Origin of the sequence: Solimonas flava DSM 18980 (assembly GCF_000426685.1) — a bacterium.
Taxonomy (GTDB): domain Bacteria; phylum Pseudomonadota; class Gammaproteobacteria; order Nevskiales; family Nevskiaceae; genus Solimonas; species Solimonas flava.
Genome location: NZ_AUFV01000016.1, coordinates 1 through 55,033, shown reverse-complemented (window position 1 = coordinate 55,033; position 55,033 = coordinate 1). Strand labels below are relative to the sequence as shown.

At 70.9% G+C, this 55,033-nt stretch carries 55 protein-coding genes (1 of these 55 cut by a window edge); 32 read left to right on the top strand and 23 right to left on the bottom strand.

Features of this window, described 5'->3' with window-relative positions:
• On the bottom strand, positions 1–392 hold the 5' portion of the coding sequence (locus tag K343_RS0116115; protein ID WP_028008952.1) for a DUF8605 domain-containing protein. Its footprint begins 235 nt before the window's first position; only the first 392 of its 627 coding nucleotides appear in the window; the start codon lies at positions 390–392; its stop codon lies off the left edge, out of view.
• 171 nt (positions 393–563) lie between these two features.
• Here K343_RS0116115 and purM point away from each other — a divergent pair, with 171 nt between their 5' ends.
• The 3 genes from purM (at position 564) to K343_RS0116100 (ending at position 3,157) form a co-directional block, all read left to right on the top strand.
• Positions 564–1,595: a phosphoribosylformylglycinamidine cyclo-ligase gene (gene purM, locus K343_RS0116110; protein ID WP_028008951.1), complete on the top strand. Its 1,032-nt coding sequence runs from the start codon at positions 564–566 to the stop codon at positions 1,593–1,595.
• Positions 1,596–1,745: 150 nt separating this feature from the next.
• Positions 1,746–2,408, top strand: a complete 663-nt coding sequence (purN, locus tag K343_RS0116105; RefSeq protein ID WP_028008950.1) for a phosphoribosylglycinamide formyltransferase — start codon at positions 1,746–1,748, stop codon at positions 2,406–2,408.
• Positions 2,405–3,157, top strand: a complete 753-nt coding sequence (locus tag K343_RS0116100) for a DUF3108 domain-containing protein (protein ID WP_028008949.1) — start codon at positions 2,405–2,407, stop codon at positions 3,155–3,157. The genes purN and K343_RS0116100 overlap by 4 nt, the downstream gene beginning before the upstream one ends.
• 38 nt (positions 3,158–3,195) lie before the next feature.
• Here K343_RS0116100 and K343_RS0116095 read toward each other — a convergent pair whose 3' ends face one another.
• Positions 3,196–4,545 (bottom strand): MBL fold metallo-hydrolase, encoded by a 1,350-nt coding sequence (locus K343_RS0116095; RefSeq protein WP_028008948.1) that lies wholly within the window; start codon positions 4,543–4,545, stop codon positions 3,196–3,198.
• A gap of 116 nt (positions 4,546–4,661) precedes the next feature.
• Here K343_RS0116095 and K343_RS0116090 point away from each other — a divergent pair, with 116 nt between their 5' ends.
• The 4 genes from K343_RS0116090 (at position 4,662) to K343_RS0116075 (ending at position 9,007) form a co-directional block, all read left to right on the top strand.
• Positions 4,662–5,411 carry an alpha/beta hydrolase-fold protein gene (locus K343_RS0116090; RefSeq protein WP_028008947.1) on the top strand — a complete coding sequence of 250 codons (750 nt, stop codon included), beginning with the start codon at positions 4,662–4,664 and terminating at the stop codon, positions 5,409–5,411.
• Positions 5,408–7,213 carry an ABC transporter transmembrane domain-containing protein gene (locus K343_RS0116085; protein ID WP_051278585.1) on the top strand — a complete coding sequence of 602 codons (1,806 nt, stop codon included), beginning with the start codon at positions 5,408–5,410 and terminating at the stop codon, positions 7,211–7,213. The genes K343_RS0116090 and K343_RS0116085 overlap by 4 nt, the downstream gene beginning before the upstream one ends.
• A gap of 125 nt (positions 7,214–7,338) precedes the next feature.
• Entirely contained in the window at positions 7,339–8,466 is a 1,128-nt protein-coding gene (tal, locus tag K343_RS0116080; RefSeq protein ID WP_028008945.1) for a transaldolase, read from the top strand.
• A 205-nt stretch (positions 8,467–8,671) separates the two neighbouring features.
• Positions 8,672–9,007, top strand: a complete 336-nt coding sequence (locus K343_RS0116075) for a BON domain-containing protein (protein ID WP_211226320.1) — start codon at positions 8,672–8,674, stop codon at positions 9,005–9,007.
• Between the two features lie 72 nt (positions 9,008–9,079).
• Here the strand turns inward: K343_RS0116075 and K343_RS0116070 are convergent, their stop codons facing one another.
• The gene (locus K343_RS0116070; RefSeq protein ID WP_154662618.1) at positions 9,080–9,466 is read right to left on the bottom strand and encodes an RNA-binding S4 domain-containing protein; all 387 of its coding nucleotides are present in this window, start codon (positions 9,464–9,466) and stop codon (positions 9,080–9,082) included.
• Between the two features lie 25 nt (positions 9,467–9,491).
• A complete protein-coding gene (locus K343_RS0116065) occupies positions 9,492–10,178 on the bottom strand; it encodes a phosphoadenylyl-sulfate reductase (RefSeq protein ID WP_043112963.1) in 687 nt (228 codons plus the stop codon).
• Between the two features lie 220 nt (positions 10,179–10,398).
• Between K343_RS0116065 and K343_RS0116060 the strand changes: the two genes are divergently transcribed.
• The 15 genes from K343_RS0116060 to K343_RS23625 all read left to right on the top strand — a co-directional run bounded on the left by K343_RS0116060 (position 10,399) and on the right by K343_RS23625 (position 28,408).
• Positions 10,399–10,929 (top strand): TlpA family protein disulfide reductase, encoded by a 531-nt coding sequence (locus K343_RS0116060; protein WP_161628909.1) that lies wholly within the window; start codon positions 10,399–10,401, stop codon positions 10,927–10,929.
• Positions 10,930–10,953: 24 nt separating this feature from the next.
• A complete protein-coding gene (locus K343_RS0116055) occupies positions 10,954–11,340 on the top strand; it encodes a group II truncated hemoglobin (RefSeq protein WP_051278580.1) in 387 nt (128 codons plus the stop codon).
• Between the two features lie 100 nt (positions 11,341–11,440).
• Positions 11,441–12,049, top strand: coding sequence for a paraquat-inducible protein A (locus K343_RS0116050; RefSeq protein WP_028008939.1), 609 nt, complete (start codon positions 11,441–11,443; stop codon positions 12,047–12,049).
• Entirely contained in the window at positions 12,046–12,723 is a 678-nt protein-coding gene (locus tag K343_RS0116045) for a paraquat-inducible protein A (RefSeq protein WP_154662617.1), read from the top strand. The genes K343_RS0116050 and K343_RS0116045 overlap by 4 nt, the downstream gene beginning before the upstream one ends.
• Before the next feature lie 22 nt (positions 12,724–12,745).
• Positions 12,746–14,401 (top strand): PqiB family protein, encoded by a 1,656-nt coding sequence (locus tag K343_RS0116040; protein WP_028008937.1) that lies wholly within the window; start codon positions 12,746–12,748, stop codon positions 14,399–14,401.
• Entirely contained in the window at positions 14,401–15,039 is a 639-nt protein-coding gene (locus K343_RS0116035; protein WP_028008936.1) for a PqiC family protein, read from the top strand. Before K343_RS0116040 ends, K343_RS0116035 begins: the two co-directional genes overlap by 1 nt.
• Positions 15,040–15,123: 84 nt before the next feature.
• Positions 15,124–15,885 carry an RNA polymerase sigma factor gene (locus tag K343_RS22545; RefSeq protein WP_084615941.1) on the top strand — a complete coding sequence of 254 codons (762 nt, stop codon included), beginning with the start codon at positions 15,124–15,126 and terminating at the stop codon, positions 15,883–15,885.
• The gene (locus K343_RS23630; RefSeq protein ID WP_051278578.1) at positions 15,882–16,988 is read left to right on the top strand and encodes a FecR family protein; all 1,107 of its coding nucleotides are present in this window, start codon (positions 15,882–15,884) and stop codon (positions 16,986–16,988) included. The genes K343_RS22545 and K343_RS23630 overlap by 4 nt, the downstream gene beginning before the upstream one ends.
• A gap of 200 nt (positions 16,989–17,188) precedes the next feature.
• Positions 17,189–19,282 carry a TonB-dependent receptor domain-containing protein gene (locus K343_RS0116020; protein WP_245585218.1) on the top strand — a complete coding sequence of 698 codons (2,094 nt, stop codon included), beginning with the start codon at positions 17,189–17,191 and terminating at the stop codon, positions 19,280–19,282.
• Positions 19,270–20,964 carry an amidase gene (locus K343_RS22535; protein WP_051278576.1) on the top strand — a complete coding sequence of 565 codons (1,695 nt, stop codon included), beginning with the start codon at positions 19,270–19,272 and terminating at the stop codon, positions 20,962–20,964. The genes K343_RS0116020 and K343_RS22535 overlap by 13 nt, the downstream gene beginning before the upstream one ends.
• A 5-nt stretch (positions 20,965–20,969) precedes the next feature.
• Positions 20,970–22,547: an amidase family protein gene (locus tag K343_RS22530; protein ID WP_051278574.1), complete on the top strand. Its 1,578-nt coding sequence runs from the start codon at positions 20,970–20,972 to the stop codon at positions 22,545–22,547.
• Positions 22,544–24,076: an amidase gene (locus tag K343_RS0116005; RefSeq protein WP_028008934.1), complete on the top strand. Its 1,533-nt coding sequence runs from the start codon at positions 22,544–22,546 to the stop codon at positions 24,074–24,076. The genes K343_RS22530 and K343_RS0116005 overlap by 4 nt, the downstream gene beginning before the upstream one ends.
• On the top strand, positions 24,073–25,620 hold the full coding sequence (locus K343_RS0116000; protein ID WP_028008933.1) for an amidase: 1,548 nt from the start codon (positions 24,073–24,075) through the stop codon (positions 25,618–25,620). Before K343_RS0116005 ends, K343_RS0116000 begins: the two co-directional genes overlap by 4 nt.
• Before the next feature lie 14 nt (positions 25,621–25,634).
• Positions 25,635–27,185 (top strand): amidase, encoded by a 1,551-nt coding sequence (locus K343_RS0115995; protein ID WP_028008932.1) that lies wholly within the window; start codon positions 25,635–25,637, stop codon positions 27,183–27,185.
• 23 nt (positions 27,186–27,208) lie between these two features.
• Positions 27,209–28,408 (top strand): phosphorylase family protein, encoded by a 1,200-nt coding sequence (locus K343_RS23625; RefSeq protein ID WP_051278572.1) that lies wholly within the window; start codon positions 27,209–27,211, stop codon positions 28,406–28,408.
• 15 nt (positions 28,409–28,423) lie between these two features.
• Here K343_RS23625 and K343_RS0115985 read toward each other — a convergent pair whose 3' ends face one another.
• From K343_RS0115985 to K343_RS22515, 5 genes are all read right to left on the bottom strand, one after another.
• The gene (locus K343_RS0115985; RefSeq protein WP_028008931.1) at positions 28,424–29,224 is read right to left on the bottom strand and encodes an aspartyl/asparaginyl beta-hydroxylase domain-containing protein; all 801 of its coding nucleotides are present in this window, start codon (positions 29,222–29,224) and stop codon (positions 28,424–28,426) included.
• A 146-nt stretch (positions 29,225–29,370) separates the two neighbouring features.
• A complete protein-coding gene (locus K343_RS22520; protein ID WP_051278570.1) occupies positions 29,371–30,195 on the bottom strand; it encodes a phosphatase PAP2 family protein in 825 nt (274 codons plus the stop codon).
• A 12-nt stretch (positions 30,196–30,207) separates the two neighbouring features.
• Positions 30,208–31,743 carry an ArnT family glycosyltransferase gene (locus K343_RS0115975; protein ID WP_028008930.1) on the bottom strand — a complete coding sequence of 512 codons (1,536 nt, stop codon included), beginning with the start codon at positions 31,741–31,743 and terminating at the stop codon, positions 30,208–30,210.
• Complete coding sequence (locus K343_RS0115970) at positions 31,736–32,770, bottom strand: glycosyltransferase family 2 protein (RefSeq protein WP_043112961.1); 1,035 nt, start codon at positions 32,768–32,770, stop codon at positions 31,736–31,738. Before K343_RS0115970 ends, K343_RS0115975 begins: the two co-directional genes overlap by 8 nt.
• Positions 32,751–33,692 (bottom strand): lysylphosphatidylglycerol synthase domain-containing protein, encoded by a 942-nt coding sequence (locus K343_RS22515; RefSeq protein ID WP_161628908.1) that lies wholly within the window; start codon positions 33,690–33,692, stop codon positions 32,751–32,753. The genes K343_RS0115970 and K343_RS22515 overlap by 20 nt, the downstream gene beginning before the upstream one ends.
• 177 nt (positions 33,693–33,869) lie before the next feature.
• Between K343_RS22515 and K343_RS0115960 the strand changes: the two genes are divergently transcribed.
• The 3 genes from K343_RS0115960 (at position 33,870) to K343_RS22510 (ending at position 37,919) form a co-directional block, all read left to right on the top strand.
• Positions 33,870–36,008 carry a M3 family metallopeptidase gene (locus K343_RS0115960; protein ID WP_028008928.1) on the top strand — a complete coding sequence of 713 codons (2,139 nt, stop codon included), beginning with the start codon at positions 33,870–33,872 and terminating at the stop codon, positions 36,006–36,008.
• Positions 36,009–36,116: 108 nt separating this feature from the next.
• Entirely contained in the window at positions 36,117–36,908 is a 792-nt protein-coding gene (locus K343_RS0115955) for an acyl-CoA thioesterase (RefSeq protein WP_028008927.1), read from the top strand.
• Between the two features lie 117 nt (positions 36,909–37,025).
• Positions 37,026–37,919: a c-type cytochrome gene (locus tag K343_RS22510; protein ID WP_043112960.1), complete on the top strand. Its 894-nt coding sequence runs from the start codon at positions 37,026–37,028 to the stop codon at positions 37,917–37,919.
• Between the two features lie 79 nt (positions 37,920–37,998).
• On the opposite strand, the gene K343_RS0115945 is transcribed toward K343_RS22510, so the two are convergent.
• A complete protein-coding gene (locus K343_RS0115945) occupies positions 37,999–38,274 on the bottom strand; it encodes a hypothetical protein (RefSeq protein WP_028008926.1) in 276 nt (91 codons plus the stop codon).
• A 171-nt stretch (positions 38,275–38,445) separates the two neighbouring features.
• On the opposite strand from K343_RS0115945, the gene K343_RS0115940 reads away from it, so the two are divergent.
• Positions 38,446–38,664 carry a CsbD family protein gene (locus K343_RS0115940; protein WP_028008925.1) on the top strand — a complete coding sequence of 73 codons (219 nt, stop codon included), beginning with the start codon at positions 38,446–38,448 and terminating at the stop codon, positions 38,662–38,664.
• Between the two features lie 17 nt (positions 38,665–38,681).
• Positions 38,682–38,846: a DUF1328 domain-containing protein gene (locus K343_RS24170; RefSeq protein ID WP_028008924.1), complete on the top strand. Its 165-nt coding sequence runs from the start codon at positions 38,682–38,684 to the stop codon at positions 38,844–38,846.
• An 88-nt stretch (positions 38,847–38,934) separates the two neighbouring features.
• On the opposite strand, the gene K343_RS0115930 is transcribed toward K343_RS24170, so the two are convergent.
• The gene (locus tag K343_RS0115930; protein ID WP_154662616.1) at positions 38,935–40,182 is read right to left on the bottom strand and encodes a hypothetical protein; all 1,248 of its coding nucleotides are present in this window, start codon (positions 40,180–40,182) and stop codon (positions 38,935–38,937) included.
• A gap of 94 nt (positions 40,183–40,276) precedes the next feature.
• On the opposite strand from K343_RS0115930, the gene dinB reads away from it, so the two are divergent.
• On the top strand, positions 40,277–41,377 hold the full coding sequence (dinB, locus tag K343_RS0115925) for a DNA polymerase IV (protein WP_028008922.1): 1,101 nt from the start codon (positions 40,277–40,279) through the stop codon (positions 41,375–41,377).
• 49 nt (positions 41,378–41,426) lie between these two features.
• Positions 41,427–42,392 carry a patatin-like phospholipase RssA gene (rssA, locus tag K343_RS0115920; RefSeq protein ID WP_028008921.1) on the top strand — a complete coding sequence of 322 codons (966 nt, stop codon included), beginning with the start codon at positions 41,427–41,429 and terminating at the stop codon, positions 42,390–42,392.
• 6 nt (positions 42,393–42,398) lie between these two features.
• Here rssA and K343_RS0115915 read toward each other — a convergent pair whose 3' ends face one another.
• The 6 genes from K343_RS0115915 to K343_RS0115890 all read right to left on the bottom strand — a co-directional run bounded on the left by K343_RS0115915 (position 42,399) and on the right by K343_RS0115890 (position 48,368).
• Positions 42,399–43,178 (bottom strand): hypothetical protein, encoded by a 780-nt coding sequence (locus tag K343_RS0115915; RefSeq protein ID WP_028008920.1) that lies wholly within the window; start codon positions 43,176–43,178, stop codon positions 42,399–42,401.
• Between the two features lie 61 nt (positions 43,179–43,239).
• Positions 43,240–45,174, bottom strand: coding sequence for an OPT family oligopeptide transporter (locus tag K343_RS0115910; RefSeq protein WP_028008919.1), 1,935 nt, complete (start codon positions 45,172–45,174; stop codon positions 43,240–43,242).
• Positions 45,175–45,322: 148 nt separating this feature from the next.
• Positions 45,323–45,721, bottom strand: a complete 399-nt coding sequence (locus K343_RS0115905; protein ID WP_020650748.1) for an NINE protein — start codon at positions 45,719–45,721, stop codon at positions 45,323–45,325.
• A gap of 18 nt (positions 45,722–45,739) precedes the next feature.
• Positions 45,740–46,195, bottom strand: coding sequence for a YybH family protein (locus K343_RS0115900; RefSeq protein WP_028008918.1), 456 nt, complete (start codon positions 46,193–46,195; stop codon positions 45,740–45,742).
• A 97-nt stretch (positions 46,196–46,292) separates the two neighbouring features.
• Positions 46,293–47,201: an oxidoreductase gene (locus tag K343_RS0115895; protein ID WP_028008917.1), complete on the bottom strand. Its 909-nt coding sequence runs from the start codon at positions 47,199–47,201 to the stop codon at positions 46,293–46,295.
• Between the two features lie 87 nt (positions 47,202–47,288).
• Positions 47,289–48,368 (bottom strand): sensor domain-containing diguanylate cyclase, encoded by a 1,080-nt coding sequence (locus K343_RS0115890; RefSeq protein ID WP_028008916.1) that lies wholly within the window; start codon positions 48,366–48,368, stop codon positions 47,289–47,291.
• A 235-nt stretch (positions 48,369–48,603) separates the two neighbouring features.
• Here K343_RS0115890 and K343_RS22505 point away from each other — a divergent pair, with 235 nt between their 5' ends.
• From K343_RS22505 to K343_RS0115875, 3 genes are all read left to right on the top strand, one after another.
• A complete protein-coding gene (locus K343_RS22505) occupies positions 48,604–49,197 on the top strand; it encodes an outer membrane beta-barrel protein (RefSeq protein ID WP_051278566.1) in 594 nt (197 codons plus the stop codon).
• 166 nt (positions 49,198–49,363) lie between these two features.
• Complete coding sequence (locus K343_RS0115880; protein ID WP_028008915.1) at positions 49,364–50,068, top strand: MBL fold metallo-hydrolase; 705 nt, start codon at positions 49,364–49,366, stop codon at positions 50,066–50,068.
• A gap of 81 nt (positions 50,069–50,149) precedes the next feature.
• On the top strand, positions 50,150–50,521 hold the full coding sequence (locus tag K343_RS0115875) for a VOC family protein (protein ID WP_028008914.1): 372 nt from the start codon (positions 50,150–50,152) through the stop codon (positions 50,519–50,521).
• Between the two features lie 80 nt (positions 50,522–50,601).
• Here K343_RS0115875 and K343_RS0115870 read toward each other — a convergent pair whose 3' ends face one another.
• From K343_RS0115870 to K343_RS25335, 6 genes are all read right to left on the bottom strand, one after another.
• Complete coding sequence (locus K343_RS0115870) at positions 50,602–51,270, bottom strand: glutathione S-transferase (protein WP_028008913.1); 669 nt, start codon at positions 51,268–51,270, stop codon at positions 50,602–50,604.
• Positions 51,267–51,551, bottom strand: coding sequence for a hypothetical protein (locus K343_RS0115865; protein ID WP_028008912.1), 285 nt, complete (start codon positions 51,549–51,551; stop codon positions 51,267–51,269). Before K343_RS0115865 ends, K343_RS0115870 begins: the two co-directional genes overlap by 4 nt.
• Positions 51,552–51,652: 101 nt before the next feature.
• Positions 51,653–51,922, bottom strand: a complete 270-nt coding sequence (locus K343_RS0115860; protein WP_043112968.1) for a YcgL domain-containing protein — start codon at positions 51,920–51,922, stop codon at positions 51,653–51,655.
• 43 nt (positions 51,923–51,965) lie between these two features.
• A complete protein-coding gene (locus K343_RS0115855; protein WP_028008910.1) occupies positions 51,966–53,621 on the bottom strand; it encodes an outer membrane protein assembly factor BamB family protein in 1,656 nt (551 codons plus the stop codon).
• Positions 53,622–54,126: 505 nt separating this feature from the next.
• Positions 54,127–54,666, bottom strand: a complete 540-nt coding sequence (locus K343_RS24665; RefSeq protein WP_154662615.1) for a hypothetical protein — start codon at positions 54,664–54,666, stop codon at positions 54,127–54,129.
• Positions 54,667–54,854: 188 nt separating this feature from the next.
• On the bottom strand, positions 54,855–55,033 hold a 179-nt coding region (locus K343_RS25335), incomplete at its 5' end, for a transposase (protein ID WP_211226323.1).

Below are 55,033 nucleotides of genomic sequence, written 5' to 3'. Positions count from 1 at the left end.
ACCGCGAGGTCCTCGGCCGGCGCCGCGCTGTAGCCCCAGACCGGCAGGCCGAGCGCGCGCAGCTGGCCGTCGACCGCGTTCTGGTCGAAGCGCGCGACTAGCTGCAGGCCGGCGCCGGCGTCCGTGACGTAGGCGTAGCGCTGCACGAACTGGCCGGCCCGCGCCAGCAGCGGCGCCGCCGCGCCGGACGCCGAGCCGGGGCCGCTGACGCGGTCGACGACTTCGGCGAGCGCGCTGCGCAAGCCCCGGTCGCGGCTGGCGGCGCTCTGGTCGGCGACCGTCGCGCGGCCCTCGTACGGGTCGGCCGCGGGTCCGGTCTGCGCGGCCACGGGCGCGGCCAGGGCGGCGGCGAGCAAAAGGGTCGGCAGCAGCAGGCGGGCGAGTCGGGTCATCGGCGGGTCGGGTCTTCGGGCGAAAAGGCGCGGGGCCGGCGAAATGATACAGGGCGGCGGTAGGGCGGATCGCCGGCACGCCTGCGGAGCGCCGGGGCGTCCCGCTAAAATAGCCGGATCGCGCCGGCTCCGGGCCGGCGCATTCCCATTCAGGCACACAAGGCAAAGCGAATGAAGAAGAGCAGCGGGCTGAGCTACCGCGACGCGGGCGTCGACATCGACGCCGGCGACGCGCTGGTCGACGACATCAAGAAGATCGTCAAGTCGACGCGGCGGCCCGAGGTGCTGGCGGGCGTCGGCGGCTTCGGCGCGCTGGTCGGCCTGCCGAAGAAGTACAAGAAGCCGGTACTGGTGTCCGGCACCGACGGCGTCGGCACCAAGCTGCGCCTCGGCATCGACAGCGGCCGCGTGCAGGGCCTCGGTCAGGATCTGGTCGCGATGTGCGTCAACGACGTGCTGGTGTCGGGCGCCGAGCCGCTGTTCTTCCTCGATTACTACGCGACCGGCAAGCTCGACCAGAAGAACGCCGCGCAGGTCATCAAGGGCATCGCCCAGGGCTGCAAGCTGGCCGGCTGCGCGCTGGTCGGCGGCGAGACCGCCGAGATGCCGGGCATGTACCACGGCAGCGACTTCGACCTCGCCGGTTTCTGCGTGGCGGTCGCCGAGCAGAGCAAGATCATCGACGGCAGCAAGATCAAGGTCGGCGACGTGCTGATCGGCCTGCCGTCGTCGGGCCCGCATTCGAACGGCTACTCGCTGGTGCGCAAGATCCTCGAGCGCGCCAAGGCCGATCTCGACGCGCCGTTCGGCAAAGGCACGCTCGCCGACGCGCTGCTCGCGCCGACCCACATCTACGTCAAGCCGGTGCTCAAGCTGCTCGAACAGGGCATCAAGGTGCGCGGCATGTCGCACATCACCGGCGGCGGCATCGTCGGCAATCTGCCGCGCTGCTTCGCCAAGGGCATCGCCGCGGTGGTCGACACCCAGTCCTGGCAGCGCCCGGCGATCTTCGACTGGCTGCAGGCGCAGGGCGGCGTCGAGCAGGACGAGATGTGGCGCGTGTTCAACTGCGGCGTCGGCTTCATCCTCGTCGTGCCGCGCCTGGAGGCCGACGCGGCGCTCAAGTCGCTGAAGAAGTCGGGCGCCAGGCCGTTCCTGATGGGCGAGATCGTCAAGGGCAAGCAGGACGTCCGCTTTGCCTGAGGCGGCGCGGCAGGCGCTGCGCCCGGCGTCCGGCGCGAGCGCGGAGCCCGGAGTGCGCGCGTCCCGTGGCGGACGCCGCGGTTCCGGCGCTGCGTCCGCGCGCGGACGGCCGGCGCCGGCGACCTTGCGCCGGCGCTGCGGGGAACTTGTATGACGGCGCGCATCGCCGTCCTCATCTCCGGCGAAGGCCGCAACCTGCAGGCGCTGATCGACGCCTGCGCCGACGGCCGCATCGACGGCCGCATCGTCGTCGTGCTCAGCAATCGCGCCGAGGCCGGCGGCATCGCCCGCGCGCAGCGCGCCGGCATCGCCGTCGAGCTGCTGTCGCATCGCGATTACGCCAGCCGCGAGGCTTACGACACGGCGCTGGTCTCGCGCCTGGCCGCCTACCGGCCGGACATCGTTGTGCTGGCCGGCTTCATGCGCATCCTCACGCCGCTGTTCATCGGCGCCTACGCCGGCCGCATGCTGAACATCCATCCCTCGCTGCTGCCGCGCCATCCGGGGCTGCATACGCACGAAGCCGTGCTCGCCGCCGGCGACGCCGAGCACGGCGCGACGGTGCACTTCGTGACCGACGAGCTCGACGGCGGGCCGCGCGTCATTCAGGGGCAGTTCAAGGTGCGGGCGGACGATACGCCGCAGACGCTGGCGGCCCGCGTGATGTCCGAAGTCGAACTGAAGATCTATCCGCAGGCGGTCGCCTGGATGGCGCGCGGCGAACTGGCGCTGACGGCGGGCGGCGTCGAACTGCACGGGCGCATACTGACGGCTCCAGTCGGAATGGACGCGGTCGAGGAGGCTTTTCGATGAAGATCCGGGCAGGCGGCAGTCTGCGGCACCTGATGGCTTTGCTGCTGCTGGCGGCGGCGGGCGGCGCGGCGGCGCAGGCCCCGGCACCGCCGTCCGACGATGCCGCTTTCTGGGCGGCGCGCGCCGACCGCTACAGCGTCGAGTGGGGCGACATCTCGCTCGGCGAGGGCACCATCGCGCTCAAGCCGCGCGGCGACGGCTGCTTCGATTACAGCTCGACCACCGATCCGATCGCGCTGGTGCGCTGGACCTACGGCTCGCCGCGCGAGAGCAGCACGTTCTGCGTGGTCGACGGCGTCGTGCAGCCGCGCCATTTCGAGTATCGCAACAACAAGCGCAGCGACGACAACTTCACGCTCGACTTCGATGCGGCCGGCGAGCGCGCCAGGATGATCCGCGGCGGCAACGTCGTCGAGCTCAAGGCGCCGGCGCCGACTTACGACCGCTTCTCGATCCGCGAGGCAGTGCGCCTGTGGGCGGCTGGCAATGCCGAGCGCATCGGCGCCGAAAAGGAGTTCTCGTTCATCGACGAGGACAAGCTGCGTCTCTACCGCTTCCAGATCCAGGCGCGCGAGACGGTGGAAACGCCGGCCGGCCGCTTCGAGACGATTCGCGTCGCGCGCATCGACAACCCGAAGAAGTCGTATCGCTACTGGCTGGCGCCGTCGCGCCACTTCGTGCCGGTGAAGATCGAGCACATCAACAAGGGCAAGGTCGAGCTGCGCATGGCGCTGCTCGGCCCGAAGTGAGCGCCGGCGCGGCGCGACGCCATGGGCGTTAGCCGGCCCTAGGCCGTCGCGCCGTCGAGCACCCCTTCGATGCGCAGCTTGTCGAGGTGGCTTTCGATGTTCAGCCGCGCCAGGCCGAGCAGGCGCGGATCGAGATCGGCGTAGATCAGCCTGAGCATCGATTCGAGATCGTGGCCCTCGCGCCACAGGCTCAGCACCTGCTGCTCGCGCAGGCGACGGTGCTTGAGCGTTTCCTCCAGGCGGTAGACCGAACCGAGCGCGATGCCGTGCGAGGGCATGATCACGCGCGGCGCGAGCGCGATCATCCGCTCCAGCGTCGCGTAGTACTTGCGCATGTCGCCCTCGGGCTTGGCGATCACGACCGTGCCGATGCCCTGGATCAGGTCGCCGACGATGCACCAGGCGCGGTTCTCCGGCATCAGCGCCAGCTGGCCCTCGTCGTGGCCCGGCACCTCGTGCACGCGCACCGGCCGGTCGAGCCAGCGGCACAGCGTGTCGCCCTCGCGGTAGTGGTGGATCGCCAGATCGTGGAAGTAATCGTGACCCTTCTTGTCGAGCAGGCGCCGGTGCGTGTCCTCCGACATGCCGATCGGCACGCCGAAGCGGCGCGCCAGTTCCGGCGCCTGCTGGTGATGGTCCGGATGGTGGTGCGTCAGGAACACCTCGTGGATGCCGAAGCGCGGCACCAGGCTGCAGAGCTTCTCGAACTCGTCGGCGTCGGCCGGCGAGGGGTCGACCAGCACGCGGTGCGACTGCGCGTCGCCGAGCAGGAAGCAGTTGGTGTGCTGGGCCGGCGGCAGGGTGTGCGAGCGCACCAGGATGTTGCGCACGCCGTAGACGTGCTCGATCACCGGCAGCTCGTAGTCGACGCGCGTGCGGAAATCGAGCCCCGGCACCTCGGTCGCCTGCGGGTCGGCCGCCAGCGCCTCGACCACCGCCAGCGTCGGCGGCGCCAGCAGCAGTTCGCCGGCGCGGAAGCGCGCCAGCCACTCGCGCGGATGCGCCCATTCGGCGCTGGCGATCTCACGGGTGTCGACTGTCAGTGGCGGCTGCTGCGGCAGGTCGACGAGATAGAAATAGGTGTTGAAGCGCACCGGCATCGTCGGCGGCGTCAGCGCGACGCCGAGCGCGCGCACTTGCAGCGCCGCGAACGGCGTCAGGTCGAGCGCCAGCTCCTCGGCCAGCTCGCGCAGCAGGCCGCGCAGCAGACGAGGCTCGTGGCCCGCGCAGAAGTCCGGCAGCGGCGCGCCGTCGGCGTCCTCGGCGTCGATCTTGCCGCCCGGGAAGGCGTGGAAGCCCGGAAAGGACTTGAGGAACGGCTGGCGTTGCACCATCAGCAGTTCGTCACCGCAGGTGACGACGGCGGTGACGGCATCGACGATCTTCATCTCGGCGCTCGGGCGGGGGACGTCCGCCATTATCACGCCCGGCGCCGGGCCGGCCAAACCGGCGCTTTGACGTGCGCATGCCCGCGGGCGACGATGCGGCGCTTATGGAGAAGCCGATGAAACGAAGGCTGGCGCGGTGCCTGCAGGTCGCGCTGGCAGCGCTGCCGCTGCTCGGCCTGGCCGCCTGTCTGCCGGGCCGGCCGGCGGCGCTGATGCCGACGCAGCAGGTGCCGGCGCGCGTGCCGGCGCAGATGCTGGTCGTGGTCCTGCCGGGGCGCGCCGACGATCTGGCCGGACTGCGCGCGTCCGGCATCGTCGAGGCGATCCAGCGCGGCCGGCCGGACGCCGACGTGCTGCTCGCCGGCGCGACGCTGCCGTATTACTTCGAAGGTCGCCTCGTCGAGCGCCTGCATGCGCTCATCGAGCCGGCCCGCGGCCGCTACCGCGAGGTGTGGATGGTCGGCGCCTCGCTGGGCGGTCTCGGCGCGCTCCTGTACGAACGCGAGCATCCGGGACGCCTCGACGGCCTGTTGCTGCTCGCGCCCTACATGGGCCGCGGCGCGCTGGTCGAGGAAGTGCAGGCGGCGGGCGGGCCGGCGGCGTGGCAGCCGGCGCCGCGGCCGGCGCAGCTCGATGCCGACAACCCGCCGCACGAAGCCTGGCGCGTCGTCCACGATTGGGCGCAGCGGCCGCAGGACGCGCGCCGCGTCTGGCTGGTCTGCGGACGCGACGACGGCTTCGTGACGGCGGCGCGGATGATCGCGCCGCTGCTGCCCGAAGGCCATTACCGCGAGCGCGACGGCGGCCACCGCTGGAGCGTCTGGAGCGCAGCCGCGGCCGGCATCTTCGCGGAGAACGGCGCATGAGCGCGCCGGACGCCGATCCCGTCAGCGGTGCCGCGACCGCGCTGGAGGACGCCGTGGCGCCGGCGTCGCGGCGCCGGCTCGGCGCGCTGCGCGGGCTGCTGCCGTTCCTGCGCCCGTACCGCCGCCGCCTGATCGCCGCCTTCGCGCTGCTCTGCGTCAGTTCGGCGACCTTCCTCGTCGTGCCGCTCGCGTTCCGCGGCCTGATCGACCACGGCTTCGTCGGCGGCGGGGCGATCGGCGGGCATTTCCTCGGCCTGTTCGGCATCGCCGTGCTGTGGGCGCTGGCGACCGCCGGGCGCTTCTATCAGGTCAGCTGGATCGGCGAGCGCGTCACGGCCGACCTGCGCAGCGCCGTCTACCGGCGCATGCTCGAACAGTCGCCGCAGTACTTCGAGACCACGCAGACCGGCGAGGTGCTGTCGCGCCTGACCGGCGACACCACGCTGGTGCAGACGGTGGTCGGCTCCTCGCTGTCGATGGGCCTGCGCAGCGCCTTCCAGTTCGCCGGCGGTCTGGTGATGCTGGCGGTGACCAGCGCCAAGCTGTTCGCGATCACGCTGGTGCTGCTCGCCGCCGTCATCGTGCCGCTGATCTGGGCCGGACGCCGCGTGCGCAAGCTGTCGCGCGAATCGCAGGACCGCATCGCCGACAGCTCGGCGGTCGCCGGCGAGGTGCTCAACGCGATCCCGACCGTGCAGGCCTACACCAACGAGCCGTACGAGCGGCAGCGCTTCGACGCCGCCGTCGAGCGCAGCTTCGCGTCGGCGATCCGCCGCACGCGCATGCGCGCGCTGCTGACCGGCGGCATCATCGCCGGCGTGTTCGGATCGATCGTCTTCGTGCTGTGGCTCGGCGCGCAGGCGGTGGTGTCCGGGCAGATGACGGCCGGCGCGCTGGCTTCGTTCGTGATGTACGCGGCGATCACCGCCGGCGGCGTCGGCGTGCTCGCCGAGGTCTGGGGCGACGTGATGCGCGCCGCCGGCGCGACCGAGCGCCTGATGGAGCTGCTGTCGGCGCGCCCGGCGATCGCCGCGCCGCCGCAGCCGCAGCCGCTGCCGGCGACGCAGCGCGCGCACGTCCGCTTCGAGCACGTCGGCTTCCGCTATCCGTCGCGGCCGCAGACGCCGGCGCTGGCCGACTTCGACCTCGACGTGCGCGAAGGCGAGACCGTCGCGCTGGTCGGCCCGAGCGGCGCCGGCAAGACCACCGCGTTCCAGCTGTTGCAGCGCTTCTACGACGTCGGCGAGGGCTGCATCCGCTTCAACGGCGTCGACCTGCGCGAGCTCGATCCGCGCGTGCTGCGCGCGCAGATCGGCGTGGTGCCGCAGGAGGCGGTGGTGTTCTCGGCCGATGCGCTCGAGAACATCCGCTACGGCCGCCCCGGCGCCAGCGACGAGGACGTGATCGCCGCGGCGCGCACGGCGCTCGCCGACGAGTTCATCGCGCGCCTGCCCGAGGGCTACAAGACCTTCGTCGGCGAACGCGGCGTGCGCCTGTCCGGCGGCCAGCGCCAGCGCATCGCCATCGCCCGCGCGATCCTCAAGAACCCGCCGCTGCTGCTGCTCGACGAGGCGACCAGCGCGCTCGACGCCGAGAGCGAGGCGCTGGTGCAGCGCGGCCTGGAGGCGGCGATGCAGGGCCGCACGACGCTGGTGATCGCGCATCGCCTGGCGACGGTGCAGCGCGCCGATCGCATCGTCGTGCTCGAACACGGCCGCATCGTCGAGACCGGCACGCCGGCCGAGCTCGCGCGCAGCGGCGGTCTCTACGCCCGGCTCGCGAGCCTGCAGCTGGTCGCGTGAAGCCCGGCGTCCGGACGGCCCGCCCTGGCCGGACATGCGGGCCGTTCGCCGCGCGGTCCGTCTGTGAAATCTGTGTAATCTGTGCCTGATCTAATTTTCCACTCACGACTACTGCCACCAGGACCATGAATCGCCTCCAGGCCGTCCACGCGCTGGGCCAGTCGCTCTGGCTCGATTACATCCGCCGCGATCTGCTCAGCGGCGGCGGCTTGCGGCGCATGATCGAGGAGGACGCGATCAGCGGCCTGACCTCGAACCCGGCGATCTTCGAGAAGGCGATCGGCGGCAGCAGCGAATACGACGAAGCGCTGCGCGCGCTGGTGCGGGCCGGCGTCGAGGACCCAGCCGAGCTGTTCGAGCAGATCGCGATCGAGGACATCCGCCTCGCCGCCGACGAGCTGCGCAAGGTCTACGACCGCACGCGCGCCGCCGACGGCTATGTGAGCCTCGAAGTCTCGCCGCGGCTGGCGCACGACACCGACGGCACCGTCGCCCAGGCGCGGCGCCTGTGGCAGGCGGTCGGCCGCGCCAACCTGATGATCAAGGTGCCCGGCACGCCGGCCGGCGTCGACGCGCTGCGCACGCTGATCGCCGAGGGCATCAACGTCAACGTCACGCTGCTGTTCTCGCGCGAGGCCTACCGCGACGTGGCGCTCGCCTATATCGACGGCCTCGAACAATGGACGCAGCGCGGCGGCGACGCCGCCAGCGTCGCCAGCGTCGCCAGCTTCTTCGTCAGCCGCATCGACGCGGCGATGGACGCCGAGCTGATGCGGCGCATCGCCGATGGCGCCGTGCACACCGAGCGCCTGCAGACGCTGGTCGGCAAGGTCGCCATCGCCAATGCCCGGCTCGCCTATCAGGACTACAAGTCGCTCTATGGCGAGCCGCGCTGGCAGCAGCTCGCCCAGCAGCATCGCGCGCGTCCGCAGCGCCTGCTGTGGGCGAGCACCGGCACCAAGAATCCGGCGTACCGGGACACGCTCTACGTCGAGGAGCTGATCGGCGTCGACACCGTCAACACCGTGCCGCCGGCGACGCTCGATGCCTTCCGCGATCACGGCGAGGCGCGCTCGCGGCTCGAATACGCGCTCGGCGAAGCGCGCCAGGTGTTCGACGAGATCGGCGCGCTGCAGCTGCCGTTCACCGAGATCGTCGAGCGCCTGGTCGTCGACGGCGTGCAGCAGTTCGTCGACGCTGACGACAAGCTGCTTGCCGCCGTGGCGAAGAAGCGCGACGCGATGCGCGGCTGAAACCGCCGCGCCGCTTCGGACCGGCCCCGCCTCGCGCGGGGCTTTTTCGTTGCGTCTGCCGCGCGGCACAGTCTGAACGGACGGTGAAAGGCGCGAGCTTGGGTTCAGGACGAATTCACGGCCGGCCCGGAGGATGGAGGGCGTCCGGAATGATCCGGATCAGCGACGGAACGCGCCCTGCGCGTCCGCAAGAAAAGGAGATGACATGAAGATGAAACCCCTGTTCGTCGCCACGATGATCGCCCTCGGTTCCGCGCCGCTGATGGCCCAGGCCCAGAACCATGCCGCGCCGGCGCAGAAGAGCGAGGCGTCCCAGTACGTATCCGACTCGGCGCTCACCGCCAAGGTGAAGACGGCGCTGCTCGCCGAGAAGGGCCTGAAGTCCACCGACATCAGCGTCGAGACCGAGAACGGCATGGTGCAGCTGTCGGGCTTCGTGACCTCGTCGGCGCAGATCGACCAGGCCGTCGACGTGACGCGTCATGTCAAGGGCGTGAAGGACGTCAAGAACGACCTGCGGCTGAAGACCGCGACCGAGTAAGGCGCACCTCCGGCGAGGCCCCGTCGCGATGCGGCGGGGCCTTTGCGTTTCGGGTCGTCTGGCCGGGCCGGATCAGTCGGCGCCGAGACTGCGCTTGAAGCGTTCGAGCATGCGCCGGCCCTTCTTGCTCGGGCGTTCGCTGCTGACGGCCTGGCCGGCCAGCTGGCGGGCGGTGCGCGCCTGCTCGCGGCGCACGATGCTGTCCGGCAACTCGTGATAGAGGCGCTGCGCCGCCGTCGCGTCGCCGCGCTGGGCCGACAGGCCGTCGACGACGATCTCGAACTCGTCGCCGGCACGGCGCACCGTCAGCGACATGCCGACGCGCACATCCTTGGCCACTTTGCAGCGCTCGCCGGCGCAGCGCACGTGGCCGGCTTCGATCGCTTCCTTGGCCAGCGTGCGCGTGCGGAAGAAGCGCGCGGCCCACAGCCACTGGTCGAGACGGACGGATTCGCTCATCGCCGGCATCGTACCGCGGCCGCCTTCAGCGATGCAGCCCGCACTCGGTCTTCGGCTTGCCGACCCAGCGGCCGCTGCGGCCTTCGCCGGGCACCGTGCAGTGGATGCAGCCGATCGACTGGTAGCCGCGTGCGACCAGCGGATGGAACGGCAGCGCGTGCTCGCGGATGTAGGCGTCGCGCGTTTCGTGCGTGACGTCGATCATCGGATTGAACTTCACGATGCCGTTGCGGATTTCGAAGATGTCGAGCTGGGCGCGGTGCTCGGTGTCGGCGCGCATCAGGCTCGACACCCAGATCCGGTAGTTCGGCTTGATCGCGTCGAGCGGCTCGACCTTGTTGATCGCGCAGCAGAAGTCCGGGTCGCGCTCGTAGGTCTTGTCGTCGATCGTGAACTGGTGCTTCCAGTCCTCGGCGCGCACGCTGAACACGTTCAGCTTGAACAGTTCGATCAGGTAGTCGCGGTAGGCCAGCGTTTCCGGGAAGTGGTAGCCGGTGTCGATGAACGCGAACTTCTGGCGCGGCTCGATCGTCGCGATCAGATGCAGGAAGTAGGCCGAGGTCGCCGCGAACGAGGAGGTGACCAGCACCTGGTCGACGTCGAACTCGCGGTACAGCTGGCGGATGCGCTGCTCGAAGTCGAGCGCCGCATAGCGGGCGTTGAGCGCGGCAATGTCGGCCGGGCTGAGCGCCGCGCTGTTGGGGCTCGGCATGACGGCTGGGGCGATCGACACGTGGAACTTCCTGCGGCTCGGTCCTGCGACAAGGTGCCGATTCTAAGGGAAGGGTCCGGGCCGGCGCCGGCGCCGCACGGAAGGTTATAAGCAAATAACCAAACGCCGCGGCGGCCGGCGCCGCTTCGGCTAAGCTGCGCCGATGACCGGATTGTCCCGTGCCCCGCGTTGTCGCCGCCGGCTGTCGGCCGCGCTGGCCGTGGCCTTGGCGGGGGCGGCGCTGCTCGCGGCGGCGGCTGCCGGCGCGGCGCCGGCGCCCGGCGAGGTGCCGCCCGACGCGCTCGGCGACGATCGCGACGGCCACGCGGTGCGCGTCGGCGATTTCCGCGGCCGCATCCTGGTGACCACTTTCTGGGCGTCCTGGTGCGGCCCCTGCCTGCGCGAGCTGACGCTGCTCGAGCGCCTGCAGCAGGTCGTCGGCCGCGAGCGTCTGGTCGTGGTCGGCGTCAACTGGAAGGAGGACCGCGCCCGTTACCAGGAGATCCTGCGCCGTCTCGCCGGCCTGCAGCTGACGCTGACGCACGATTCGCGCGGGCGCATCGGCGCACGCTACGGCGTCGAAGCGATTCCGCGCCTGTTCATCGTCGACGCCGACGGCCGCGTCGCCTACGCGCACACCGGCTACGACCCGGAGACCTCGCTGCCGCGCATCGTCGACGAGATCAACAGCCTGCTGCAGCGTCTGCCACCGGCAGGGCCGGTGGCGGGCGGCGCGGCGCCGGCATCGTGAGCGGCGTGCGATGATGGGCGCACGATGATCACCAGCTTCTATGAACGCCTCGGCAGCGACGAGGCGACCATCCGCCGTCTCGTCGACGCCTTCTACGACCGCATGGACCGCGATCCGGCCTATGCCGAGCTGCGCGCGCTGCATCCGCCGAGCCTCGACGGTTCGCGCGACAAGCTGTACTGGTTCCTGTGCGGCTGGACCGGCGGCGAGCCGCATTACGTGGCGCGCTTCGGCCATCCGCGGCTGCGCGCGCGGCATCTGCAGGTGGCGATCGCCAGCCGCGAGCGCGACCAGTGGCTGGCCTGCATGGCCGACGCGCTGCGCGACAGCGGCGTCGAGCCGGGCCTGGCCCGCGAGCTGCATGAGGCGCTGGTGCCGGTCGCCGACTGGATGCGCAACCGCGAGGGTTGAGCACGGCAGGCGGCTTCGGCGACGGTGCCAAACGCGCGGTCAGGCTCTAGACTGCGAACGTCCGCAGGGAAAGCCGGGCGGGGACTCCCGCCGTCACGCGATGCACGCCAGCCCATACGTCGTCTGTGAACATTGCGATGCTGTCTACACGCGCCGGCCGCTGGGCCGCAACGAGCGCGCGCTGTGCCTGCGCTGCGGCGCCGAGCTGTACCGCGACCAGTTCGCCGACCTGCAGACGATGCTGGCGCTGACCGTCACCAGCCTGATCGTCTTCGTCATCGCCAACGTCTATCCGATCGTCACGCTCGAACTGCAGGGGGTGTCGAGCGGCACCACGCTGTGGGGCGCGATCCGCGCTACCTGGGACACCGGCGTCGGCCCGGTCGCCGTGCTCGCGGCGCTGACGGTGTTCTTCTTTCCGCTCGCGCAGATCGTGATGTTCGGCTACGTGCTCGCCGCGCTGCTGCGCCGGCGCGTGCCGCGCGGCTTCATCGACCTCATGCACGCGCTGCGCCTGATGCGGCCGTGGAGCATGGTCGAGGTCTTCATGCTCGGCACCCTGGTGTCGGTCGTGAAGATCGCCGGCATGGCCTCGGTCAAGCCGGAGGTCGGCATCTTCGCGTTCGCGGTCCTGACCATCCTGCTGACGGTCATCAACTCCTTCGACCTGCGCCTGCTGTGGGACGCGCGCGGAGCGCTCGACGCATGAGCGCCCGGGCCGAAGCGTTCGACGGACGTCAGGCGAGCGACGCCGCGCCGGCCGCGGCCGAGCCGCCGAGCGCGCTCGCGCTCGGCCTGCTGCCCTGCGACGCCTGCGGCTTCGTCTGCCGCGACGCGCCCGGCCTGGAGGGCGCCAGCTGCCCGCGCTGCGAGGCGCCGCTGCACGCGCGCAAGCCGGACAGCCTGCGGCGCACCTGGGCGTTCCTGATCGCCGCGATGCTGCTGTACGTGCCGGCCAATGCACTGCCGATCATGCAGACCTCGACCCTCGTCTACAACGAGAACGACACCATCCTCGGCGGCGTGCGCGTGCTGTGGCTGTCGGGCTCCTGGGATCTGGCGCTGATCGTGTTCATCGCCAGCATCTGCGTGCCGCTGCTGAAGATGGTGGCGCTGGTCGTGCTGCTGCTCAGCGCGCAGCGGCGCTCGCGCTGGCGCCGTCGCGGGCGCGCGCGCCTGTACCGGCTCGTCGAATTCGTCGGCCAGTGGTCGATGCTCGACGTCTTCGTCGTCGCGCTGCTGGTGGCGCTGGTCAATTTCCAGTCGATCGCCGAGGTGCGCGCCGGCCCCGGCGCGATCGCGTTCGGCGCGGTCGTCGTGCTGACGATGCTGGCCTCGATGAGTTTCGATCCGCGCCTGATCTGGGACGAGCCGGAACGATGAACCCGCCTGTGAAGAGCGCACCATGAACGAGAACGAAACCGCGCCCGGCGTAACGGAGCTGCCGCCGCCGGACGTGCGGCGCGGACGCCGCTGGAGCCTGTCGCTGATCTGGCTGGTGCCGGCGGTGGCGGCGCTCGCCGGCGTGATCCTGGTGATCCGCGCCTGGCTCGCCTCGGGCCCGCTGATCACGATCCGCTTCGACACCGCCGAAGGGCTCGAAGCCGGCAAGACCGAGGTTCGCTACAAGGACGTGGTGGTCGGCCAGGTGCGCCGCATCCAGCTCACCGAGGACCGCAAGAGCGTGCTGGTCAAGGTCGAGCTGAGCAACGACGCGTCCAACATCGCCGTGCAGGACTCGAAGTTCTGGGTGGTGCGGCCGCGCGTCGGGCTCGGCGGCGTGTCGGGCCTGACCACGCTGCTGTCCGGCGCCTACATCGGCGTCGATCTCGGCTCGTCGCGCGAGGAGCGCAAGGATTTCGACGGGCTCGAAGTGCCGCCGCCCGTCACCAACGACCAGAAGGGACGGCGCTATTACCTGGAGGCCAGCGACCTCGGCTCGCTCGACATCGGCTCGCCGCTGTACTTCCGGCGCACGCAGGTCGGCCGCGTGGTCGGCCATCAGCTGCGCGCCGACGGCCGCGGCGTGACGCTGGAGATCTTCGTCGACGCGCCGTTCGATCGTTTCGTGACCCGCAACACGCGTTTCTGGAATGCCAGCGGCGTCGACGTCACCGTCAACGCCTCCGGCTTCAAGCTCGATACCGAATCGCTGGCGGCGGTGGTCGCCGGCGGCGTCGCCTTCGAGGTGCCGCCGCTCGAGGACGACGGCCGCGTGGTCGACGAGAACGCGCGCTTCACGCTGTTCGACGACCGCAGCGCAGCGCTGGCGCCGGCCGACGGCCTGGCGATGGATATCCGCATGCACTTCAACCAGTCGATGCGCGGCCTGTCGGTCGGCGCGCCGATCGACTTTCGCGGCGTCGTGCTCGGCAACGTCACCGCTGCCGCGCTCGATTACGACCGCGACGCGCGCAAGCTCTATGCGGTGGTCGACGCGCGCATCTACCCGGAACGTCTCGGCCGCATGTTCCAGCGCCAGATCCACCAGTCCGGCGACGAGGCGCGCGCCGGCCGCGAATTCTTCACGCGCATGATCGGCTACGGCCTGCGTGCGCAGCTGCGGCCCGGCAATCTGCTGACCGGCCAGCTCTACGTCTCGCTCGACTTCGAGCGCAAGGCGGCACCGGTCAAGGTCGATGCCAAGGCCAGCCCGTTCGAGCTGCCGACCGTGACCGGCGGGCTCGAGGAGATCCAGCAGCAGATCGCCAGCATCGTCAACAAGCTCGACGAGATTCCGTTCGGCGAGATCGGCCACAATCTCAACAGCACGCTGCAGAGCGCCGACAGCCTGCTCCGGCAGCTCGACGGCAAGCTCGCGCCGGAGGCCACCGGCCTGCTGCGCGACGCGCGCCAGGCGGTCGACGCCGCCAACCAGAACTTCATCGCCGGCGAGTCGCCGCTGCAGCGCAATGCGCAGGCCACGCTCGACTCGGTCGAGCGCATGGCGCGCTCGATGCGCGAGCTCGCCGACTATCTGAAGCGGCATCCGCAATCGATGGTGTTCGGCGCGCCGGAAGCCGCCGAGCCGCGCGAGGACGGACAGCAGGAGGGCAAGTGATGCGCAGCGCACGGCAGCGGTATCGGTGGGGACTCGGCGCGCTCGCGCTCGCCGCGTTCGGCGTCGCCGCCTGCAGCGGCGAGGCGCCGACGCGCTTCTACACGCTGGTGCGGCCGACGCCGGTCGCGCCGCTCGCCGCCGGCCAGGCGGCGTTCGCGCTCGACGTGCAGCCGGTGCGGGTGCCGGCGCAGGTCAACCAGCCGGAGCTGGTCGTGCGCCAGGGCAACGGCGAAGTGGCGCTGGTCGAGACGCGGCGCTGGATCGCGCCGCTGCCCGACGAGGTGCGCGGTGCGCTGGTCGCCGAACTCGGGGCCGCGCTCGGTGCGCAGGACGTCTCGCAGGTTGCGCCGCCGCCGGGCGTGCCGGTCTATCGCGTGCTCGTCGACGTCCAGCGCCTCGATGCGCAGCTCGCCGCCAGCGTGCGCCTCGACGCGGTGTGGACCGTGCTCGACGTCAGCGCGCCGGGCGCGCTGAAGGCGCGCTGGACCTGCTCGACGCGGGTCACGGCGCCGGTCGGCGCCGGCTACGACGCGCTGGTCGACGGTGCCCAGACCGGCCTGGCCCGGCTCGCCGCCGATATCGCCGGCGTGGTCGAGACCGCGCAGCGCGACCGCGCCGCGGTGCGCTGTCCGGGCTGAGCCGGCGCGGCGCGCGGCGCTTCCTTATCGCCTAAATAGAGCCTTCGCGCGCGCCGCCGTGCGGTTCGCCGCGGCCGGCGCCGGATGATCGCGCGCTCGCGCTGCAAGCCCATGCGCACAGCGCAAGGCACGATTCTTGACTATGGATTCGCCAGTGCAATCGCTCCACTGATTTGCGTTGGCGAGCGCCGCAAGCCGGCGCTCGGACGTCTTATCCAGATCGGGGCCTCATCCTCAGTGCTGGAGTCCATGGCTATCAACGGTGTTTTCCTCCTCGAGGAGCCGTCCTCGGGAGACGAGCGGCGCGCGGACGCGCCGCCGCGCGCATCGGAACTGGCGGAGCTGTTCGAGCGCCACAACCGCACGCTGGTGTCGATGCTGCAGCACCGGCTCGGCACCGAGGCCGAGGCCCGCGAGGTCGCACAGGAAGCGTACGTGCGCATGCTGCAGCTGCACGAACCGGGCGCGGTCAGCTATCTGCGCGCATACCTGTTCCGCACCGCGGTGAACATCGCCCAGGATCGCCTGCGGCACCGGATTCGCGGCGAGCAGATCGAGAAGGTCTACGATCTCGACGAGCTGACCGATACGCTCAGCCCCGACCGGCTGTATGCGGCGCGCGAGGATCTGGCTATCGTACGGCAGGCGCTGCTGGAGCTGCCCGAGCGTTATCGCCGGGCGTTCCTGCTGTCGCGGATCGAGGAGAAGAGCGTCGAGGAAATCGGCGAGGAGCTGGGCTTGCGTGACAGCCAGACCAGAAAATACCTGCGCCGTGTCGTAGCCTACTGCCGCCTGCGGCTGGATGGCCTGACGAGCGCAGAAGCAAAGGAACGGATATTTCAATGAAGCCTGACGGCCGCCGGCACAGTCAGATCGACGCGCAGCGCCTCGAGGCGGCGGCGGAGTGGATGGAGCGCCTGCGCGACGCATCGGCGAGCGAGGCCGAGATCGTCAGCTGGGTGCAGTGGTACGAAGCCGACGAGCGCAACCAGCAGGCCTACGAGCGTGTGCGCGAGCTGTGGACGCTGAGCGGCGGTCTGGCCGACGAGGTCGTCGATGGCGAGCTGCTCGCCGCCCGGCCGGCGGCACCGCGGCGCCGCACCGGCGCGCTGCGCCGCGCGCGTGGCACGCTGGTCGCCACGACCCTCGATTTCTTCGAGCCGCTGAGCGTGCGCCGCCGCCGCGTCGCGGTGCTCGGCGCGGCTTGCGCCTGCGTGCTGGCACTTGGCCTGGGCTGGACGCTGCGCGACCAGTCGGAGCCGTCGCTGCTCGACGACGATGCCGTGGTCGCGCCCAGCACGGAAACCGTGCACGCGGCGACGTTGTCGGACGGCTCGCGCGTCGAGCTGGCGGCCAACTCGCTGGTGACCGTGCACTACGACGAGGCGCAGCGCAATCTGAGCCTGGACAGTGGCGAGGGATTCTTCTCGGTCGCGCACAATCCGCGGCGGCCGTTCATCGTCGCCGCCGGCGACGTCCGCATTCGCGCGGTCGGCACGGCGTTCAACGTGCGGCACGCAGCGGACCGGGTCGTCGTCACCGTCACCGAAGGCGTCGTCAAGGTGTACCGCACCGGGGCGCTGGCCGCTGCCCCGGCGGAAAGCGACGCCGTCGTCGTCTCGGCCGGCGGCCAGGTCAGCTGGGACGAGGGTCAGAAGGATCCGACGGTCGGTGCCGTCGACCCGCAGGCGGTGCTCGGCTGGCGCGAGGGCCGTCTCGAATACAACAACGAGCCGCTCGGCGCCGTCATCGCCGATCTCAATCGCTACACGCGACGTCCGGTCTTCATCCACGGCGACGTCGGCAAGCTGCGCTTCTCGGGCACGCTGCTGACGTCCGCGACCGACGAATGGCTGCGCGCGCTGCCGAGCGAGTTCCCGGTCGAGGTGCTGCAGCAGGGCAGTGGCATCGTGATCCAGGCGCGCGCCGGCGCCGCGCACGGCGACTGAACAAAGGCTTGTCTGCCAAAGGCGCCGCTCGCGGCGCCTTTTTTTGTGTCCGCCACAGCGATCGCGCTCCGGAGCGTAAAAAAAATGCGGCGGCGAGCGCCGCCGCGCCGGACTCGTACGTCATAGCTACCGGAAAACCAATTCGGCATCCATCCATTTTCGGGGGGCATATGCGTAGGTTCTGGCGGGGCGCGGCGAGCATGAGTTCGTCGGCCGGTATCGTGCTGGCGTTGAGTGTGGCGGGCGTGGGCGTGGCCGGGGCGCAGGAAGGCGTGCTGGCCAAGCCGGTCGAGGTCAACGTGCCGGCGCAGTCGCTGACCAGCGCGCTGATCGCGCTGTCCAAGCAGAGCGGCGTGCAGATCCTGATGCCCTCGGATCTGGTCAACGGACAGACCAGCAAGCCGGTGCAGGGCCGCATGCCGCTGAGCCAGGCGCTGGCGGCGATGCTGGACGGCAGCCCGCTCGCGTTCCACGCCGTCGGCGACAAGACGGTCGGCATCATTCCGGCGGCGCCGGCGAAGACGGTCGAGCCGGCGGCCGACAAGGGCGCGGCGCTCGACGATGGCATCGACACGATCGTGGTGTCGGCGTCGCGCACGCCGCAGTCGGCGCGCCACACTTCGAGCAGTGTCAGCGTGGTCTCGCTGGCCGACATGAAGAAGGCGCAGGTCGACGATCTGAAGAGCGCGCTCGCCGAGCAGCCCGGCGTCTCGGTCATGAACACCGGCGCCGTCGGTGGCCAGTCGGCGGTCTACATCCGCGGCGCGTATCCGCACCACACGCTGTTCATCGTCGACGGCGTGCGCATGAACGACCGCGCCGCGACCTACGACAACTTTCTCGGCGGCGCCGACCTCTCCGGCTTCGACCGCGTCGAAATCCTGCGCGGCCCGCAAAGCACGATGTACGGCAGCGCCGCGATCGGCGGCGTGATCCTGATGAACACCGCCGAGGGTTCGGCCAAGCCGGCCGGCGGCGTGTCGGTCACCGGCGGCTCGTTCGATACCTTCTCGGCCTCGCTGGCGACCACCGGCAGCAGTGGCGATCTCGGCTACAGCGCCTCGTTCAACCACTACCAGACCGACAATCACGATCCGAACAACGATTACGACAGCCAGAACTATTCGGCGCGCCTGTCGTACGCGCTCGATCCGGACTGGGACATCGGCGCGACCTTTCGCGGCCAGTCCGGCGAGTATCACTCGAACGGCTCGCGCTACTACTTCGCGCCCGGCGTCGTCGATTCGGCGAACTATCTCGGCACCGTCTACGCCGAGTGGCGCGCCAGCGACAGCGTGACCTCGCACGTCTCGGCGGCGCTGCACCGGCGCGACTACACCTGGACCGATTCCTGGGGCAAGAGCGATCTCGCCAACCGCCGCACCGTCGTCGACTGGCAGACGGCGTGGAAGGCGCTCGACGGACTCGAACTGGTCGCCGGCGCGAACTACGAATCGTCCAAGTACGACATCAACGCGACGAGCAGCGACGACACGATCGTCGCCGGCTTCCTGTCCGGCACCTACCAGATCACCGACACGCTGACGCTCAACGCCGGCATCCGCCGCGACGACTACGACACCGTCGGCGGCGCGACGACGTGGCGCACCGGCCTAGCCTGGATGGTGCTGCCGAAGACCAAGCTGCGCGCGACCTACGGCACCGGCTTCGCCGCGCCGGGCTCGTCGGACCGCTACGGCGTGCCGGCCTGGAACCAGTTGCCGAATCCGGACATCCAGCCCGAGAAGTCGAAGGGCTGGGACGTCGGCGTCGACCAGTCGCTGTTCGACGGCCTGGCGACGCTCAGCGCGACCTACTTCCAGAATCGCTTCCGCGATCTGATCGACTGGGAGTACACCGATCTGACGACCTACGCGGGCATGTACGTCAACCGCGCCAAGGCCGAGACGCAGGGCGCCGAACTGGGCGTGACGCTGCGGCCGGCCTCGATCTGGAACCTGCGCCTCGGCTACACCTACCTCGACGCCACCGACAGCACCACCGACGCGCGCCTGACGCGCCGTCCGCGACACTCGATCGACGCCTCGACCTCGCTCGACCTCCTGCCGGTGTGGACCGTCGGCATGGGCGCCAACGCGGCCTACGACAGCATCGAGAGCACCGGCCGCGCCGACGACTATCTCGTCGCCCGTATCTACACCAGCTACAAGCTCTGGGATCAGCTGACGCTGAAGCTGCGCGTCGAGAACCTCTTCGACCGCAGCTACGACCAGGTCTACGGCTATCGCGCGCTGCCGCGCGGCGTCTACGGCGGCGCCGAATGGCGCTTCTGAACGCGGGCGCGGCGGCGCGCGCGATCAGCGCGCCGCGCCGCTCGCGGCGGGCAGCGGCCGGCGCCGCGCTGTGGCTCGGCGCGGCGCTGCTCGGCGCCGCGCCCGCCGCCGGCGCCGCCAGCGTCGAACTGTCGCGCGCCAGCGTCGCCGACATCGGCGCCGCCTACGCGGCCGGCACGCTCAGCGCCGAGCAGCTGGTCTCGCTCTATCTGCAGCGCATTCAGGCCTACGATCAGGCCGGGCCGCGCATCAACGCGGTGATTGCGCTCAATCCGCACGCGCTCGACGAGGCGCGCGCGCTCGATCGCGAGCGCCGGCAGAAGGGCCCGCGCGGGCCGCTGCACGGCATTCCGGTCGTGGTCAAGGACAACATCGACACCGCCGAGATGCCGACCACCGGCGGCTCGTTCGTGCTCGCCGGCGCGCAGCCGCAAGCCGACGCGCCGATCATCCGCCGCCTGCGCGAGGCCGGCGCGATCATTCTCGCCAAGGTCAATCTCGACGACTTCGCCGCCGGCGGCGCCGGCTTCAGCTCGATCCACGGCCAGACGCGCAATCCCTACGATCCGGACTTCACGCCGCTCGGCTCGTCCGGCGGTTCCGGCGCGGCGCTCGCCGCCTGGCTGGCGCCGCTGGCGCTCGGCACCGACACCGGCGGCTCGCTGCGCAGCCCGGCCTCGGTCGGCGGCGTCTACGGCCTGAAGCCGACGCGCGGCCTGCTGTCGCGCGACGGCATCATTCCGACCTGCTACAGCTACGACGCCGCCGGACCGATGGCGCGCCACGCCAGCGATCTGGCGGCGATGCTCGGGCCGATGACCGGCTACGAGCCCGGCGACGCCGATACCGCCGACAGCCTCGGCAAGACGCATCGCGACTACCGTGTCTTCCTCGGCCGCCAGAGGCTCGACGGCCTGCGCATCGGCGTGCTGCGCGAAGGCAGCGGCGCCGATGCCGACGTCGACGCCGCGTTCGCGCAAGCGCTCGAGCGTCTGCGCAAGCTCGGCGCCGAGCTGGTCGACGTCGCCTATCCGCCGCAGGTCGTCGATCCGGCGACGCGCCGTGCGATCGTCAAGGTCGTCTGCGACACCGAGAAGGCGGTCTATTTCGACGCCTACCTCGGCCGCCTCGCGCCGGGCTATCCGAAGACGCTGGCCGAGCTGGCCGAACGCGGCCTGGCGCTGCGCGCGCCGCAGGGCGCGTGGTCGCCGTATCCGGTCGTCTACGCAGGACTCGCCAAGCGCGTGACGAGCGGGCAGGGCATGAATTCGCTCGCCTACCGTTCGGCGCGCGAGCACGGCATCGCCATGGTCGCCGACGGTGTGCTCGGCGTCTTCGAGCAGCAGCGCGTCGACGTGCTCGTCTACCCGACGCGGCCGCGGCCGCCGCACCGCATCATCGCCGACGAGCCGCTGACCGGACGCGGCGTGCCGCCGCCGCCGCCGGGCGTGAAGTCGATCGGCGTGGGCCTGACCAACATCGGCAACATCACCGGCTTTCCCGATCTGGTCGCGCCGGCCGGCCTCAGCCGCGACGGCCTGCCGATCTCGATCTCCTTCGTCGGTCCGGCCTTCAGCGAGCCGCTGCTGATCGGCGTGGCCGACGCCTACGAGCGCGGCGGGCCGCCGCTGCCGCTGCCGACGCACACGCCGCCGCTGCCCGGCGAGCGCTTCCGCTACTGACTCCGATGCGCCTGCCACGATTCCTTTGCGCCGCGCTGCTGGCCGGTACGTTCGCGCCGGCCGAGGCCGCGCACTTCGAGCTGTCGACGGCGACCGTCGCCGATCTCGACGCCGCGTTCGCGTCCGGCGCGCTGAGCTCGGAGCGTCTGGTCGAGCTGTACCAGGCGCGCATCGCCGCCTACGACCGCGACGGACCGCGGCTCGGCGCCGTGCTCACGCTCAATCCGCGCGCGCTCGACGAGGCGCGCGCGCTCGACGCCGAGCGTCGGCGGCAGGGCCCGCGCGGGCCGCTGCACGGCGTCGTCGTGGTGGTCAAGGACGTCTTCGACACGCACGATCTGCCGACCACCGGCGGCTTCGCGCCGATGGCGACTTCGCAGCCGGCGCGCGACGCTTTCGTCGTCGAGCGCCTGCGCGCGGCCGGCGCGATCGTGCTGGCCAAGCTCAATCTCGCCGACTGGTACGGCAGCGCGTCGGGCAGCGGCAGCTCGCTCGGCGGGCCGGTGCGCAGCCCGTACAACCTCGCGCGCTATCCGGGCGCGTCGAGTTCCGGTTCCGGCGTCGCCGCCGCCGCCTGGTTCGGCAGCGTCGCGCTCGGCAGCGACACCGGCGGCTCGCTGCTGATTCCGGCGGCGCTCAATGCCGTGGTCGCGATCGCGCCGACGCGCGGCCTGGTCAGCCGCCGCGGCATGATGTGGAACTCGCCGGTGCAGGAGCGGGCCGGGCCGATGACGCGCAGCGTCTACGACGCGGCCGCCGTGCTCGACGCGATCGCCGGCTTCGATCCCGATGACCTCAGCACGCTGGCCGGTCTCGGCCGCCTGCCCGAGCGGCCGTACGCGTCGTACGTCGATGCGCAGGGCCTGCGCGGCGCGCGCATCGGCGTGCTGCGCGAGATGGTGCGCGGCGGTCCGGCGCACGCCGCCGGGCGCGCGCTGTTCGAGCGCGAGCTCAAGGCCATGGCCGCGGCCGGCGCGGTGCTCGTCGATCCGGTGCTGAGCGGCATCGATCTGCCGCAGGCGCAGGGCGCGGCCAGCAGCGCGACCTACGAGCAGGGCATCGCCGCCGACGCCTATCTGCGCAGCCTGCCGCCGGGTGCGCCGATGCGCTCGCTCGACGAGATGCTGCGCAAGGGCGGCGACGCCGTCGATCCGTACCTGCGCGAGGTCGCCGCGATCCGCTCGCTCGACCGCTATCCGCCGTTTCTCGCCGCGCTGCGCGAGCAGGCGCGCCTGCGCGACGCGCTGCTCGCGCTGATGGAGCGCCACCGCCTCGACGCGCTGGTACTGCCGTACCGCACGGTGACGGCGCCGGGTGTCGACGAAAGCCTCGGCGGCACGGCGCGGCGCGAGATGCGCAACGGCCTGCATGCGTATACCGGCCTGCCGGCGGTGCTGGTGCCCGGCGGCTATTTCGAGCCGGACGGCATGCCGTTCTCGATCGAGCTGATCGGCCGGCCGTTCGCCGAGCCGACGCTGATCCGGCTGGCCAGCGGCTACGAGGCGCGCACGCAGCGCCGCCGGGCACCGCCGCTGACGCCGGCGCTGCCCGGCGAGAGCTTCGACTACGCGGAGACGCCATGACGACCCCGCCTGTGCCGCCGTCGCGGCTGAGCCGCCGCCAGCTGCTCGGCGGTGCCGTCGCCGGCATCGCCGCGCCGGGTGCGACACGGGCCGCGGTGCCGGCCGCGGCGGCGCCCGGCGACGACGATCCGCTGTTCATGTCGGCGACGCGGCTGGCCGCGCTGATCCGCGCCCGGCAGCTGTCGGCGCGCGAGGTCGTGCGTCTGCACATCGCGCGGCTCGAAGCGGTCAATCCGCGCCTCAACGCGCTCGGCGCGACCTGCTTCGAACGCGCGCTGCAGGAAGCGGCGGCCGCCGATGCGGCGCTGGCGCGCGGCGCGCGCTGCGGCCCGCTGCACGGCGTGCCGATGACGATCAAGGATTCGTTCGACACCGAGGGCGTGATCTCGACCGCCGGCACGCTGGGTCGGCGCGGTTTCGTGCCGAAGCGCGACGCCACCGTCGTCGCCCGCGCGCGCGCCGCCGGCGCGATCCTGCTCGGCAAGTCGAACACGCCGGAGTTCACGCTCGGCGGCGGCTGGAAGGGCACCGACAATCTGGTCTACGGCCTGACGCGCAATCCCTACGACACCGACTACCAGCCGGGCGCCTCGTCGGGCGGCGCGGCGGCGATCGTCGCCGCCGGCGGCGCGAGCTTCGACATCGGCTCCGATTTCGGCGGCTCGCTGCGCGGACCGGCCAACGCCTGCGGGCTCGCCGCGCTCAAGCCGACGCACGGTCGCGTGCCGCGCAGCGGCCACATCATCGGCTACGGCGGGCCGTACGACAGTTTCCAGGGCATCGGCCCGATCGCGCGCCGCGTCGAGGATCTGGCGCTGCTGCTGCCGATCATCGCCGGCCCCGACCATCAGGACGCGGCGATCGAGCCGGTGCCGCTCGGCGATCCGGCCGCGGTCGAGCTGTCGCGCCTGCGCGTCGCCTGGTTCGCGAGCAACGGCCTCAACGCGCCGACGCCGGAGAACCAGGCGCTGGTGCGGCAGGCCGCGGCCTGGTTCCGCGAACTCGGCTGCCGCGTGGTCGAGGACCTGCCGCCGAAGATGGCGGCGCTGTCGGCGGCGCGTTTCGCCTACGCCGGTGCGCCCGGCAGCGACCCGATGCGGCGCCTGCTGGCGGCCAGCGGCACGACCCAGGCTTCGCCGGGCCTCTACCTCGGCGGCGAGGAAGCGCCGGTCGCCGAGCTGACGCGCGCCGCCGAAGCACTCGATGCGATCCGCAGCGAGCAACTCGCGTGGATCGAGCGCTACGACCTGATCCTCTGTCCGGCCGGCACGCGCGCGGCGCTGCCGATCGACCTCGAACGCCTGCCGCCGCCACCGCCGGGGCCGCGCGTCGCCGGCATTTCCTATCTCGGCGTGTTCAACAACAACGGCTGGCCGGCCGGCGTCGTGCGCACCGGCACGTCGAGCCTCGATCCGGGCCTGCCGCTCGGCATCCAGGTCGTCGGCCAGCCCTGGCGCGACGAGCTCGTGCTCGCCGCGATGGCCCATATCGAACGCCGCGCCGGCGGCTACCGGAGACCTCCGCTTTGAGTGCCACGTCCAAGCCTGCGCTGAGCCGCCGTGCCTTGCTCGGCGCCGCGCCGCTGCCGGCCGCCGCGCCGCGCTACCGCGTGTCGAGCGACAGCAGCGACGATCCGCTGTTCATGTCGGCGACCAAGCTCGCCGGCCTGATCCGCGCCGGCCAGCTGTCGGCGAGCGAGGCGGTGCGCCTGCACATCGCCCGCATCGAGGCGCTCCATCCGCGCCTCAACGCGGTCGTCGCGCGATGCTTCGAGCGCGCGCTGTACGAAGCGCGCGAGGCCGACGCCGCGCAGGCCAGGGGCAAGCCGCTCGGGCCGCTGCACGGCGTGCCGATGACGATCAAGGATTCGTTCGACACGGAAGGCCTGGTGTCGACCGGCGGCACGCTCGGCCGCGCGCATTTCATCCCCGGCCAGGACGCCACCGTCGTCGCCCGCGTGCGCGCCGCCGGCGCGATCCTGCTCGGCAAGACCAACACGCCGGAGTTCACGCTCGGCGTCGGTCCGCGCGGCACCGACAACCTGGTCTACGGCGTCACTCGCAATCCCTACCATCCCGACTACCAGCCGGGCGCGTCGTCGGGCGGCTCGGCGGCCAACGTCGCTGCCGGCGGCGCGAGCTTCGATCTCGGCTCGGACTTCTACGGCTCGATCCGCGATCCGGCGCATGCCTGCGGCGTCGTCGGTCTCAAGCCGACGCACGGCCGCGTGCCGCGCACGGGTCACATCATCGGCTACGGCGGCGCCTACGACGCCTTCCAGGGCATCGGTCCGCTGGTGCGCCGCGTCGAGGATCTGGCGCTGCTGCTGCCGATCATCGCCGGCCCCGACCAGCGCGACGCGGCGGTGCAGCCGGTGCCGCTCGGCGATGCCGACGCCGTCGACCTGCGCGGCCTGCGCGTCGCCGTCTATGCGACGAACGGCGAGAACCCGCCGAGCGCCGAGATCCAGGAACTGGTGCGGCGCTGCGCGCAGTCGCTGGCCGAGGCCGGCTGCCGCGTGCGTGAGGACATGCCGCCGAAGATGGGCGAGCTGGCCGGCCTGCGCGGCGCCTACAGCGGCGCCGCCGGCGGCTATCTGACGCGCAGCCTGCTGCAGCGCGCCGGCACCGCGACGCCGTATCCGAGCCTGCCGCCGGCCAGCGGCGACGAGCTGCCGTGCGCCGATTTCACGCGCTACGCCGAGGAACTCGACGCGGTGCGCAGCGAGCAGCTGGCGTGGTTCGAGCAGTACGACCTGATCCTGTGCCCGGCCAGCACGCGCGCGGCGCTGCCGATCGGCGAGCGGCCGGCGCCGCTGCCGCTGCCGCCGCCGGCGAAGCCGGCGCCGGCGGCCGCGCCCGTGCCGCGGCGGCGGATGAGCCCGTACTACCTCGGCATCTACAACACCAACGGCTGGCCGGCCGGTGTCGTGCGCGCCGGCAGCGCCGCCGGCGAGCCGGCGCTGCCGGTCGGCGTGCAGCTGATCGCGCGGCCCTGGCGCGAGGACCAGCTGATCGCGGCGCTGCGCCACATCGAAGCCTACACCGGCGGTTACCGCCGTCCCCCGATCTGAACCGGACCTTGCCCATGCCCGCGATTTCCTCTTCGGCCGCCCGCGTTTCGCGACGCGTCTTCCTGCGCGGCGCCGCCAGCGCCGCGGCGCTGGCGGCGAGCAGCCGGGTCAGCGCCAAGGCCGTCGCCCGCGTCGCCGCCGACGTCGATTCCGACGAGATCCTCTACATGTCGGCGAGCAAGCTCGCCGGCCTGTTGCGCGCGCGCCAGCTGTCGGCGCTGGAAGTGGTCGACGCCTACATCGCGCGCCAGCTCGCGATCGACGACCGCCTCAACGCCGTGGTCATGAGCTGCTACGAGCGCGCCCGCGCCGAAGCGCTCGCGCTCGACCAGCGCGCCGCGCGCGGCGACTTCGCCGGCGCGCTGCACGGCGTGCCGATGACGATCAAGGATTCGTTCGATACCGAGGGCGTGATCTCGACCGGCGGCACCTACGGCCGCCAGCAGTACGTGCCGCCGCGCGACGCGACCGTGGTCCGCCGCCTACGCGCGCAGGGCGCGATCCTGCTCGGCAAGACCAACACGCCGGAGTTCACGGTCGGCGGCGTCGGCGCGATCAACACCACGAGCAACATGCTGTACGGCTCGACGCACAATCCCTATGACCTGACGCGCACCGCGTCCGGCTCCTCGGGCGGCGCCGGCGCCAACGTCGCCGCCGGCGGCGCGGCCTTCGACGTCGGCTCCGACATCGGCGGCTCGCTGCGCCTGCCGGCGCACGTCAACGGCGTCGCCGGTCTCAAGACGACGGCCGGGCGCGTGCCGCGCACCGGCCACATCGTCGATTACGGCGGCGTGCTCGACTCCTGGCAGCAGATCGGCCCGCTGGCGCGGCGCGTCAAGGATCTCGCGCTGATCGCGCCGCTGATCAGCGGCCCGGATTTCCGCGACGCGGCCTGCGTGCCGATCGCCTGGGCCGATCCGGACGGCGTCGATCTGGCCGCGCTCAAGGTCGTGTTCTGGCCGGAGAACGGGCTGTCGAAGGTCGACGCCGACACGCAGCGGCTGATCCGCCAGGCGGCCGCCTGGCTGGGCGAGGTGGCGGCCGACGTGCGCCAGGACTGCCCGACCGCCGATCTCGCCGTGCTGCACGAGATGCGCGGCAAGCTGTCGATGGGCGACGGCTGGGCCTGGTACCAGCGGCTCGCGCAGAAGTGGGGCACGCACCATCTGTCCGGCACGATGGACGAGTCGATCCGCGCGATCAAGCCGCTGCGCTCCTCGGAATTCGTCGAAGCCTGGGAGCAGTCGGACGCGGCGAAGTCGCGCCTGCTCGGCTGGTTCGCGCAGTACGACGTGCTGCTGTGTCCGGTCGCCGGCGAGCCGGCGACGCCGATCGACTGGGACCCGTCGGTGCCCGGCGACTACCGCGGCATGCTCAGCGACGTCGGCGTCTTCAACTCGACCGGCTGGCCGGTCGTCGTCGTGCGCTGCGGCGCCTCGGCCGACGGCCGGCTGCCGATCGGCATCCAGGTCGTCGCGCCGCCGTGGCGCGAGGACGTGGCGCTGGCCGTCGCGCGCTACATCGAAGGCCGCAGCGGCGGCTGGACGCGGCCGCCGCTGTGAGCACGCTCCGGCCGGGAACCGTGATGCGGCGGGCGGCCGGCGGTCTGCTGCTGGCGCTGCTGCTCGGGCTTTCGGCGGCGCTGCCGGCCTGGGCCGGCGTGCCGATCGCGTACCGCGCCGCCGACGGCGACAGCTGGGCGCGCATCGCGCTGCGCCACGGCGTCAGCGTCGCCGCGCTGCGCGCGGCCAATCCCGGCCTCGACGCGGCGCGCGGCTGGGTGCGCCTGCCCGATGCGGCGCGCCTGCCGGACGCGCCGAGCATCGCGCTGCTGGCTTCGGCCTATCAGGAGATTTCGGCGATCGTCGAGGACGCGCAGATCGACGCCGTGTATCGCATCGTCGGCCGCGAGTTCCATGTCGGCCGCTGGGCCGGCGCCAACATCGTCGCCGGCGTCGCCGGCGGCAACATGGACAACGCCGCGATCGGCGCCACCGTGCTGCTGCAGCACTTCAACGTGCGCGCGCTCGGCTTCGTCGGCATTGCCGGCGGCGGCGGCGCGACCCGCGTCGGCGACGTGATCGTCGCGGCTGCGGCCGTGCAGCACGATCAGGGCAACTGGTATGACTTTGCGCTCGACGGCGGGCAGACCTTCGCCGGCCTGAGCTGGCAGATGCGCGGCCAGCCGCTGCTGTCCGACGCCGGCCGCGTCGCGCGGCTGGTGCTGCAGCCTGATCCGGCGCTGCTGGCGCGCATCGGCCGCAGCGTCGCCGGACTCGAATTGCCGCCGATCGGCGACGAGGTCGCCGCCTTCCACGGTGTCGCGCCGTACCGGCCCGCGCTGTGGCTCGACGGCTGGTCGGCGAGCGGCTCGCAGTTCATCACCAGCCATCACGCGCGCAGCACGATCGAGCGGCGCATGGCACTGGCCGCGCAGCGCCTCGACCTGCCGCCGCCGCCGCGCTTCGTCGTCGATCAGGAGGATTTCGCCGCGGTGCTGGCCAGCGAGGAGCATGGCGTGCCGTGGTTCATCGTCCGCGTGGTCGTCGATCTGGCCGCGCAGAAGAGCGCCGCGGCCGGCATTCCGCTGGCGCTCTACGACCGGCCCGAGGAGATTCCGGCCTGGCTCGCCGCGAACGGCCAGCAGTCGCACGCCAAGCACTTCGACTGGTCGTACTTCTACCGGCTGATCGCGCTGACGCTGCGGCCGGTCGTGCACGAACTGGGCGCGGCCGCCGACGACGACGCGCCGCGCGCGTCCGGCGCGGCGGCTGCGGCCCGCTGAGGCGGGACGGTCTGCTTACGGGCGCGGCGCGTAGAACGCGCGCTTCCAGTCGCGGTGACGGCGGTTGGCGCGGCGCAGCAGCGGCAGGAAGCGGGCGATGCCGAGGAACAGGCGGTTCAGCGCGTGCCAGGGCTGGCGCAGCGGCCGCGCGAAGTCGATGAACAGCACCACGCGCCAGCCGTCGGTGTCGTTCCAGACTTCGTGGTTGAAGCTGTCGTCGAAGATCAGCGCCTCGCCCTCGCGCCAGTGGCAGATGCGGTTGCCGACGCGGATCGCGACCCGTTCGGCCGGCTCCGGCACGATCAGGCCCAGGTGGCAGCGCAGGATGCCGTTGTAGGCACCGCGGTGCGGCGGAATCTTCTTGCCCGGCGCGAGGATCGAGAAGAACGCCGTCAGCACGCCGGGAATCTGCCGCAGCAGCGCCGTCGTCTGCGGGCAGCGCGCCTGGTTTTCGCGACAGTCGACGCCGGCGGCGAGCAGCCAGTAGGTTTTCCAGCGGTCGTCGCTGGTGATGGTGCGCACCTCGTCGAGGATCTGATGGAAGGCCGGCAGCTGGTCGCGCGACTGCAGCACCCGGTCGAGCTCGGCGCGGATCGCCGGCCAGTGCGCCTCCAGCGTCCGCGTCCACGCGAAGTCACGCTGGTCGTAGACCGGCGCATCCGGCAGCCGCGAGACGCGGGCGACGAAGTTTTCGAGCCGCGTCTGCGCGCCGATGCCGAGGCGCGCGAACACGCCGCGCGAGGGGCCGAGCGTGTGGGCGCGCGTGTTGAGATCCGCGGAAGGCGGATCGAAAGCCGCGGGCGGTGTGTCGTTCATGGCGCGGACCGTGTTGTTCTTGTCGCGGCATTCTGCCGTCGCCGGCCGGCGCGTGAAAGCGCCGGCCGGGCGTGTCCGCAGCTTGGCGGTTGGCGGTGAACCGGGACTGAACTGGCCGCCGCCTGCGCAGCGGGCGCGTTGCCGCTTCAGTGCGGCTGCGCGGCGGCGCGGGCGCCGTGCGCGCGCGCCTGCAGGCGCGGCTGGACGATGTAATGGAAGAAGCTCAGCGCCAGACCGGCGACCGCGATCAGCCGCGTCACGACCTGCGCTTCCGGATAGGACGGCGTGCGGATGAAGTCGGCGATCGCGCAGCCGGCGAGTGCGAGCACCAGCAGGCGATGGCCGAACGGGCGCAGGCCCCAGTGCCAGCGCTGTGCCAGCAGGCCGCCGAGACGCACCGAGACCAGGCCCAGCGCGGCGCCGGCGAAGACGTCGACCGGCCAGTGCACGCCGGCGGCGACGCGGCTCAGGCCGACCAGCAGCGCGGCGCCGAGCAGCAGCACGCGGCCGGTCACGCGCAGCTCGCAGGCGAGCGCGCCGGCGACCACGAAGGCCGTCACCGTGTGCCCGGACGGAAAGCTGTCGCGCTTCCACAGCGGGCCGAGATGGCGGAACAGATCGAGGTCGAGCACCGCCGGCGGGCGTGCCAGATGGGCGATCGGCTTGATGCCGTGCGACAGCGCGGTCGCGATCAGCGCGCCGAGCACCGCCAGCCACAGCGCGCGCGGATAGCGCCAGGCGAAGAGCAGGAACAGGCTCAGCGCGGTCAGCGAGTCGCCGAGCTGGGTCAGGCGCGACAGCTCGCCGTCGCTGACCACGCGCGCCGCGTCGTTGATCGCGAAGAAGCCGGCCTCGTAGCCGCCGCCGATCAGCAGCAGCGCGGCCGCGGCGGCGAACACGGCCGCCGTCCACAGCAGCCAGCGCCCGGCGATGAGCGGAGTGTCCTGCGATCGGGAGTCGGTGGTATTCATCGGCTGGAGGACTCAGGAACGGCGTCGTATCAAGAGTACGCCGCCCATTTGAAATTCCATTGACAGTTCGGCTTGCGGAAACTCTTTCTGGAGCGTAGGCAGGCGATCGGCCCGGATGAAGGCCAGCTCGCCCGGCTGCGGCGCCCGCTGCGGCGTCGGTGCCCCACGATAGACGCTGAAGGTCGGCAGGTAGGTTCGGTACATCACCGTCGGCAGGCCAAGCTCGCGGGCCTTGTAGGCGGCGAGCTGCGTCGGCCGCTGGTAGGCCTCGGCGAAAGCCGGCAGGGCCACGCCCCAGAGCAGCGCCGCCTGCACGCCGCCGACCAGCAGCAGCGCCGCCGGCCAGCGCCGCGGCGCGACGGCGAACGCCAGCAGCATCGCCAGCAGCGCGGCGCCGGCCCAGGCCAGATAGTGGCCGCCGAACTGGCCGACCGCGAGTTCGAGCACGCCGCGCTCGTAGGCGCGGTGCGCCTTGGCCGCCAGCACCGGCAGCAGCCAGGGCAGCAGGCACAGCACGACGGCGAGCAGCAGCGGCGGCAGCAGGGCGGAGCGGCGCCAGCGCACCCGCGCGTGATGGCGGCCGAACAGCACGAACAGCGGCGTGCAGCCATACAGCAGGTAATGCGGCAGCTGCGTCGCCGAGGCCGAGAACAGCGCCAGCACGAGCGCGAACCAGACCAGCGCGTAACGGTCGAACGGCTCGCTCTCGTGCCAGGCGCCGGCGAACGCGGCGCGCAGCACGCCGGTGAACGGCAGCACGATCAGCGGCAGCGTCGCCAGGTAGAACCACCAGTGGCCGCCGTGATTCTGCATCGTCTCGGTGTAGCGGCCGACGTTGTGGTCGAGCAGGAAGTGGCGTAGGAAGGCGCCGCCGTCGTTGTGGATCGAAGCCGCGACCCAGGGCGCGACGACGGTGATCATCAGCAGCCAGCCGAGCGGATCGAGCACGGCGCGCAGCCACAGGCCGAAGCGGCCCTGCCAGACGAAGAACAGCAGCGACGCGGCGCCGGGAATCGCCAGCGCGACCGGACCCTTGGCGAGCAGGCCGAGACCGATCGCCAGATACACGCGCAGCAGCGTCGTGCGGCGCTGACGCTCGTACCAGCGGAAGATGTCGAGGCCGGCGGACGCGATCAGCAGGTTGAGCAGCGCATCGGCGGTCGCGGCATGGCCGATCAGGCTGCTCATCAGGCCGAAGGCGACGGCGCCGGCGGCGACCAGCGCCTCGCCGCGTTCACGTTCGCGCTCGCGGGCGAAACCGTAGACCAGCCACATCCACAGCGTCGCGCACACGATCGACGGCAGGCGGAACGCCAGCTCGGTGCGGCCGAGCAGGTGCACCGAGGCGGCCTGCAGCCAGTAGCTCAGCATCGGCTTGTCGTAGCGCGGCTCGCCGTTGAGCGTGGTGCTGACGTAGTTGCCGCTGTCGATCATTTCCAGCGTCGCTTCGCTGAAAGCGCCTTCGTCGAGATCGAACAGCGGCACCTGCCAGGCGCCGAGCAGGAAGCCGATCGCGGCGAAGACGACGAGCCAGGCGCGCTCAGGCATGCGGTTCCCTCCAGGCGTCGGACGCGCGGTCGGCGCTGGCGTGGCGTTCGGCGAGCGGCGTGTGCAGCACGCGCGTCATGATCTCGGCGACGATGCCGGTGGTGATGAACTGCGCCGCGAACATCATCATCAGGATCGCGATCAGCAGCAGCGGCCGGCCGCCGATCGATTCGCCGAGCACGAACTTGACGAAGGCCAGGTGCAGCATCGCGACCGTGCCGACCGCGCCGACGACCAGGCCGATCGCGCCGAAGAAGTGTCCGGGGCGCGCCTGGAAGCGTAGGAAGAAGAACGCGGTCAGCAGGTCGAGCAGCACGCGGAAGGTGCGCGACAGACCGTACTTCGACTGCCCGTGCAGGCGCGGGTGGTGACGGACCGGCGTTTCGGCGATGCGCGAGGGCGCGGTCACGGTCGCCACCCAGACCGGGATCAGGCGGTGCATCTCGCCGTACAGGCGCACCTGGCGGATGACGTCGCGGCGCATCAGCTTGAGGCTGCAGCCGTAGTCGTGCAGGCGCACGCCGGTGACGCGCGCGATCAGGCGGTTGGCGATGCGCGACGGCAGCTTGCGCGACAGCCAGGCGTCCTTGCGGTCGAGGCGCAGGCCGCAGAGCAGGTCGAGATCGCCGGCGACCAGCTCGTCGACCATGCGCGGGATATCGGCCGGATCGTTCTGCAGGTCGCCGTCGAGCGTGGCGATCAGCTCGCCGCGGGCGTGGTCGATGCCGGCCTGCATCGCCGCCGTCTGGCCGCTGTTGCGCGCCAGACGGATGCGCTTGACGTGCGGGCCGTAGGCGGCGATCGCCTCGCCCATGCGTGCGGCGCTGCGGTCGCTGCTGCCGTCGTCGACGAGCAGCAGCTCCCAGCGGCCGCGATAGTCGGCGAGGCCTTCGTGGATACGTGCGACCAGCGGCAGCACGTTGTCCTCTTCGTTGTAGACCGGCACGACGACCGACAGGCTCGGCGCGCGGCCGGTGGCCGTCGCACCGGGAACAGTGGCAATGGTTTCAGTGGGCAGCGGCATCATGGCCTTGCATCAGGATGGGCAGTTCAGGCAGTGCCAGCAGCGCGCCGCCGAGCGCGCTGCCGAGCAGCAGCAGGTGCAGCGTGATCGCGGCGCGCAGCGCGTCGCCGGACAGGCCGTCGCCGAGGCCGACCAGCACGCCGGCCTCGAAGGTGCCGGCGCCGGCCGGCGCGTGCAGCGGCAGCAGCGTGCTGGCGTCGCCGCCGATGGCGCCGAGCACCGCGCTAGCCGCCGGAGCGCCGGCGAGCACGTGCAGCACGGCGGCGAACACCGCGAGCTTGAGCAGCCAGGCCAGCCAGGTCAGCGCCAGATCGCGCAGCAGCGCCGGCACGCCCTGCGGCACCGCGCGCAGCGCGTCGCGCCAGCGCGGCCGCGCGGCCAGACGCGCGGCCAGCGGCGCGCGCAGCAGATAGAACGCCAGCGGCAGCACGGCGACGGCGACGGCCATCGCCAGCCAGGCCGGGCCGAGCAGGTGGCGCAGGCGCAGCGCCAGCGCCGCCAGCGCCAGCGCAGCGACGCAGTGCAGATCGAGCACGCGCAGCCAGACCAGCAGGCCGCCGCCGTGCGCCCAGGCGACATTGAAGCGCCGGCCGAGCATCCACGGCAGCGTGAATTCGCCGAGGCGCGCCGGCAGCAGCAGGTTGGCGGCGTTGTGCAGCCACAGCAGGCGCAGCGTCGTGCCGTAGCTGCCGGCGGGCAGCACGTCGCGCGCGCCGAGGTACAGGCGCCAGGCGCGCAGCGCGTAGCTCGCCAGCATCGCCGCGACGAAGGCGAGCACCAGCCGCCACGGCAGCGCCGACCAGGCCTCGGACAGGCGCTGCCAGCCGCACAGCCATTCGACGGCGGCGACGTAAAGGGCTGCGATCAGCAGCAAGAGGACGAGCTGGCGACGGGTGGGACGCAGGCGGGGGGCGGCGGGATTCACGGGGTGCGTAATCTACGACCGCGTGATGATGCTGTCGCGACAGCGTCATGAAAGCGCCATGACGATGCCGTTCTGGTGAACAATCCGGCTTGTCCCGGCGCGCGTCGCTGTGGAACGATCGCCCGCTGATCCGCACCTTGGGGGCCGCGCAGGCCCCCTGCCGCTTCGGGAGACGACATGAAAACCCCCGTTACACTGGCGCTGGCCGCCGGCCTGATGTTCGCGTCCGGCGCCTACGCCGCGACCACCGACACCATGACCGCCGACAATCCTTTTTTCCAGCCTAGCACGCTGCCGTACGAGCTGCCCCCGTTCGACCGCATCCACGACGCTGACTTCGCGCCGGCCTTCGTCGCCGGCATGGCCGAGCAGCGCCGCGAGATCGACGCCATCGCCAACAGCCCTGAAGCGCCGGGTTTCGACAACACCATCGTCGCGCTCGAGAAGAGCGGCCGCCTGCTGGCGCGCGTGTCGAGCGTGTTCTTCAACCTGACCTCGTCGAACACCAACGACACGCTGGAAAAGCTGCAGGCCGAGTTCGCGCCGCAGCTCGCCGCGCACCGCGACGCGATCTTCCTCAACCCGCGCCTCTACGCGCGCATCCAGGCGCTGTACAACACGCGCCGGCTGCTCGACCTCGATGCCGAGTCGCTGCGCCTGCTCGAGCGCTACCACACCGACTTCGTGCGCGCCGGCGCGCAGCTGAGCGAGGTGCAGAAGGACGAGCTGCGCAAGATCAACGAGGCGCTGTCGAAGCTCGACACGCAGTTCGAGCAGAACCTGCTGAAGGACACCAACGCCTCGGCGGTGGTGGTCGACACGCGCGCCGAGCTCGACGGCCTCAGCGGCGAGGAGATCGCCGCCGCGGCCGAGGCCGCCAAGGCGCGCGGCCTCGACGGCAAGTTCGTCATCACGCTGATGAACACCACCGGCCAGCCGCCGCTGACCAGCCTCACCAACCGCGCGCTGCGCGAGCGCATCTTCAAGGCCTCGATCAGCCGCGGCAACAACGGCAACGACTACGACAACAAGGCGGTGATCGCGCAGATCGTCGCGCTGCGCGCCCGCCGTGCGGCGCTGCTCGGCTATCCGAACCACGCCGCCTACGTGCTCGCCGACGAGACTGCGCGCACCACGGACGCGGTCAACGGCATGCTCGGGCGCCTGGCGCCGGCGGCGGTCGCCAACGCCCGGCGCGAGATCGCCGACATGCAGAAGCTGATCGACCGGCAGCACGGCGGCTTCGCGCTCGCCGCCTGGGACTGGGCTTACTACGCCGAGAAGGTGCGCAAGGCCCGATACGACTTCGACGAAGCGCAGATGAAGCCGTATCTGGAAATGGACAGCGTGCTGCAGAACGGCGTGTTCTATGCCGCGCACCGCCTGTACGGCCTCGACTTCAAGGAGCGCAAGGATCTGCCGGTCTACCATCCGGACGTGCGCGTGTTCGAGGTCTTCAACGAGGACGGCTCGCCGCTCGGCCTGTTCCTGTTCGATCCGTTCAAGCGCGACGCCAAGCGCGGCGGCGCGTGGATGAACGAGTTCGTCTCGCAGTCGGCGCTGTTCGGCAGCAAGCCGGTCGTCGTCAACAACCTCAACATTCCCAAGCCTTCGGCCGGCCAGCCGGTGCTGATGACCTTCGACGAGGTCACCACCATGTTCCACGAGTTCGGCCATGCGCTGCACGGCCTGTTCTCGAACGTGAAGTACCCGATGTTCGCCGGCACCAGCGTGCCGCGCGACTTCGTCGAGTACCCGTCGCAGGTCAACGAGATGTGGGCGACCGACGCCGAAGTGCTGAAGCACTACGCGCGTCACTACAAGACCGGCGTGACGATGCCCAAGGCGCTGGTCGACAAGGTGCTGGCGACGCAGAAGTTCAACCAGGGCTTCGCGACCACCGAATACCTCGCCGCGGCGCTGCTCGACCAGCGCTGGTACCAGCTGCCGCCGGAGCGCGCCGAGGTCGCCGACGTCAACGCCTTCGAGGCGGCGGCGCTGCACGACGCCGGCGTCGACCTGCCGCAGGTGCCGCCGCGCTACCGCAGCACCTACTTCGCGCACGTGTTCTCGGGCGGCTACGACGCTGGCTACTACGCGTACATCTGGAGCGAGGTGCTCGACGCCGACACCGTGAAATGGTTCGAGGAAAACGGCGGCCTCCAGCGCGCCAACGGCGACCGCTTCCGCGCCGCGCTGTTGTCGCGCGGCGGCAGCGAGGAGGCGATGACGCTGTTCCGCAACTTCCGCGGCCGCGCCCCGGACATCGCGCCGCTGCTCGAACGCCGTGGCCTGACGCTGCCGAAAGCGCCGTAATCCGGCTTTCCCGGATCACAAAAAAAGGCCGCCCTCGGGCGGCCTTTTGGTCGGGCGCGCGCTTGCTTCACAATCGCGGCATCCATTTTCAGATTGCTGGAGATTCCGATGCGGTTTTCCGAAGTCATCGCCGCGATGCACGGTGAGGGCGGCGATTGGCGCGCGCCCGTTCCGAACGACTGGCTGCAGGGCCGCACCGTGTTCGGCGGCCTGCAGGCGGCGCTCGCCGTGCGGGCGATGCGTGGCCTGCTGCCGGGCGCGGCGCCGCTGCGCACCTTGCAGGCGACCTTCATCGCGCCGGCACCGGCCGGCGAACTGCGCGTCGCCGCGCGCGTGCTGCGCAGCGGCAAGTCGGCGACGCACATCGAGGCCGATCTCTACGACGGCGAGCAGCTGGCCTGCCGCACGCTCGGCATCTTCGGCCTGCCGCGCGAATCGGCGCTGGCGCTGGCGCCGGCGATCCCGGCCGTGCCGCTCGCCGCCGATGCGGCGCGCGAGCTGCCGTACATCGAGGGCGTGACGCCGGCGTTCACGCAGAACGTCGGCTTTCGCTGGGCGCACGGCGGCTTTCCGTTCTCCGGCGCGCGCGAGCCGCGCACGCAGATCTACGTGCGCCTGAAGGACGAGGCCGAGGTCGACGAACTGCAGCTGATCGCGCTCGCCGATTCGATCCCGAGCCCGGGTCTGTCGATGCTGAAGCAGCCGGCCGCCGCCAGCTCGCTGACCTGGATGCTCGAACTCCTGCATCCGCAATACGAGCGCGCCGCCGACGGCTGGTGGCTGATGGATGCCGAAGTCAGTGCGGCGCACAGCGGCTACCTGAGCCAGACGGCAACGCTGTGGAGCCCGGACCGTCGCGCGATCGCCTACAGCCGGCAGAGCGTCGTCGCCTTCGCCTGAAACTGCGAAGCAGCGCTCGTCATCGCGCCGCGCGCCGGCGCCACATGATCGACCTCACGTTCCGGCGCCGCGCGGCTGCGAATAATCCGCGCCTTCGTTTTTCCGGGGTGATTCAACATGTGGAAGAAAATTCTGCGCCGCGCCGGCGCGGTCCTGCTCGTCGCGCTCGCGCTGCTCGGCGTGGCGCTGGCGTACGCCTGGTTCCAGGTCGATGCGCGTCTGGCGCGAAGCTGGGACGTGGCGGCGACGCCGCTCGCGGTCGGCGCCGATGACACGCGCGTGGCGCGCGGCGCGCATCTGGCGGCGACGCGCGGCTGCGTCGACTGCCATGGCGCCGATCTCGGCGGCCGGGTCTTCATCGACGATGCGATGGCGCGCATCGTCGCGTCGAACCTGACGGCCGGGCAGGGCGGTGTGCTGAGCGCGTACAGCGACGCCGAACTGGCGCGTGCGATCCGCCACGGCCTGCGCCGCGACGGCCGCTCGCTGCTGGTGATGCCGACGGCGGACTACTACCCGCTCGGCGACGAGGACGTCGCCGCGCTGATCGCCTACCTGCGCCAGCGGCCGCCGGTCGATCGCGTGTCCGGCGCTTCGCAGCTGCATCTGCCCGCGCGGCTGCTGCTGGCCTACGCCGGCGCGCCGTGGATTTCGGCGGAGGCGATCGACCATGCCGCGCCACGCGCGGCGACGCCGCTGGCGGAGGCGAGCGTCGACTACGGACGCTATGTGGCCTCGACCTGCCTGAGCTGCCACGGCGGCCACTTCGCCGGCGGCATCGTCAACGGTCCGCCGGGCACGCCGGCGTCGGCCAATCTGACGCCGGCCGGCCGGCTGCGCGACTGGAGCGAAGCCGATTTCCTGACCGTGATGCGCGAAGGCCGCACGCCCGACGGCCGCGCGCTGCGGCCCGAGGTGATGCCGTGGCCGGCCTTCGCGAAGATGGACGAGACCGAACTGCGCGCGCTGTGGCTGTTTCTGCGCACGTTGCCGCCGGCGTCGGCGAACTGAAGCTGCGCGCGTCGCTGCCCTTGCGGGCGGCGACGCCGCGCCGTTCGACGCGAATGGCCTTGCGGCGCTGCGGTCGGGCTCAGAGGCCGGTCGACGCCGGCCGCATCTGGCTGAAGTCGTTGACGGCGTCCTTGCAGCCGCGGATGAACTCCGGCGTCGCCTTCTGCTCGTCGCAGACCCGCGCGTCGTCGAGCGTGCCGCGCATCGCCCACTGATAGCCGTCGTCGTGCGAGCTGCACTCGCCGGTGCATGGCGCGACCGGCGCGGGCGGCGCCGACGCGCAGGCGGCGAGCGCGGCGCCGGCGGCGGCGAGCAGGAAGGGGAGCGTGGCGCGGGGGCGGATCGTCGAGGACATGATGAATGCGGGGGCTATGTCGTCGCAGGCGAGCCGCATTATGAACGTTTATCGACGGATGTCGACGCCGGAGTTCAGGACGAGTTCAGTGCCGTGCGCCGAAGGTAGATCGCGGCGGACATCCACGCCATCACATCGCCATCACATCGCCATCCGGCGAAAGGAGGCAGCATGAACCGCGATACGCTCAAGGGGCAGTGGAAGCAGCTCAAGGGCCGCGCCAAGCAGACCTGGGGCCAGCTCACCGACGACGAACTGATGCGCATCGAAGGCAATGCCGAGCGGCTGTCCGGGCTGGTGCAGGAGCGCTACGGCCTGACCCGCGACGAGGCGGAGCGCCAGATCGATCGCTTCCTCGATGCGGCCGACGAGCCGCCGCGCCGTCATTGAACGGAGGGTCGAGCGCCATGTTGCATTACGCCCTGGTGTTCTTCGTGATCGCGCTGATCGCCGCGTTCCTCGGCTTCTCCGGCATCGCCGCCGGCGCCGCGTCGATCGGCAAGATCCTGTTCCTCGTCTTCCTGGTACTGGCCGTCGGCTCGCTGATCTTCGGCCGTCGCCGTACTTCCTGAAAATGTCCTGACCGCAGAATGGCCGCGGGGTGCGCGAGCATCCCGCGGCCGCTCTGCGTCCGCGCGGGGTGCCGCCGCTCGACGATCCCTAGCGACGCTGCCCGAACGGCATCTGCACGCCGGCGCCGAGCAGCACCGAGCCGCGGCGGTCGTCGTCGATGTTCTCGCGCGGGAAGCTGTAGCCGAGCACCCATTCGACGTAAAGGCGCTGGTTCAGCAGCGGATGGCGCAGCGTCGTCTGCACGCCGTATTCGTGCAGCGGCACGTCGTCGCCGGTCTCGCCGCGCACGAACAGCTCGTAGGCCAGACCGCTCTTGATCGAGCGCAGCGCCTGATACAGCGTCCAGGTCGAGCGCCAGCCGAAGCCCTGGATCGACTGCGAGAACGTGCCGACGTTGCTCCAGCGCGCCAGATAGTTCTCGGCGAGCACACGGCTGTAGTCGACGCCGAGCGTGATGCCGAGATGATCGCTGGTCGTCCAGAACGGCGTCGCGCGCATCTGCAGCAGGTTGCGGTCGTCGGCGTACGGCAGGTAGCGCAGGCGACCCTGCACGAAGGCTTCCGGACTGGCGAGCCCGCGCACGCCGACGCGGAAGCTGGTCTGCAGCAGGCGGTTGCTCGGCAGGCTGTAGCCGAGTCCGGCGAAGATGCGGTCGTGGTCGCGCACCTGCGGAAAATTGTTGCGCAGTGTCGTGTTGTCGAAGCGGTCGCTGATGAAGTCGTCCTCGTCGTCGCGGCCGATGAAGGCCGACAGGCGCTTGTCGAGGTTCGGCAGGTCGACCCGCGCGTCGAAGCGCAGACGCACCTTGTTGCCGTAGAACTGCGAGTAGTTCTCCGACAGCTCGATGCTGCCGTAGACGCGGCGCGACTCGTGCAGGTAGTAGCGATCGCCGAACAGGCCGTCGAACCACATCGAAGCGCTGCAGACCATTTCCTCGACGCGGCGCCGCGCCGTGTCGATCGCCTGCTCGAGCTGCGGCGGCCGCTGGTCGCACAAATGGCTCGGGTCGAGCGTGGACGGGTCATTCGCTTCCGCCGCCGCCTTCGGCACGACCCCGCTGGCCGGCACCTCGCCGCGCGCGTCGGCTTCGTAGACCTTCGGTTGCGCCGACTGCGGCGGCGGCCCGGCGCGTCCGCCGAGCGCGGGGTCGGCAGCCGGCGGCGTCGCGGGCTCGGGACGGACCTGCGAGATCTCCGGCGCTGCAGGGGCCGGCCGTGTTTGCGGCGGCGGCCGATGCGCGGCGCAGGCGCCGAGGCTGCAGGCGATGAATACGGGAATGGCGGTGCGCCACGGCAGTGCCGCGCCTTCCTTCACGCCGGTCCGGTTTCGCGACATTCGTCGAAGTCCTGTCTGCCTGCGCGATCCATACCCTGGTGTCGGCGCGATGTACCGTTCCTGAATCGTCGCCATGCGGGCATCATACGCCCGCATGTCCGAGGTCCGCGTCCGCAAGATCATCCACGTCGACATGGACGCCTTCTACGCGTCCGTGGAGCAGCGCGACGATCCGGCGCTGCGCGGGCGACCGGTCGTCGTCGCCTGGCGCGGCGCGCGTTCGGTGGTCTGCGCCGCCTCCTACGAAGCGCGTACCTATGGCGTGCGCTCGGCGATGCCGGCGGTGCGCGCCGAACGCCTGTGTCCGCAGGCGGTGTTCGTGGCGCCCGACTTCACGCGCTACCGCAACGTCTCGCGACAGGTGCGCGAGATCATGCTGGCGCATACCGACCGGGTCGAACCGCTGTCGCTCGACGAGGCCTATCTCGACGTCACCGACAACAAGCAGCAGCTGGCGTCGGCGACCGAAGTCGCGCAGCGCATCCGCGCCGAGATCCGCGAGCGCCTGCAGCTCACCGCCTCGGCCGGCGTGGCGCCCAACAAGTTTCTCGCCAAGATCGCCTCGGACTGGAAGAAGCCCGACGGCCTGTTCGTGATCCGTCCGAAGGACGTGCTCGATTTCCTCGCGCCGCTGCCGGTCGCGCGCCTGCCCGGGGTCGGCAAGGTCATGGACGAGCGCCTCGCCGCGCTCGGCGTGCGCAGCGTCGCCGAACTGCGCGCGCTGCCGGCTGCGCAGCTCGAAGCGCGCTTCGGCCGCTACGGCCGTCGCCTCGCCGAGCTGGCGCGCGGCATCGACGATCATCCGGTGCAGCCGGACCGGCCGACGCAGTCGGTGTCGGCCGAGGACACCTTCGCCGAAGACCTGCCGCTGGCCGCGCTCGACGCGCACGTTGCGCGACTCGCCGACAAGGCCTGGACGGCGGCGCGCAAGACCGAGCGCATCGCGCGCACCGTGGTGCTGAAGCTGAAGACGCGCGAGTTCCGCATCCTCACGCGCAGCCTGACGCCGCCGCAGCCGCCGGCGTCGGCGCAGGATCTGCTCGCCTGTGCGCTGCTGCTGCGCGAGCGCATCGCCGAGGATCCGGCGGTGGCGCCCGACACGCTGTACCGGCTGGTCGGCGTCGGCCTGGCCAATTTCCACGAGGCCGACGATCCGAAGCTGCAGCCCGACCTGTTCGGCGCGCGAGCCTCGTGAGCGCGGCTTTCTGCTTCAATAGCGCCAGCGTCTTCGCCGGTATCCGCGCATGAAATCCGAACATCAGGTCCCGGTCGTCGGTCTGGCCCTCGGCAGCGGCTCGGCGCGCGGCTGGTCGCACATCGGCATCATTCTCGAACTCGAGGAAATGGGCATCCGCCCGCAGGTCGTTGCCGGCACTTCGGTCGGCGCGCTGGTCGGCGGTGTCTACGTGGCCGGCCAGCTGCGCGAGTTCGCCGACTGGGTGCGCAAGCTCACGGTGCGCGACGTCGTCGGCCTGATGGACTTCACGTTCTCCGGCGGCTTCGTCAAGGGCGAGCGCCTGTTCGGCTTCTTCAACGAGCAGCACGCCAATCCGAACATCGAGGATCTCGAACAGCGCTTCGTGTCGGTCGCCACCGAGATGAAGAGCGGCCGCGAAATCTGGATCAGCAAGGGCCCGGTATGGGCGGCGGCGCGCGCCTCCTGCGCGATCCCCGGCCTGTTCACGCCGGTCAAGCACAACGAGCGCTGGATGCTCGACGGCGGCCTCGTCAATCCGGTGCCGGTCTCGGCCTGCCGTGCGCTCGGCGCCGACGTCGTCATCGCCGTCAACCTCAACACGCAGCTGGTCGGCAGCCACATGTCGATGGCGAGCCGGCTCGAGGCGCAGCGCGAAGCCGGCGAGGAAGAGCGGCGCGACGAGAAGAACCGCAGCTTCTGGCACAAGGTCGTCACCTATCTGCAGAGCAGCAGCGGCGATACGCCGAGCTTCTTCGACGCGGTCGCCTCCAGCGTCAACATCATGCAGGACCGCCTGACGCGCTCGCGCATGGCCGGCGATCCGCCGGAGGTGACGCTGCAGCCGCGGCTCGAGGACTTCGCGCTGATGGACTTCCATCGCGCCGACGAGGCGATCAACGAGGGACGGCGGCTCGTGCGTCTGCACGAAGCCGAGATCCGCGCGTGGACCGGCGTTGCGCCGGGCGGCGCTGCGGCCGCGGCGCCGGCGGTGGGCGCAGCGCCGCCGGCCTGAGCGCGCCTACGGCGCGCCGAGCAGCGCCAGCATCTCGAACAGCGAAATGATGCGGTAAGCGGGCGGATCGGCGAACACGGCGGCGGACAGCGGCTGGCGCGAGATCGCGCGCAGACGGCCGGCGCCGGCGTAGGCGGGATCGCCGAAGCTGCCGGCGTAGCGCAGCGGCAGGCCCGGCAGTCGCGCCAGCGGCAGCCACGGCCCGCCGGTCTGGCGCAGCAGCGCCATCGCCGCCTGCAGCGTGCGCGCGTCGGCGGCGTCGAGGCCGAGGTCCGGATAGTCCGCCAGACACAGGCTGCGCTGTTCGCCGCTGTCGAGCTTTTGCGTGTAGAGGGTGCAGGCAATGCCGGCGACGCGTTCGCGCGCGCCGGTCTTCGCGTACGGGATCGCCGCCTCGCGCCGCGACTGGCGCAGCAGCGCTTCGGCTTGCGCGCGCTGCTCGGCATCGAGACCGCCGAGCGCCAGCTGCAGCAGCGGCTGCGCCGCCGGGTCGGCGGCGCCGTCGAGGCCGGCGATCAGCTGTTGGGCCTGCTCGGCGGTGGCCGTCGCCAGCGCCCGCGCCTGCGGGTTGATCTGGGTCAGCGTGCGCGCCGACGGGTCGACGACCACGTAGTGATGGCCCGGCGCGTAGGCGATGTCGATGCGCAGCTTGCCGCCGCCGACGAACAGGCGGCCCTGCGGCGCGTCGTTGCCGGCATCGACGTAGTCGAGCGTGGCGTCGGCACGGGCCGGCGGGGCGAGAGCGGCGCCGAGCAGGGCGGCGGCGAGGAGCGCGCGAAGGTTCATCGCGCGCAGTGTGCCGGGCGCGCCCGCACCGCCGCTGAACGCGGCGGCGCGGGGCGCGGCATCAGAGCTTGGTCCTGGCGGCGGTGCGGTACAGCAGCCAGGCGACGGCGGCGAGCACGACGAGGCCGACGGCCTGGCCGAACTGCAGGCCGGCCGGCAGCGCCAGCACGTCGGCGCGGCCGGAGACCACGATCGGGATCGCGATCAGGATGCCGGTCAGCGCCTCGCCGGTGATCAGCCCCGCCGAGAACAGCGTGCCCGGGCGGTGGATGCGATCCCTGGCGTCGTGATCGTCGATGCGCACGCCGTGCTTGCGCTCGACCAGATGCGCGAGCAGGCCGCCGAGGAAGATCGGCACCATCAGTTCGAGCGGCAGGTAGATGCCGATCGCCGCGCCGAGCACCGGCACGCGGAAGTGCGTGCCGCGCGCCTTGAGGAATTCGTCGAGCGCGATGACCAGCGCGCCGATCACGGCGCCGATCGCGATCATCGTCCACGGCAGCTGGCCGCCGAACAGACCCTTGGCGACCGAGGCCATCAGCGTCGCCTGCGGCGCGGCGAGCGGATTCGGATGCTCCGGCGTCGGCGCGCCGATGCCGTAGGCGGCGGCGAGCAGGTTCAGCACCGGCGCCATCACCAGCGCGCACGAGAACGCGCCGATCGCCAACATCAGCTGCTGCTTCCACGGCGTGGCGCCGACCATGTAGCCGGCCTTGAGGTCCTGCAGATTGTCGCCGCCGACCGCGGCCGCGCAGCAGACCACGGCGCCGATCATGATCGCGGCGACGGCACCGATCGGCGAGCCGCGGCCGAGCAGCAGCAGCAGGACCAGCGAGGCGAACAGGATGGTGGCGATGGTGATGCCGGAGACCGGATTGTTCGACGAGCCGACGAGGCCGGCGAGGTAGCCGGACACCGACACGAACAGGAAGCCGGCGACGATCATGATGATCGTCATCGGGATCGCGACCGACCACTGGCCGACGATCTTCTGGTAGAGGAAGGCCAGCGGCAGCACGAACAGCACCAGCGCGACCAGCATCCATTTCATCGGCAGGTCGCGCTCGGTTTCGGCGATGACGGCGCCGCTGCCCTTGCGCGCCGCGGCGAGTCCGGAGCGGATGCCGGAGACCAGCGACTTGCGCAGCGAGAACAGCGTCCAGATGCCGCCGATCAGCATCGTGCCGACGCCGAGGTAGCGGATCTTCGCCGACCAGATCGCGTAGCCGACGGTCTCCGCGTCGGCGCCGGCGATGCGTTCGGCGAGCGCCGGATCGCTGCCGAGGAAGAAGGCGTGGTAGATCGGAATCGCGAACTGCCAGGACAGGATCGAGCCGGACACCACGACGATGCCGACATTGAGGCCGACGATGTAGCCGACGCCGAGCAGGGCCGGCGACAGATTGGTGCCCATGAACGCGAAGTAGCGGCCGAAGAACGTGGCGCCGATCGCGGCGTCCGGGATCGCGCGCAGGCCGGACGCGGCGGCGAGCTTGACCAGCGCGCCGATCGCGCCGGCGAGCGCGAGGATCCGGATGCCCGGGCCCGGATTCTCGCCGGCCTTCAGCACTTCGGCGGCGGCCTTGCCTTCGGGGAAGGCGAGCGGCTCCTCGACGATCATCGAACGGCGCAGCGGCACCGAGAACAGCACGCCGAGCAGGCCGCCGAGGCCGGCGATCGCCAGCACCCACGAATATTTGAAGTCCTGCCAGTAGCCGAGAATGATCAGCGCCGGGATCGTGAAGATCACGCCGGCGGCGATCGACGAGCCGGCCGAGGCGCCGGTCTGCACGATGTTGTTTTCGAGGATCGACCCGCCGCCGAGCACGCGCAGCACCGCCATCGACACCACCGCCGCCGGGATCGCCGTCGCGATCGTCAGGCCGGCGAACAGGCCGAGATAGGCGTTGGCGGCGGCGAGAATCATCGCCAGGATCACGGACAGGATGACCGCGCGCAGCGTCAGCTGCGGAACGGCCGGCGCGGGTGCGCTCATTATTTTCACTCCCAATCGGATGCAGTCGGAACGCGGCCGGCAGGCGGCTGCAATGGCGCCGATTGTGTCATGGCTCGCCGCGGTGATGAGCCCTTCGGCGCGCGCCTGGGGGATTTTCCCGCCGCGAATGCGCGAACCGGACGCGCGCTCAGCCGCCGTGCGCGTTGATCTCGTCGACCTGGCCGTTGAGCGTCCAGTAGTCGTAGAGGATGCCGATGCCGAACAGGCCGACGGTGCACAGGTAGATCAGACCGGTGACCCATTTGCCGAGATAGAAGCGGTGGATGCCGAACACACCGAGGAAAGTCAGCAGCAGCCAGGCGACCGAGTAGTCCTTCGGTCCGCTGCGGTAGCGGATGTCGGCGTCGCGATCCATGCCGGGAATCAGGAACAGGTCGACGATCCAGCCGACGAAGAACAGGCCGAGCGTGAAGAACCAGATCGTGCCGCTGATCTGGCGGCCGTAGTAGAAGCGGTGCGCGCCCATGAAGCCGAAGATCCACAGGACGTAGCCGAGCAGCAGGCTATGGCTCTTCGAATCGTTCATCGCGTTCTCCGTATCGGTTCAGGGGGTGGTGCAATGCGCCAGCGCGAGGCTCTGGTCGAAGACGATCTTCCAGACTCCGGGCGCTTCGCGGCGCCAGATCGAGCTGAAGCCGCCGATGCGCTTGCCGTCGGGATCATGCACGGGTCCGCGGCTCATGGCGAGCGTGCCGGACGCGAGCACCTCGACCTGCGTTGGCTGCCACGAGAACGGCGCCGCCGCTTCGGCAAAGTAGGCCTTCCAGCCGGAGAGCACCGCGGCCTTGCCGCGCAGCGGCTCGCAGTCGCTGCCGACGAAGATCGCTTCGTCGGCGACGAAGCTGCCGAACGCGGCGAAATCGCGGTCGGCCATCGTGCGCGCGAACGCGCGCTCGGTGTCGGCGACGTCCTCGCGCGGGCTGCGCGTCTCGCCGGCCGCGGCGGCGCAGGACAGCACACAGAGCGCGGCGGCGAGGCCGGCGCGGAGCGACAGATGCATGACAGACCTCCCAAACGGCAACGGCGCCGAAGGGCGCCGTGGCGGGCACTATAGCGTGCGCGCCGCGGGTCTGTGCAAGGCCGGCGCGAGGCGCGGCTCAGACGTCGAGATAGCGCACGCCGGTGGCCTCTTCGGACCACTGCCAGAGCCGTGCGCCGAGCGCGGCGTCGTGCGCCTCGGCGCGCGCTTCGACGCGGCGCGGCGCGCCGCGCAGTTCCTTGAAGCCGGACGGCCCGAAATAGTCACCGCCGCGCACGTCGGCGGCGGTTGCCGCGTACAGCGCCGGCAACGCGCCGCCCGCCGGCGGCTGCGCGAACAGACGCGTCGACAGGCGCATGAAGAACGAGCCGAAGTCGGGATTGGTCGCCGTGTAGCCCGGATGTGCGGCGAGCGCGACGATCGGCGAGCCGGCGCGGCGCAGGCGGCGGTCGAGTTCGAACGTGTAGACCAGCGCCGCGAGCTTGCTGGCGCCGTAGGCGTCCATCTCGCGGTACGGCCGTCGCTCGAAATGCGGATCGTCGAGATCGAGGCCCGGGGTCAGACGGTGCGCGAGACTGCCGGTGCCGACGACGCGCGCCGCCGGCGCACGACCGAGTGCGTCGAGCAGCAGGCCGGTCAGCGCGAACGGCGCGAGCTGATTGGTGCCGAGATGGGTTTCGAAGCCGTCGTGCGTGCGGCCCTGCGGCACCATGATCGCCGCCGCGTTGTGGCACAGCAGATCGAGCTGCGGGTGCTCGGCGAGCACGCGCGCGGCGAACGCGCGCACCGAGGCGAGGTCGGCGAGATCGAGCGGCAGCGCCAGCAGTCGCGCCTGCGGCGCGGCACTGCGGATCGCGGCGATCGTCGCCTCCATGCGCGCGGGATCGCGGCAGCCGGCGACGACCGTCGCGCCGGCGCGCGCCAGCGCGGTCGCGAGCTCGCGGCCGATGCCGCGATTGGCGCCGGTGACCACGGCGGTGCGGCCGGCGAGCGGCGGAATATCGGACGGTGACCAGGAACGCGACATCGGCGGGTCCGTGTTGTGCGCGCACATGCGCGGGCGCATCGTGCGCAGCGCCGGCGACGGCCGCCTCGTGCGAACGGACGGGCCGCGTCAGGCGGCGATCGGCGCCGGAATCGCGCTCGCGCAGTTGCGCCCGTGCGTTTTGGCCTGGTACAGCGCGGCGTCGGCGTGGCGGACCCAGGCGCGCGTGTTGTGGGTCGCGTCGTCGCGCTGGGCGATGCCGATGCTCACCGTGCAGCTGGCCTTGAGCACCGCATCGAAGCTGGTTTCGATGACGCGGTGGCGGATGCGCTCGGCAACCTGCAGCGCGCCCGCCAGCGGCGTGCCGACCAGGAGCACCGCGAACTCGTCGCCGCCGTAGCGGCCGGCGACGTCGACGCTGCGGATGCTGTCGCGCACGATCGTGGCGACGCCGCGCACGACCTGATCGCCGGCGACCGGGCCGTGGCGGTCGTTGATGTTCTTGAACAGGTCGATGTCGATCATCAGCAGCGATGCCGTGCCGCCATGGCGGTGCATGCGCTCGAGTTCGGCCTCGACGGCGTCCTCCCAGTGCGAACGGTTCAGCAGGTCGGTCTGCGCGTCGTGACGGCTCTGCTCGGCGAGCTGCCGGTTCTGGCGGCGCACCTTGCGCACCAGGCCGTAGGTGGCGGAACTGACGGCGAGCGGATAGGCGATCAGCAGTGGCAGGCCGCCGACCACGACCGCCAGCGAAGCCTGCAATTCGATCGGGAAGCCGAGCAGCACGCCGGTGATCGCGGCGCAGGTGAATTGCGCCGCGGCGGTGCGGGCGAGAAAGCGCCAGCCGCCGACGGCGAGCTTGTCCATCGACAGCATCGTCGCCAGCAGCACGCTCGGCAGCAGCATGAAATGCATGATCGCGATCCACACGCCGCCGAGCGCCGAGTCGACGACCAGATTCTGGAACTCGGCCTGCTGCGGATGGGCGGCGTGGCGCGAGCGCCAGGCCGCCAGATGCGGCCAGATCAGACCATGCACGAGCATGCCGGCCCAGCTCAGCGGTCCGGTGCCGAGCTCGTGAAAGACAGAGGCGACCGCGCAGGCCCCGAGGCCGAGGCCGAGCACGCGCAGCCGATAGACGCGCTGCACGAAGCGTTGTTCGTCGGCATCGGCGCCAGGATCGCGCGCGTGGGTGGGGGAGTGCGGCATCGCCACAGTGTGACAGCCCCGATGGCGGTCGCACAGGGGATCGCGCCGTGCGCCGCGCAGTGGATCACAGGCGTTTCGCGCATGCCGCGCGTCGGTCCTGCGCCTGTCATGCATCTGCGCGCAAGCGCAGCGACGAGGCGAGTTCAGGGTCGATTCAGAGCCGGCGGGCCAAGGTGATCCGGCGCTTCGCGAGCGAAGCGCGTTTCGTCATTCCGGTTCAAGGAGGAATCTGCCCATGAAGTCGTCCAAGCTGATCTGGCCGTTGCTCGCCCTCGGCGGCGCCGCCGTCGCGCTGCCCGCCGCCGCTCAGGACTACGCGCAGAAGGAGCCTGGCTTTTTCGCCGGTGGCGGCGCGATCTACACGCGTGCCAAGAACGAGTTCTACAGCACCGCGGACTTTCCGACCGACGACGAGGACTTCGACGACGACCGCGTGTCGTGGAAGGCGCTCGCCGGCTTCCGCTTCAATCCGGTGCTGTCGATCGAGGGGCAGTACGTCGATTTCGGCGACGCCGAAAGCAATACGGCGCGCGCCGAGGCCGACGGCTGGACGGCGGCGCTGGTCGCCGACCTGCCGCTGCGCTACGTGCAGCCATATGCCAAGGCCGGCGCACTGTTCTGGAACACCGACGCGCACGTGCGCGGTGGCCTGAGCGACACGCTGCGTGCGAGCGACGACGGCACCGACTTCTTCTGGGGCCTTGGCCTGCGCGTGCCGCTCGGCGAGGCGGTCGACCTGCGCGCCGAATACGAGCGCTACGATCTCGACGGCGATCACGTCGAGACGCGGATCGACGCGGCGTCGCTGAACCTGCAGTTCAATTTCTGAGGCACGGCGGCGCGGGACCCCGGCGCCTGCATCCGGGTGAGCGGCGCGCGCCGATGGCGATCCGCCGACGCCGACGTCGGCGGATCGCCTATCGTGCGGCAGCGGATGCGGCTGCGATGATCGGGGCCCCTGCCGGCCGTCGCGCCGGTTCCCGCGAGTGCCTTGCATGCTCTTCCGCCAGTTCTTCGATCCGCTTTCCTCGACCTACACCTATCTGCTGGCGTCCGCCCCGGGACGCGAGGCGCTGATCGTCGATCCGGTCAAGGAGCAGGTGCCGCAGTACCTGCAGGCGGTCGAGCAGCTCGGCCTGCGCCTGGTGCGCGCGATCGACACGCACACGCACGCCGACCACATCACCGGCCTCGGCGATCTGCGCGATGCCAGCGGCTGCGTCACCGTCATGGGTGCGCAGACGCGCGCCGAATGCGTGTCGCAGCGCGTGGGCGACGGCGAGGTGCTGGAAGTCGACGGCCTGCGTCTGCAGGCGCTTTACACGCCCGGCCATACCGACGATTCGTTCAGCTTCGTGCTCGAACCCGGCCGGCCGCGCGCCGTGTTCACCGGCGACGTGCTGCTGATCCGCGGCACCGGCCGCACCGATTTCCAGAACGGTGATCCGCAGCGCTCCTGGGATTCGATCGTCAACCGCCTGTTCCGTCTGCCCGACGAGACGCTGGTCTATCCGGCGCACGACTACAAGGGCTGGACGGTGTCGTCGATCGGTGAGGAGAAGCGCTACAACCCGCGCATTGCCGGCCGCGGCGAGGCCGACTACGTCGCGCTGATGCGCGGACTCAAGCTCGCCAGCCCCAAGCTGATGGACATCGCCGTGCCGGCCAATCTCGCCTGCGGACAGCCGAAGGCAGCCTGAGCGGCGCGGCGCGGGCGTCCTGCTACGATGGCGCCCGCCGCCGCGGCGGCATTACACGAACGAAAAACCAGAGGAGCTTCCATGATCGGCTACACCCTGTTCGGCACCAACGATCTCGACCGCGCGGCGGCGTTCTACGATGCCTTGTTCGCCGAACTCGGCGCGCGGCGGACGATGCAGACCGAGCGTTTCGTCGCCTGGGGAACCAGCAGGGAGGCGCCCGGTTTCGGCGTCACCAAGCCGTACGACGGCCAGACGGCGACGGTCGGCAACGGCACGATGATCGGCCTGGCCGCCGATTCGCCGGCGACGGTCGACCGCCTGTATCGCAAGGCGCTCGAACTCGGCGGCCGCGACGAGGGCGCGCCGGGCGATCGCGGCGGCGGCTTCTACGCCGGCTATTTCCGAGATCTCGACGGCAACAAGCTGAACTTCTTCTGCATGAAGGGCTGAAGCGTCCGTGCCGCGGCCGGCCGCGCGCGACGGCGTCGCGCCGGTCGGGCCGTGTCGCGCACGGGCACGCGTTGCGCGCGTCAGTCGAGCAGGGTGTACGGCCCGCCGCGGTCCAGCGCGCGCAGATAGGCGGGCCGCGCATGGATGCGTTCGAGGAAGTCGGCGATGTGCGGGCAGCGGCCGCGCAGGCCGCCGCGCGCCGCGGCGGCCTCGCAGGGAAAGCTCATCTGGATGTCGGCGGCGCTGAACTTCTTGCCGGCGAACCAGCCGTCGCGGCCGAGTTCGCGGTCGACGTAGGCCAGATGCGTGTCGAGATTCGGCGCGATGAAGGCTCGCTCGACGCCGCGCACGATGAGGCGCGCCACCGGTCGCAGCAGCGCCGGCGTGCCCGGCGCGATGCGCCCGAACACCAGACGCATCACCAGCAGCGGCATCAGCGAGCCTTCGGCGTAGTGCATCCAGTACAGGTAGCGCAGCCATTCCGGCGAGCCGGCCGCCGGTTGCAGGCGGCCGTTGCCGTAGCGCGACAGCAGGTACTCGATGATCGCGCCGGTCTCGGCCAGCGTGACCTGGCCGTCGGTGATGACCGGCGACTTGCCGAGTGGATGCACGGCGCGCAGTGCCGGCGGCGCCAGCAGGGTCTTCGGATCGCGCTGATAGTGCCGCACCTCGTATGGCTGCCCGAGTTCCTCAAGCAGCCATAGCACGCGCTGCGAGCGCGAGTTGTTGAGGTGGTGGACGACGATCACGCCGACGGCAGCCAGTTCCAGAAGTCCGGCTGCGTGTTCAGCCAGTCGTGCGCGGCCTTCTTGGCGTCGTGGTCGAGCTCGTCGATGGTGAAGATCGGGCCCCAGTCGCGCTCGTCGGTTTCGATCTGGAAGCCGGCGGCCAGCGCCTCGCGCTTCAGGAATTCCAGATAGGCGCCGATCTGGCCGTCGTAGGTTTCTTCGGCTTCGCGGGTGTCGCCCTCGATCTTCAGCGCGGTGCGCCGGTGTGAGGGCAGGTGGACGATGATCTGGGCGCGCGGCATGCGGGTCTCCTGGCGGGCCGGCCGGGCGGAACGATGGCCGGTGTCGGCCGCAGTGTTCCGGCAAACGCCGGCGTCCGCAAGTCGCGTCGCCGCGTTGCGCGTCAGTCGCCGAAGTACAGCTGCGCCTTGATCTGCGCCTGCGGCGGCATCTGCAGGTAGTAGCCTGTTTCGCGCAGGCGCTCGATGACTGTGGCGGCATCGGCGCGCGCGAGACGGCGCTCCGGCGTCAGCTCCAGCTTCATCACTTCGGTCAACCGGCCGGTGCGCTGGCGCAGCGCTTCCGGAATGTCGTCGAGGCTGAGATCGGCGCGCAGGTAGAGATACATCTCGTCCTGCTTGGCACAACGGTAGATGAGACAGGGGGTGCGCATCGGCGCATTGTCCGCGAGCCGCGCGCGCTGCGGCAAGGCGCGGCTACGGCGGCGGCAGGCGCCAGACGTAGAGCGCGTTGCCGGGGCCGGCCTGGTAGGCGTTGCGGCTGCCGAAGGTGTCGTAGCCGGAATTGAGCAGCAGATTGTCGCCGGCGGCGATCGCCCCGACCGAATCGATCGTGCCTCCGTTGCCGGCGCTGCCGTCGACGCCGGTGACCGGCACCGCGCTCGCGTAGCGCCAGCGCTCGGTGCCGTCGCTGGCGCGCAGGGCGAGCAGCTCGCCGTCGAGTGCGCCGGCGAACAGCAGGTCATTGCTCAGGCTCAGCGCCGCCGAATAGATCGACGGTGTCGGCACGCCGTCGGCCAGATGCGTCGGATGCGTTTCCCACAGCAAGGCGCCGCTGGCCGCGTCGAGCGCGTAGATGCCCGGCCGCGCGCCCTCGACCGGCGTGATCTGCGCCTTTTCCAGCCGCTGCCCGATGCTGAGGCCCGAGCTTTTGCGCGTGGTGACGTCGCTGACCGCAACGTAGACGCGCGCCTCGTCGCTGGCCATGCCCCAGTGGATGCCGCCGAGCGTGCCGCCGGCGCCGACGCGGCGCGACCAGTTCGGCGTGCCGCGGTCCGGATCGAGCGAGTAGACGACGCCGTTCTTGGCGCCGGCGATCACCGCGTCGCCGGCGCTCGTGTGCACGAGCATCGGCGGCGCGCCGAAATCGAAGTCCGGCCCGCCCGGACGCACGCAGTCGAAACCGAGCAGCGCGTTGAGTTCGCAGCCGACGTTGAAGGCGTCGCCGGCGGTGGCCTGGAACGTCCACAGCGGCGCGCCGCTGTCGAGATCGAGCGCGAGTACCGCGTCGCTGTTGTCGGTCGTCGGCGGCGTCAGGTTCTGGCCGGTGCCGACGTAGATGCGGCGTCGCGCGAGATCGACGGCCGGCGTGCCCCAGAGGCTGACGCCGTTCGGCGCCATCTTGCCGCTGCCGAACTGGTATTTCGCGTCGGCGGTGGCGTGGTAGGTCCACAGCGTCGTGCCCGTGTACGGGTCGAGCGCCTGCAGCAGACCGTGGCTGCTGCAGCAGGGGCGCAGCAGCTCGACGATCGTTGACAGCACTTCCTTGCTCGATACCGGCACCAGCAGCTTGCCGTCGGCGAGTTGCGGTGCGCCGGTGATCATGTGGTGATCGCGCTCGGTGCCGAGAAAGCGCGACCAGCGCAGGCGGCCGTCGGCGGCGTTCAGCGCGTAGAAGTTGCCGTAGAAGTCGCCGGCCAGCACCAGCGCCGGCCGGTCGCCGTCGGGAGCAACGAAGTAGATCGCCGACGAGCGCACTGCGTTGCTGCCGACCAGCGGCGTGGTTTTGGCCGGAATCTCGTACTCCCAATAGCGGCAGCCGCTGCGCCGGTCGGCGGCGACGATCCGCCGCCCGGCCGAGAAGAACACCGCCTGCTCGGTGACGGCCGGCGTGCCGCGCTTTTCGGTGCTGCCAGCGGCGACGTCGATCCAGGCGAGCCGCAGCGTCGCCACATTGTCCGCGGTGATCGCCGAGGCATAGCGCCGCGTGTTGCGCCGGTCGGCGGCGAAGCCATTGGCGAGCACGGGAGCGGCGACGTCGAGCGCTTCGGCACAGGCGGCGGCCACCGCCGGCGGCGCGATGGCCGCCAGCGCCAGCGACAGGAGGGTGAAGACGAACAGGGGCTGGCGCATGCGGGGCTTCCGGCCGGAATGTGGCGCCACGATAGTCAGCGAATGCGTTCGCGCGGCGCCGTTCGTCGGTCCGCTCCAGTGTTGCGCGTCCGGGCGACAAGGGCGCGCGCTGATTTCGCACAGCGACATGCGCGCGTTCGCGGTCTCGGCGTGTCGACGGGGCTCGACGTGAGATCTATCGAGATGGCATGACGGATCGGCGAGGCTCCGCGACGCCCAGGTTCAGCGGCAGAACCGCCGGAGGCGGGATCATGGCGTAGACGGTCGGACCGTCCGGGAAACAAAGCCGATAGCCAGCGTGAGCGCGGCAAAGCTCGTTGCGAACGTGTGGCGCTCCCGGCGCGGATTTCCATGAAGGCTCGGCCTGCAACGCAGGCCCTCGACGAAGCCGAATGTACGGCTGCAACCACCTTCGTGCGCCAGCGATCAGCGATTCACTTCATCTGCGGGCTTGCGGGAGGAGTCCATGTAGGCATGGTTGGGCCACTGCACTCAGACCTGCGGCTCATTTCTTAAACAACTCAGGCATGACTCGACGCGCGATAGCCCATTCTCTCTTGTTGTCTAAGCACGACACAGTGACCTTGTACGGAGTAGATGCGCTGACGCTCATGTGAAACCCCTCCTCAGCCTCTCCCTCCCAGTTGCCCGCTCCGTACTTATCAACCAAGGATGCTTGCAAGCGAGGAGGCAGTGTGGCGATGAACTGTACGGCGAACTCTCGCGAAAGCCTTTTGCCTTCTTTTACTTCTTCAGGAGAATACTTGGCGCCGTCGGCAGGTAAGTGGTACGTCTTTTTAACTGCAACAACCTCTAATAGCTCTCGCTTTTCTGTATCCAGCCGAACCTCGTAACTGTCGAAACGAGGATCCGGTTCGGGAGCTTTGGCGACGTACCAAACCGAGGCGTAGTTTCCGTACAGCTTCTCACCCAGCCGAGAAGGTTTTGATCCGAAGGCGAAGCCATACACTCCGTCTGCTTGGCAGCAGTACGCAGGACCAGCAATGAGCAAAGACGCCGAGACTATTGCCGAACTGATCTTCATCGAGATGCCAACCTCCTAGGTGCCCAACGAGGCTGTAGAAAAACGCCGCGCGAGACACGGTTATCTGCGATCGCGTCTTCAGAGCGATTCATGGCGAAGGCGATGGCTCTGTCAGGCATGTGTTGTCTCGAAGCCCGTTTTGGATCGACTGACGATACTGCGCATGCACTCGCTTTCCAAGTGCATTCTCACGCCGCCTTGTCGCGCAGCTTCTGCACGTTGTGCACCAGCGCAAACAGCTTCCACTGCACATCGACTTTACGTCGTGAGCGCAGCGTGAAGCGCCGCAGATTGTGCGTGTGCAGATTGCCGAAGACGGGCTCGACGATGCCGAGGCGTCGGCTGTAGAGCAAGCGGCCTTCGCGGC

Coding starts and splice junctions, on each gene's coding strand:
- K343_RS0115860 (WP_043112968.1), bottom strand. CDS start 51,922: ATGCGCACCCCCTGTCTCATCTACCGTTGTGCCAAGCAGGACGAGATG.
- purM (WP_028008951.1), top strand. CDS start 564: ATGAAGAAGAGCAGCGGGCTGAGCTACCGCGACGCGGGCGTCGACATC.
- K343_RS0115875 (WP_028008914.1), top strand. CDS start 50,150: ATGATCGGCTACACCCTGTTCGGCACCAACGATCTCGACCGCGCGGCG.
- K343_RS0115985 (WP_028008931.1), bottom strand. CDS start 29,224: ATGAACGACACACCGCCCGCGGCTTTCGATCCGCCTTCCGCGGATCTC.
- K343_RS0115900 (WP_028008918.1), bottom strand. CDS start 46,195: ATGCATCTGTCGCTCCGCGCCGGCCTCGCCGCCGCGCTCTGTGTGCTG.
- K343_RS0115880 (WP_028008915.1), top strand. CDS start 49,364: ATGCTCTTCCGCCAGTTCTTCGATCCGCTTTCCTCGACCTACACCTAT.
- K343_RS0115955 (WP_028008927.1), top strand. CDS start 36,117: ATGCGGTTTTCCGAAGTCATCGCCGCGATGCACGGTGAGGGCGGCGAT.
- K343_RS22535 (WP_051278576.1), top strand. CDS start 19,270: ATGGCGCTTCTGAACGCGGGCGCGGCGGCGCGCGCGATCAGCGCGCCG.
- K343_RS0116085 (WP_051278585.1), top strand. CDS start 5,408: ATGAGCGCGCCGGACGCCGATCCCGTCAGCGGTGCCGCGACCGCGCTG.
- K343_RS0115995 (WP_028008932.1), top strand. CDS start 25,635: ATGCCCGCGATTTCCTCTTCGGCCGCCCGCGTTTCGCGACGCGTCTTC.
- K343_RS0116005 (WP_028008934.1), top strand. CDS start 22,544: ATGACGACCCCGCCTGTGCCGCCGTCGCGGCTGAGCCGCCGCCAGCTG.
- K343_RS0115865 (WP_028008912.1), bottom strand. CDS start 51,551: ATGCCGCGCGCCCAGATCATCGTCCACCTGCCCTCACACCGGCGCACC.
- K343_RS0116070 (WP_154662618.1), bottom strand. CDS start 9,466: ATGAGCGAATCCGTCCGTCTCGACCAGTGGCTGTGGGCCGCGCGCTTC.
- K343_RS0116075 (WP_211226320.1), top strand. CDS start 8,672: ATGAAGATGAAACCCCTGTTCGTCGCCACGATGATCGCCCTCGGTTCC.
- K343_RS0115895 (WP_028008917.1), bottom strand. CDS start 47,201: ATGTCGCGTTCCTGGTCACCGTCCGATATTCCGCCGCTCGCCGGCCGC.
- K343_RS0116095 (WP_028008948.1), bottom strand. CDS start 4,545: ATGAAGATCGTCGATGCCGTCACCGCCGTCGTCACCTGCGGTGACGAA.
- K343_RS0115855 (WP_028008910.1), bottom strand. CDS start 53,621: ATGCGCCAGCCCCTGTTCGTCTTCACCCTCCTGTCGCTGGCGCTGGCG.
- K343_RS0116035 (WP_028008936.1), top strand. CDS start 14,401: ATGCGCAGCGCACGGCAGCGGTATCGGTGGGGACTCGGCGCGCTCGCG.
- K343_RS22530 (WP_051278574.1), top strand. CDS start 20,970: ATGCGCCTGCCACGATTCCTTTGCGCCGCGCTGCTGGCCGGTACGTTC.
- K343_RS0115960 (WP_028008928.1), top strand. CDS start 33,870: ATGAAAACCCCCGTTACACTGGCGCTGGCCGCCGGCCTGATGTTCGCG.
- K343_RS0115940 (WP_028008925.1), top strand. CDS start 38,446: ATGAACCGCGATACGCTCAAGGGGCAGTGGAAGCAGCTCAAGGGCCGC.
- K343_RS23630 (WP_051278578.1), top strand. CDS start 15,882: ATGAAGCCTGACGGCCGCCGGCACAGTCAGATCGACGCGCAGCGCCTC.
- K343_RS0115970 (WP_043112961.1), bottom strand. CDS start 32,770: ATGATGCCGCTGCCCACTGAAACCATTGCCACTGTTCCCGGTGCGACG.
- K343_RS0115930 (WP_154662616.1), bottom strand. CDS start 40,182: ATGTCGCGAAACCGGACCGGCGTGAAGGAAGGCGCGGCACTGCCGTGG.
- K343_RS0115975 (WP_028008930.1), bottom strand. CDS start 31,743: ATGCCTGAGCGCGCCTGGCTCGTCGTCTTCGCCGCGATCGGCTTCCTG.
- K343_RS24170 (WP_028008924.1), top strand. CDS start 38,682: ATGTTGCATTACGCCCTGGTGTTCTTCGTGATCGCGCTGATCGCCGCG.
- K343_RS23625 (WP_051278572.1), top strand. CDS start 27,209: ATGCGGCGGGCGGCCGGCGGTCTGCTGCTGGCGCTGCTGCTCGGGCTT.
- K343_RS0116090 (WP_028008947.1), top strand. CDS start 4,662: ATGAAACGAAGGCTGGCGCGGTGCCTGCAGGTCGCGCTGGCAGCGCTG.
- K343_RS0116055 (WP_051278580.1), top strand. CDS start 10,954: ATGATCACCAGCTTCTATGAACGCCTCGGCAGCGACGAGGCGACCATC.
- K343_RS22545 (WP_084615941.1), top strand. CDS start 15,124: ATGATCGCGCGCTCGCGCTGCAAGCCCATGCGCACAGCGCAAGGCACG.
- K343_RS0116100 (WP_028008949.1), top strand. CDS start 2,405: ATGAAGATCCGGGCAGGCGGCAGTCTGCGGCACCTGATGGCTTTGCTG.
- K343_RS22520 (WP_051278570.1), bottom strand. CDS start 30,195: ATGAATACCACCGACTCCCGATCGCAGGACACTCCGCTCATCGCCGGG.
- rssA (WP_028008921.1), top strand. CDS start 41,427: ATGAAATCCGAACATCAGGTCCCGGTCGTCGGTCTGGCCCTCGGCAGC.
- K343_RS0115945 (WP_028008926.1), bottom strand. CDS start 38,274: ATGTCCTCGACGATCCGCCCCCGCGCCACGCTCCCCTTCCTGCTCGCC.
- tal (WP_028008945.1), top strand. CDS start 7,339: ATGAATCGCCTCCAGGCCGTCCACGCGCTGGGCCAGTCGCTCTGGCTC.
- dinB (WP_028008922.1), top strand. CDS start 40,277: ATGTCCGAGGTCCGCGTCCGCAAGATCATCCACGTCGACATGGACGCC.
- K343_RS22505 (WP_051278566.1), top strand. CDS start 48,604: ATGAAGTCGTCCAAGCTGATCTGGCCGTTGCTCGCCCTCGGCGGCGCC.
- K343_RS0115890 (WP_028008916.1), bottom strand. CDS start 48,368: ATGCCGCACTCCCCCACCCACGCGCGCGATCCTGGCGCCGATGCCGAC.
- K343_RS0115915 (WP_028008920.1), bottom strand. CDS start 43,178: ATGAACCTTCGCGCGCTCCTCGCCGCCGCCCTGCTCGGCGCCGCTCTC.
- K343_RS0116065 (WP_043112963.1), bottom strand. CDS start 10,178: ATGCCGAGCCCCAACAGCGCGGCGCTCAGCCCGGCCGACATTGCCGCG.
- K343_RS0115905 (WP_020650748.1), bottom strand. CDS start 45,721: ATGAACGATTCGAAGAGCCATAGCCTGCTGCTCGGCTACGTCCTGTGG.
- K343_RS0116045 (WP_154662617.1), top strand. CDS start 12,046: ATGAGCGCCCGGGCCGAAGCGTTCGACGGACGTCAGGCGAGCGACGCC.
- K343_RS24665 (WP_154662615.1), bottom strand. CDS start 54,666: ATGAAGATCAGTTCGGCAATAGTCTCGGCGTCTTTGCTCATTGCTGGT.
- K343_RS0116040 (WP_028008937.1), top strand. CDS start 12,746: ATGAACGAGAACGAAACCGCGCCCGGCGTAACGGAGCTGCCGCCGCCG.
- K343_RS22510 (WP_043112960.1), top strand. CDS start 37,026: ATGTGGAAGAAAATTCTGCGCCGCGCCGGCGCGGTCCTGCTCGTCGCG.
- K343_RS0116050 (WP_028008939.1), top strand. CDS start 11,441: ATGCACGCCAGCCCATACGTCGTCTGTGAACATTGCGATGCTGTCTAC.
- K343_RS0116020 (WP_245585218.1), top strand. CDS start 17,189: ATGAGTTCGTCGGCCGGTATCGTGCTGGCGTTGAGTGTGGCGGGCGTG.
- purN (WP_028008950.1), top strand. CDS start 1,746: ATGACGGCGCGCATCGCCGTCCTCATCTCCGGCGAAGGCCGCAACCTG.
- K343_RS0115910 (WP_028008919.1), bottom strand. CDS start 45,174: ATGAGCGCACCCGCGCCGGCCGTTCCGCAGCTGACGCTGCGCGCGGTC.